The sequence below is a fragment of the Alistipes sp. An31A genome (genome assembly GCF_002159425.1).
In the GTDB taxonomy this organism is placed as follows: domain Bacteria; phylum Bacteroidota; class Bacteroidia; order Bacteroidales; family Rikenellaceae; genus Alistipes; species Alistipes excrementigallinarum.
The window spans coordinates 403701-461371 of the sequence record NZ_NFIO01000001.1 but is presented as its reverse complement, the minus strand read 5'-3'; the positions used below and the strand labels follow the sequence as shown (position 1 = coordinate 461371).

The window sequence follows — 57671 nt, the reverse complement described above, 5'->3', positions numbered from 1 at the left end:
GGGCCCTACGGGGTCGGGCAAGACCGACCTGGCCATCGCGCTGGCGCAGCACTACGGGGCTCCGATTGTGTCGACCGATTCGCGGCAGTTCTACCGCGGCATGCCGATTGGCACGGCACAGCCCACGGCCCAACAGCTGCGTGCGGCCGAGCACCACTTCATCGCCTCGCATGACATCACGCAGGAGTTGAGCTGCGGCGCCTATGAGGTTGAAGCTCTGGCGCTTCTCGACCGGCTGTTCGAGCAGCATCGGACGGTCATTGCCGTCGGCGGCTCGGGGCTCTACATCAAGGCGCTCTGCGAGGGAATGGACGAACTGCCGCAGGCCGACCCCGAACTGCGGGCGGCGCTCGCCGAGCAGCTGCGCGAAGAGGGAGTGGCGGCGCTCGCCGAGCGGCTGCGCACGCTCGACCCGCTCTACTACGAGCAGGTCGACCGCAGCAACCCCGCGCGGGTGGTGCGGGCGCTGGAGGTCTGCCTGCAGACGGGGCGCCCCTTCTCGGAGCTGCGCCTCGGGCGGCGCCGCGAGCGTCCGTTCGACATCGTGAAAATCGGCATCGAGGTGCCGCGCGAGGAGCTCTACGAGCGCATCAACCGCCGCGTCGACGCCATGATGGCCGAGGGGCTCGAGGCCGAGGCCCGCGCGCTCTATCCCTACCGCCATCTGAATGCCCTGCGGACAGTGGGTTACCGCGAGCTGTTCGACTTCTTCGAGGGGCGGTGCTCCCGCGACGAGGCCGTCGAGGCCATCAAGCGCAACACGCGCCGCTATGCCAAGCGGCAGATGACCTGGTTCCGCCGCGACGGGGAGATTCGCTGGTTCCGCCGCGACGACCTCGAGGCGATGTTCCGCCATGTGGATTTTGGCGAATCGTAAATTATTTCTTATTTTTGCAGCGCCTCCGCATAGGAGGCGGGAGCTCGGATGGTGGAATAGGTAGACACGCCGGACTTAAAATCCTGTGACCAGCAATGGTCGTGCGGGTTCGATTCCCGCTCCGAGTACGCAGGGGCTCCGCTCCGAATGGAACTATCCGACTGACCGTGTGGCGTTTTGCACGGTCAGTCGGTTCTTTTTTGCCCGCCGCGCGACCCGAATGGCCTGAATGTCGGCCCAAAGGGCCCCGGAAGGCGCATTTTGTTTTGAAATCCAAAATAATGCATTATCTTTGCATGCGAATTCCGAACGCCGGGCGCCCGCCCGGGTACAATCATCATTAAGAATTTTACACGTTACCTTATGCAGGATTTGAAAGCGCTGGAAGGGAAAAGCCTTGCCGAACTGCGTGAAATCGCCAAGGCCCTGGGCCTGAAGAATGTCATGGCCAAGAAGAAGCGCGAACTGATAGAGACCATCGCCGGAAACGGTGCCGGGGAGCCCGCGGCGTCCGAAACGCCCGCCGCACAACCCGCGGCTCAGCCTGCGGCCGAGGCGCCCGCCAAACCGCGTCGCGGACGCCGTCCGCGGCTCAAGCCGGCCGAGGAGGCTGCGCAGCAGAGCGTAGAGCCGGCCGCCGGACCCGTTGTCGACGGTTCGCTGGTCGAGGGGGCCGAGGAGCTCTCTGCCGAAACCGGGATGCCGGCCGCCGCGGCCGATGCTCCGACGGACGGCGCCGAGACCCGCGCTGCCGGAGCCGATGCCCCGGCTGCGGCCGAAGGACAGGCCCAGCCCGCACTGGCCGGGAAGCGCCGCGGCCGCAAGCCCAAGAACACAGTGCACCAGCAGCCCTCTGAGGTGCCCGCTGCCGAGCGGGGCGCTGCGGCGCCGCAGCCTCAGGCCGCCACGGTGCAGGATGCCATCCGCTCGCTCGACGAGGAGGTCATCACGAAGGATGACTTCGCCGGGGAGGTCGAGGGCGAGGGCGTGCTCGAAATCATGCCCGACGGCTACGGATTCCTCCGCTCGGCCGACTACAACTACCTCAATTCGCCCGACGATATCTACGTCTCGCCCTCGCAAATCAAGTTCTTCGGTCTGAAGCCGGGCGATACGGTCAACGGCGTCATCCGCCCCCCGAAGGAGGGCGAGAAGTACTTCCCGCTGGTGCGTGTCAACGAAATCAACGGCCTGAAGCCCGAATACATCCGCGACCGGGTGCAGTTCGAGTACATGACGCCGCTCTTCCCCAACGAGAAGTTCTGCCTGACGGGCAACGGCCACAACAACCTCACCACGCGCATCGTAGACCTCTTCTCGCCCATCGGCAAGGGGCAGCGCGCGCTGATTGTCGCCCAGCCCAAGACGGGTAAGACGATGCTCATGCAGTCGATTATCAACGCCATAGCCGACAACCATCCCGACGTCTATCTGATTGTGCTGCTCATCGACGAGCGCCCCGAGGAGGTGACCGAGATGGCGCGCAACGCCAAGGCCGAGGTCGTCGCCTCGACCTTCGACGAGCAGGCCTCGCGCCACGTGAAGGTGGCCGAGATGGTGCTCGAGAAGGCCAAGCGGATGGTCGAGTGCGGCCACGACGTGGTGATTTTCCTCGACTCCATCACCCGTCTGGCGCGTGCCTACAACTCCGTGCAGCCCGCCTCGGGCAAGGTGCTCTCGGGCGGTGTCGACGCCAACGCGCTCCACAAGCCCAAGCGCTTCTTCGGTGCCGCGCGCAATACGGAGGAGAAGGGCTCGCTGACGATTATCGCCACGGCGCTCATCGATACCGGTTCGAAGATGGACGAGGTGATTTTCGAGGAGTTCAAGGGCACGGGCAACATGGAGCTGCAGCTCGACCGCAAGCTGGCCAACAAGCGCGTCTACCCGGCCGTCGACGTGATTGCCTCGGGTACGCGCCGCGAGGATTTGCTGCTGCCGCGTGACGTGATGAACCGCACGTGGGTGCTGCGCAAGTACCTTTCGGACATGACGCCCGTCGAGGCGATGGAGTTCCTCCAGAAGCAGATGAATCTGACGGAGACCAACGAGGAGTTCCTCGCAACGATGAACCACTGATGGAGGTGGGAGTGAAGAAACCTTTGGATAACAAACGATTACGATGAAACGTATTGTTCTTTTGTGCTGCAGCCTCGTGCTGGCCCAGGCCTCGCTGGCGTGGGGGCCCAAGGGGCACGACGTGACGGCCTACATCGCCGAATGCCACCTGACGCCCGAGGCTGCCGAGGCGGTCGACAAGGTGCTGGGCGGCCACTCGCTGGTCTACTACGCCAACTGGCTCGACAACGCCAGCCACCAGTCCGAATATGCCTATACGAAGACGTGGCACTACCGTAACATCGACGCCGGGCAGACGCTCGAGACGATGCCCGTGAATCCCGACGGCGACGTGCTGACGGCCGTCGAGCAGCTCGTCGAGCGGCTCTCGTCGGGGGAGCTCACGCCCGAGGAGGAGGCGCTTGACCTCAAGATGCTGATTCATCTGGTGGGCGACATGCACTGCCCGATGCACCTGGGGCACCTCTCCGACCTGGGGGGCAACCGGGTGCCGGTGACCGTCTTCGGCCGCTCGTCGAACCTCCATGCGGCGTGGGATACGACCCTTCCCGAGTCGGCCCACAAATGGAGCTATACGGAGTGGCAGGAGCAGATTGACCGTCTGGCCGACGACGAAGTGATGCTCGTCGAGTCGGGGCTGCCGCGCGACTGGGCCCTCGAGACGTGGGCGCTTTGCAGCGAAATCTACGGTGCGACACCCGAAGGAAGCTCCATATCATACGATTACGTGGCGCGATATGCCCCGGTGGTGGAGCGCCAGTTCCTGCGCGGCGGATACCGTCTGGCCCGGCTGCTGAACGAGATTTACCGATAGCGGGGGAGGCTGCTCCCCATAAGTGGTGAGTTCACACGAACGAAAATACTCATTTGTGGCGATTGTCCGGCGCGTTGTTTTGCCCGACCTTTGTATCGAGAACAATAAGCAGGAAATTCAGCCATTGCATTGTTTGTATTGTTAATGTTTGTGTGTGGAACCCGTCCTCGACCGAGGACGGGTTTTTTGTTGGCTGGCGGTGGGGGAGGACGGTACGGCAGCAGGCGGAGCGAGCGGCCTTCGGAGCGAGCGGCGGATATGCGGGGAGGACAAGTGGGCCGGTGCCGGCGTGGGTGAGCGGAGAATGCGGCGGTGCGGTAGGAAGCGGAGGCAGAGGCGGGTGTGGAAAGCGGGGTTCCCGGAGCGGAGCGACGAGGGCGGCGGATATTGTTGCTGACTGCGGAGCCGCACGGAGCAAAAAAACGCCTGCCCATCGGTCGGAAGGGCAGGCGGATAAGTGGTCGGCGGGTGGTTAGCGGGACTGTCGGGCCGCAGCCGGAGCCGTCATCGGCTGGAGGGGGCGGCAGGCCGGGGCGGGGAGTTGGCTCTGCTGTGCGGGTTACTGCCGGTCGGTCGGGGCCGGGGTTGCAATTCGGACCGCAGTGTCAGCCGTTTCCGCGGCGTCGGTGCCGGTCGGGGCAGTGTCGGTCGGCTCAGCACTGCCGGCTTCGGCCGGTTCCGCAGTATCGGTGTCGGCCGGGGTGATTTCGACCAGCAGGTACTCGCCTACGGGGTGCAGCCGCTTGCCGGCAAGGAACCGCTGCATGGCGTCGTCCTGCTCCAGTTTGCGCGCCGCGAGCATCAGAATACCCTCGGTCACCTCGCCCGCAAGCACCTCGTCGGTCGTCACCGCCCGGACCGGAGCCCCCAGGTAGGCATCCATCGACTCGGGACGGCGCACCTCCCAGCTGTAATAGGCCGTCGTGCCGTTCGTCCGGGCCAGTTCGACGGCCTGGCGACACATGGTGCCGTAGCCCAGCAGGGTGTTGAGCCGCGGCAGGGCCATGCCGCCGACAAAGAGGGCTGCCAGAAGCCCCGCGGCCAGCGTATTGATGGCGTGCCGGAGCGTCTGCTCCCGCCACAGAAGTGTCAGCGCCGCGATGCCAGCGGCGGTGAGCAGCGCCGTGGCGGCCAGGCACCAGCCGTTGCCCAGGAAGGCGAGGTCGGCGTTCTGCCGCAGCACGACGGCAGCCGGAAGCGCCGCGCACCAGATGAGGGCCGGAAGGGCTACGGTCGCCTTCATCCACCGTGCCGGGGGCATCCGCTGCGCCAGCGATGCGGCCAGGTAGACGAAGAAGGGGAAGGTCGGCGCGAGGTAGACGGCCAGCTTCGAGCTGAAGAGCGACAGCATGACCAGCGTCGAGACGATGACGGTGAGGAAGAGGCGCTCGAGGTCGGTCATCCGCATGCGGCGCACCAGCGCCGTGAGGATGATGCCCGCGATGAGCAGCGACCAGGGGGCCAGCGAGTACCAGTACGACACGAGGTAGTACCAGAAGGGCTCCTTGTGGTGGAAGGCGTCGACGGCGCGGTCGATTGTCTGGTGGAAGAGCAGGTTATTGAGGTACTCCGACCCGCCCTCGAGCCAGACGGCCAGGAACCAGAGGGCGCTGCAGCCGGCGATGATGCCCCACGTGTACCATCCGCAGCAGCGGGCGATGAGCCGCGGCTTGCGCTCGACGAGCAGGAAGAGCGTCGCCGAGAGCAGCGGGACGAGCAGCCCGACCGGCCCCTTGGTGAAGAGCGCCAGCCAGGTGAAGAGCGCGAAGAGCGTGCGGTGGAGCCGCTCGCTGCCCGTGCCGGTGTAGAGTTGCCAGAAGGAGTAGAGCGCCAGCGTGATGAACATGCACATGAGCATGTCCATCCGCACGCAGACCGCCAGCCCGAGGAAGAGCCCGCTGGTCATCAGCATCAGGGCGGCCGTCATGCGGTTGCGCCTTTCGACGACGGTGCGCAGCCAGCGCTCCATGGTGGCGAGGATGACCATCGCCGGCAGCAGCGCCAGCAGCGCGAGGTAGAGCATCTGGTGCTGTCCGAAGAGGAGCCGGCCCAGCATGACGAGCCACAGGTAGAGGGGCGGTTTGTCGGCGTAGGGCTCGCCCTGGAAGGTGAAGGTGAAGAGGTGCCCCTCGCGCAGCGCCTCGTCGGCGATGCTCAGGTAGCGCAGTTCGTTCGAGGGGGTGAAGTCCCGGAGGAGCATCACCGGAAGCAGGGCCAGCAGGCAGCCGGCCAGCAGCAGCGGGAATCTATGCTTCATGGTCGTGTTTGCGTCCGATAAGGAGGTTGCGGGCATAGGCTATGAATCCGACCGACTGACCCAGAATGAGCACCGGGTCGAGGCGAATCAGACCGTAGCAGACAATCATGGCCGAGCCCACGAGGCTCATGGCCCAGAATCCGACCGGCAGGCTCGACTCGCCGTGGCGCGCCGAGTAGAGCCACTGGTAGACGAAGCGCAGCGAGAAAATCGCCTGCCCTACGGAGCCGAAGAGCAGCAGCCAGAGGGGCACCTGGTCGTTCTGGAGGAAGTCCCGCACGAAGGCCTCGGCATGGCCGGCGATGGCCACGAGCGCCGCCACGGGCGTGAGGAGCAGCACAGCCCTCAGCAGCAGCGGAATGCGGCGGTAGAGTCCCTTCAGATTGAGGTTCCAGAGGTAGATGTAGTAGGAAATCAGCTGCCCGAGGATGATGGAGAAGTCGTCGCGCAGCCATCCGTAGAGGAAGAGCAGCCACGACCCGGCCAGCGAACATATCCAGTAGGCCGAGGGCGAGACGATGCGGTGCGCCCGCTCCGAGAGGACCCACTGGATGAGGATGCGCGCCGAGAAGAAGAGCTGCGCCAGAAAGCCGATGGCGTAAATCCACCCCATGGCCTACAGGTTGGTGGGTCCGACCCGGTAGTTGATGGCCCGCTTGCGCATCCAGCGGTAGGCGAAGCAGTCCATCAGTGGGGAGATGAGCCGGTTCCAGAGGTGGAACTTCGAGGCGCCGGCCGTGCGCGGGTAGTGCGGCACGGGGGTTTCGGCATAGGAGGCACCCTCCTGCAGCAGAATGAGCGCCGGCAGGAAGCGGTGCATCCCCTTGAAGAGGGGCAGGCGTTTGGCCGCCGGCGTCTGCATCACCTTGAGCGGGCAGCCCGTGTCGGTGGCGCCGTCGTGGGTCATCATCCGGCGGAACGAGTTGGCGAACTTCGACTGGAAGCGCTTGAAGAGCGAGTCCTTGCGTCCGGCGCGGATGCCCGTGGCGAGCTGATGCTCGACGGCCAGCGGCAGCAGCCGCTCGAAATCCTCGGGATGGGTCTGCAGGTCGGCGTCGATGTAGCCCACCAGCGGCGACTCGGCGTGGTCGATTCCGGCCTTGAGTGCGGCGCTCAGCCCGGCGTTGCGCATGAAGGAGAGGTAGTAGAAGTGGGGGTTGCGGGCGCAGATGCGCTGCAGCAGCTCGAGGCTTCCGTCCGTCGAGCCGTCGTTGATGAAGAGCACGCAGCTGCGTCGCGATGCCGCGGGGAGGTAGTGTGCGAAGGCCTCCTCGAGCCGGTCGATGTTGTCCCGCTCGTTGTAGACGGGGACAATAATCGTAAATTCGTATTCCGATGTATGGTTCATGTCCGTATTCAGTTCTTCAAGGGGTTCTTGTCGGAGAGGTACCACGCGGCGAAGCGGCCGATGCCCTCGGCGAGCGTCACGCGGGGCTGGAAGTGAATCCGCTCCTGCAGATGGGTCGTGTCGGCCCACGTGCAGGGGACGTCGCCCGGCTGCATGGGCTGCAGGTCGAGCTGCGCCGTGCGGCCGAGCGCCCGCTCGAGCGTATGGATGAACTCCATGAGCTCCATCGGGCTGCCGTGGCCGATGTTGAAGAGCTCGGTGGGGATGGCGCCCGAGGGCACCTGGTCGAGCAGCCGCACCACCCCCTCGACGATGTCGTCGATGTAGGTGAAGTCGCGCCGCATGTCGCCGTGGTTGAAGACCCGAATCGGCTTCCCCGCGAGGATGCTCCGCGTGAAGAGCATCGGGGCCATGTCGGGGCGTCCCCACGGGCCGTAGACCGTGAAGAAGCGGAGCCCCGTGAGCGGCAGCGCGTAGAGCCGCGCGTAGACCTCGGCGATGAGTTCGTCGCTGCGCTTGGTGGCGGCGTAGAGCGATACGGGGTGGTTCACGGGGTCGTTCTCGGCGAAGGGGACCTTCGTGTTGCCTCCGTAGACGGAGCTCGACGAGGCGTAGAGGACGTGGCCGACGCCCTGCTTGCGGCAGCACTCGAGCAGGTTGACGAATCCGAGCACGTTGCTGCTGGCGTAGGCAATGGGGTTCTCGAGCGAGTAGCGGACGCCGGCCTGCGCCGCCAGATGGATGACCCGGTCGAAGCGTTCGGCGGCGAAGAGCCCCTCGAGTACCGCGACATCCTCGATGTGCATCTGTGCGAAGCGCATCGGGGCGGTACGCGACGACCGGAGCTGCGGGGTGTCGTCCGTCGGGGCGTCGATGCCCAGTTCGGCCAGCCGGGCCAGCTTCAGGCGGACGTCGTAGTAGTCGTTGAGCGAGTCGATGCCCGTGATTTGGTGACCTTCGTCGAGCAGCCGGCGGCAGAGGTGGTAGCCGATGAATCCGGCGGCTCCCGTAATCAGTATCTTCATCTCGTGCGATAAGGTTATGTCGTGGAACATCCGGCAGACCGGCGTTGCTTTCCTGCTTTTCCGCGGCTCGCGCACCCGTTTGCGGGCTTCGCCCGGTTGTTCGCCGTAGCCCGGTTTTGCCCCGGCTGCTGCGGCTTTCCGCTGCTTCCCCGCAGCTTTTGCGGCCTTCCCGCGTTCTTCACCCGGTCGCTCCGCGGGCCCCTTTCGGTTGCCCGGTCTTCTCGCAATCTTCTTCCGGTTGCCTGCGGTGCTTGGCGCTCTCCATTCCCCGGCGGCCGCATCACGGCGCGGCACCTCCATCCACGGCGGACGTGTCACAACACTCCGCAGCCGATGTCGTTTCGGACCATCGGTGCGGCGTATGGAAAGAGGCCTCGGTCAGACATCGTTCGGATGGCTGCTTCCTCTCTGGCTATGCGGTTGTTGCGGAAGGCTCGGACTTGGGGGCGAGTCTTGGGCAGGACGCTTGGTCGGGGGTAGCGCGTCGCTGTTTGCACAGTCTGCTTTTCATCGGCAAAATTCATCATTTGCCGGCGAAGTTCTTATTCCCGAAGGTTTGACGAAGTGTTCGATTTGTCCTTATTTGACCCCTTTGGGGTGCAATTCCCCTCCGGCGGGTGAAAATATTCCTCGGGTGTGCCCGTGCCGGGAGTCGGCGGATGCTCCCGTACGGGGAGGATGAGGGCGGGTGCGGTGAAGCGGGGCGTCTTTTAATACTAAGTGTCGCGGGGCAGCCCCGATACGACCGTCGGGCGTGCGGCAAATCCGTGCCGACACCGGTCGGAGTGCCGGGTGCGGATGGTGAAGATGCCGCATCGGAGACGAAAATGCATTGCCGCAACCATATTTTTTCCTATCTTTACGCCATTGGATGCACCGTGAACCCTTCGAACGCTCCCGTGCCCGGTTCCATTGCACCCTCCCTTCCCCCTTCCCCTTGACGCCTCATGAAACGGTCTGTCGTCACATATGTGCACCATGCAGTGGTCCTGTCGCTGCTACTCTGCTCGCTTGCGGCCTGCTCGCATGCGAAGCCCGGCACGACCGATGAGGTCGATGCCGCCACGAAGCTGGCCCGCGAAACGCTGGCCCGCACGCTGCAGCGCTACAGCTTCGCCGGACAGCACGACTCGGTGATTCTCGTCGCCCGCCCGGCCTACGGTGACGCCGCCCGGCGGCACGATACGCTGATGATGGTCTACACGGGGCTCAACATGGCGCAGTCGTACCTCTTCATGGGCGACATGGACTCGGTGCGCCGCTACGTCGACCTCATCGAGCCGCTGAAGGATTTCCCCCTCTCGTCGGGGCTGCACATCATGCGCAGCAACGTGCTCGGCAGCTACCTCCTCCGTTCGAGCCTCGACTACTCGAAGGCGCTCAACAACTACATCGAGGGGCTGGAGTGGGCCGACGGCCGCGAGAATACAAGCGACCGCATCGCGCTGCTTTCGAACATCGTCAACATCTTCTACGTGCAGAACAGCGACAAGGGCTATGAGTATGCCCGCGAGGCCTACTCCCTGGCCACCACGCAGGAGGGGGTCAGCCTCTATGCCAAGTGCGCGGCCTGCATCGTCATGGCGCAGATGTACTACGTGAAGCACGATTACGACGCCGCGGAGCGTTACCTGACCCAAGCCGACCGCTATGCGCAGCAGGGCGGGGCCCATTCGCAGATGCCGTTCATCTATGCCATGTTCGCTTGGATAAGCCAGTCGCGCGGCGACGGGGCCGACGCCTCGAAGTTCTACGACCGGGCCCTCGACTTCATCCGCTACACCGACCCCGGCACCGCCTCGCAGGTCTACCTCACCTACGGCGACTACCTGCTCGGACGCGGCGAGCGCACGGCGGCGGCCGGCATGTACCGGCGGGGGCTCGAGATTTCGGATTCGACCGGCAACATGGAGTACCGCAAGAGCCTGCTCGGCCAGATGGCCGACCTCTCCTACGAGATGGGGAACTACATGGATGCCGCCCGCTATTCGCGCATGTACAAGACATACTCCGACACCACGTCGAATCTGCGCGAGCGGGAGTTCCGCGAGCTCATCGAGCAGCGCGAGGCCTCGGAGGTCGAGCGCATGATGCTGGCCCGCGAGCTGGAGCAGCGCAAGAACCGGCAGCGTCTGTTGCTGCTGCTCTCGCTCTCCATCGGCGTGACGGGCTTCTCGTTCCTGCTCGGGCTGCTCTACTACCGCCAGCGCAAGATGTACGGCAAGCTGGTCAAGAAGCACCAGGAGTACCTCTCGCTGCTGGAGCTCAAGTCGAACTGCAACACCAGCGCCGGCGGCGACGAACACAGCGATACGGACCGCGAGCTCTTCGGCAAGATTGAACACCTCATGCGCGTCGACCGGATTTACCGCATGAAGAACCTCACGCTGGAGGTGCTGGCCGACATGACCGAATCCAACCGGACCTACTGCTCGCGTGCCATCAACACCTTTGCCGGCATGTCGTTCAACCGCTACCTCGACACCTTCCGCATCGCCGAGGCGACGCGCCTCATCGCCGACCGGGGCAGCGACATGCTCTTCAAACAGCTGGCCGACGACATCGGCTACAACTCGGTCACGGTCTTCTCGAAGGCCTTCCAGCGGGAGACCGGATGCACTCCAAGCATCTACCGCAAGGAGGTCAGAGGCTACAAATCGGACAAATAATCCGATAATTTGTAAAATTGTAGAACTATCTACAGTTAAATTTTCATTCTTGGACCCTTCTCTCTACTTTTGAGGAAGAGGTTTTCCCCACTCGGCGGGCGCCTCTTCCCCGAATCCTTTTATTAATCCTTAACGAACGGTCACTACTATGAAACATGCATTATTTGCAGTTCGGATGTTGGTATTCTGGACTGTCGCGGTAGTCCTGTTTGCCGGGTGTTCCGATGATGAAAACACCGACAAGGTCACACCGAAACCTACACTGGAAGAGATAATCCTCGACAAGGAGGCTGTAACGCTCGATGTCGGCGACCGGTATACGTTCGAAGTCACGCTGCTTCCCGAGGGTATTGAAGACGTCGTGCTGACCTGGAGCTCGAGCGACCCCGAGACGGTCTCGGTCGAGGAGGGCACCATCACGGCGCTGGCTTACGGCGAGGCTGTCGTCACGGTCAGCTCGGGCAATGTCTCGGCAAGCTGCCGGGTAACGGTCGATGACGGCATCGTCGATGTCGAGTCGGTCACGCTCAATACCCACAACCTCGATTTGAAAGTGGGCGAGACCTACAAGCTGGAGGCCATCGTCGAGCCTGAGGATGCCGTATACGAACTGACGTGGAAGTCCTCCGACGACAAGGTCGTCAAGGTCAGCGACACGGGTTCAATCGAGGCGCTGGCCGCCGGTGAGGCGACCGTGACTGTCACGGCGGGCGAATACTCCGACGAGTGCGTCGTCGTGGTGACCGAAGTGGCCGTCGAGAGCATCACGCTCAACCAGACGGAGCTCGAACTCGAGGAGGGCGGCTACTCGGTGCTCATCGCAACGGTCAAGCCCGACGATGCCACCAACAAGGGTGTCACCTGGACGAGCCTCGACGAGACGGTGGCTACGGTCGACCAGACCGGTATGGTGAAGGCCCTCAAGGCGGGCAATACCACCGTCCGCGCAACGGCCGGTGACTGCACGGCCGAGTGCAAGGTCGTCGTGACGGCTCCCGAGACGCCCCCTTCGACCTCGTCGGTCAACGTGGGTGACTACTTCTACTCCGATGGCACCTGGTCGACGGAGCTCCAGGAGGACAAAACCGTTGTCGGCATCGTATTCCATGCCGGCGATGCAACGGCCACCGACGCGGCTCTGGCCCGCGACCACGGTGACTGCACGCACGGCCTGGCCGTCTCGCTGAGTGAGGTGACCATCACTTGGCAGTCGCAGGCCGCCCAGTACGGCAAGACCGTCTCGTCGTGGATTGAGGCCAACGCACCCGACTACGAGCCCATTCTCACCAGCGGCACCGCAGCCAATGCCGGCAACCTGATGGGATACAATAACACGATGGCCCTCAAGGCCTTCAACGCAGCGGCCGAGAACAGCGCATGGCCCGTAGAGTCGGTCGACGGACTGGAGACCTTCAGCGCCTCGAATGCCGCACCCTCCTCCACCAGCGGATGGTACATCCCGTCGGTACGCGAAATGTCGCTGCTCATCTCGGGCAAGGTCGACGGTAACTTCGAGGAGGCCTCCTCGGACGACAACCGCAGGGCGGTGAACACGGTGCTGGAGACCGTCGGCGGCACGCTGATTCAGGGCATCTTCTCCATCATCCCGGGCGTCTACCAGACTTCGTCCGAGGTCGATGCCGACAACTTCTACCAGGTGCTGACCTCCACGGCACAGGCTTCGGCCAGCCCGAAGACCGAGGCGCTCAAGCTGCGTCCCATCCTTGCCTTCTGATTTGAACGATTCATACAGTTGCGAACCCCAAAAAACCAAAAGTACCATGAAAAGATTTACTGCTTTGTTCCTTGCCGCTTTGAGCGGTTTGGTGATGTGCGGATGCCAGGAGTCCGACTCGGACTCCTCGCTCCAGTCCGTAACCCTCAATACGCATGAACTCAACCTTTCGGTCGGTAAAGAGCAGACCCTGACGGCTGTCGTCTCTCCCGGAACGAGTGAAGGGCTGATGTTCGAGTGGGCATCCGCCAATCCCGAAATCGCAAGTGTGAGCGAAAACGGTGTCGTTCTCGCGGTAGCTCCCGGTCAGACCGTCGTGTCGGTGTCGTGCCAGGGCAAGAGGGACGAATGTCGGGTGACGGTGACGGAGGCCGTCGACAAGGTGACCGTGACCCCGTCGACGGGTGAGGTGCTCATCGGCCAGACGCTCAGCCTCGAGGCCGAGGTGACGCCCGCCGAAATCGACGCTCCGGTGACGTGGCTGTCGACCAACGAGGACATCGCCACGGTGAGCGATGACGGCGTGGTAACGGGCGTCGCAACGGGTACGGTGATTGTCATGGCCGAGGCCGGTGGTGTTACGGGTACTGCCATGATTTCGGTCGTAGGTACGCCCGTCGAGTCGGTGACACTCAACGAGACCAGCATCGAGATTGACGAGGGCGAGACGCATACGCTGTCGGCTACGGTACTGCCGGCATCGGCCGACAACAAGAGCATCACCTGGTCGTCGTCCGACGAGCGGATTGCCACCGTCAGCGGCACGGGTGCCGTCTACGGCAAGCGTCCGGGTGAGGCGGTCATCACCGCACGTGCCGGCAACTGCACGGCCGAGTGCCGTGTGACGGTCCAGGCGCTGCCGCTGGCCGTGGGTCACTTCTACTATTCGGACGGCTCATGGTCGGCAACCTACGACTCGGGCAAGACGGCAATCGGCGTCGTATTCTATGTGGGCGACGTGACCCAAAGCGACCCGGCCCTGGCCCGCGAACACCCCGACTGCACGCACGGACTGGTCGTCGCACTTCAGGAGTCGACCGAGGAGCTCGCATGGCAGAGCCAGTCGGAGGCCTACGGCAAGACGATTGGCGAATGGGTCGATGCCAATGTGACCGACTACGAAACGCCCATAACGGACTTCGGCCTGGAGGATAACCTCAATATCCCGATGGGTTACAACAACACCAAGGCCATCGAGGCCTTCAACGCTGCGGCCGAGAACAGTGAATGGCCCGTCGGTGTAGTCGAGTTTGTGGACAACTACCGCGAGACGGTCGCCGCTCCCGAGGCATCGAGCGACTGGTACCTCGGCTCGGCCAAGGAGATGTCGCTGCTCGCTACGGGCGAATACAACGGCAACATCTGGGATATCCGTGATTCGGGTGCTTCGGTCCGGAACCTCAAGACGGTGAACGAGAGCATCGCGCTGATTCCGGGTGCCCAGACCATCGGCACGGCCATTCCGGTAGGCTTCATGCTCTACTGGACCAGCACCGAGGTCATTGCTGCGGATGACTTCCCTTCGATGGCCATCTCGATGACCACCACCAACGGGCAGATGCCCCGTTGCTACAAGTACGAGTCGTATCCCATCTATCGTACGCGTGCCATCCTGGCATTCTAATTCCAAATGAGAAGCGGCAGAGCAGATTCTGTCGTTGAGAGGGGTCGGACCAAATGAGGGGGAGGTCCGACCCCCTTTTTTGTCTGTTCGCGCGGGGTGGCTCCTTCTGCCGAAGCCGGCTTCGGTGTCAGAGGTCGCCCAACAGCTGGAACTTGATTCCGAAGGAGAAGTAGACGATGTCGGAGAGATGCAGCGTCCGGTTGCCGCATTTCGCGATGATATCCAGGTCGTTGGCCGAGAGCTCGTAGTAGAGCGTGATGTTGCGCAGCAGGGAGTCCCCCTTCAGGTACCAGGTGACGCGCTGCCCGGCGTAGAGATGCAGCCGCAGCCGCGAGGTGAAGCTGTAGTACTGGTCGCCCGGATAGCGGTCCGGTTCGTGAATCCAGAACTTTTCGCCCGAGATGAGCGTCATGTAGAGTCCGCAGGTGAAGGGTTCGATGGCGAGCCGTTCGCAGCAGCGGATGCTCCACGGGATGTAGTTCTGACGGAGTGTAAAGGTGGTGTGCGTCTTGTCGGCATAGGCTCCCGGCAGCAGGCCAATCATCAGGTCGGTCTCCCAGCGGCATTTGCGGCCGTAGTCCCAGCCGTAGCCTGCGGAGACGACCCCCATGCCGCCGGCATACTGGACCTTGACGTGGGTCGGCAGCAGCCGCTTCCAGGAGCGGTAGCCACGATGCTCCCTGAAGTCGAGCCGGAGCGGAGTGCGTCCCTCCGGCGACGGCTCCGCTTGCGCCTGTGTCTGCGCCTGCATCTGCGCCGATACGGCCGAGACCCACAGCATCCCGGCAAGCAGCAGAAGAAGCCTCCTAAAACTCGACGCGCGTGCACTCATATCCCTCGCTGTTTACCATAAAGAGCAGGTAGCTCCGTTTGTGTATGTTGTCGCATTCGTAGTAGAGCACCCCGTCGTCGAAGAGCTCCGTGACGTTGTAGCTGTGTCCATGGCCGTTGATGCAGCAGAGCAGTCGGGGAAACTCCCTGATGACGAACTGGAAGACCCGGGCCACGTTGTTGTCGAACTGCTCCGTATAGGGGCGCGCATGCATGGTGACGATGGTCCGCGTGGCTTCGGCCGGAAAATCCGCCAGCTCCGATTCGAGAAATTCGAAGTTGGGGACCGGTTCCCTCAGGTCGAACTCCAGAGCGTTGGTATTGAGACAGATGAATCGTACGTCACCGGCCGTGAAGGCAAAGTTGAAGGCTCCGAAGACCTTTTGGAAAATCTCTTCGCCCGTGGCCAGACAGTCGTGGTTGCCGAGCAGAACGACATACGGCACCCGGAGGCGGTTGAGTATGTCGCGCTGACGTTCGAACTCGACCTTCATCCCGAAATCCGACATGTCTCCCGCGTGGAGCACGAAGTCGATGTCGTCGCGGTTGTTGAGCGCCTGCACGGCGTCTTCCGTCTCGTCGTACCAGCGCTGCGTGTCGGAGATGACGGCGAAGCGGATGGCATCCCGGCCGGCCGTTGCGGCCTCGATGCGGGCGATGTTTTTCGCGTTGATGCCGCATTCGCCCTCGACGCGGGTGTCGTAGGGGTGGTAGTTAACCTGGCACGATGCCGCCGTGAGGGCAAGGCATGCGAGGAGAAGGCGGGAGAGGGTAAGACATGCGGAGGCTCCTTTGCGGGTCCACCCCTTGGGTGCCGGGTGGCTGCGCCGGCGGATGGGGCATCCCGCGGCAGCCGACGGCGCGCACGGCGAGGCGGAGCCGCCGGGCGAGCGACGTTCGGAGTCCGTTCCGCAGAGAGGAGTGGGTGTCATGGGCCTTTTCATTGGGTGTTCGTTCCAGAATCCGCCGGAAGGGGACGGTAATCGGGCAGTCGCACCGTTCCGCACCGTTGCATCGCTTCCTTCGCGCCGTTTAGCGTCGTTTTCTTCGCGCCGTTTTGCGTCGTTTTCTTCGCGCCGTTTTGCGTCGTTTTCTCCGCGCCGTTTCGCGTCGTTCCCGAACCGTCCCGTTCCATCCGGATTCCATGGACAAAATTCATCATTTGTCGGGAAATCCTGTTTCCGGGATTTCGTGCAATGTGTTCGTATTTTCTCCATTTTGTCCTCATGTAGCGGGGAAAAGAGGCGCCTGATTAAGCTCTTCTGTTCTAATGGTCGGTATCTTTATTCCGGGAGGACGAAACGGGGCAGCGCAGGTAGGGCGGGTTGAGTGGGGCGGATTGTGTTGGTCGGGAGGCTCTGGCTGGAGCGGGAGCGTATCGGGCCGGAGCGGGCAAAAGGGCATGCCGTGTGGGAACAGTATCAGGACGGGGTTTCCCGGATGTTTGCGCGGGTATGGCTGAGTGGATGCGCGGGGATGCGTGCGTGTAGGGTCGGCTTCGGGGTGGGGTAGCCCGTGGCTCCGCCGATGCGGGGAGGTGGCGGAAATCGCCGGTCCGGTGTGCAAATTGTCTGCCGGGAAAAGAAAAAAGGAGCTACGAATCATCGTAACTCCTTGATTTTCTGGTAGCGGGAGAGAGACTTGAACTCTCGACCTCATGATTATGAATCATGCGCTCTAACCAGCTGAGCTATCCCGCCATGGCTTCGTCTCAATCCTCGGGCGGTGAACCGTTGTCGGTTGGGGTTTCAAAGCGAGTGCAAAGGTAGTACAATTTTCCGAACTACCAAAAAAAAGTGCAAAAAAAGAGTCCGAACCTCCGTCCGGACCCCTCTGGCAGCGGATTTGCACGCTCCACCCCAAACACTTTTCAATCGATGGAACGTTCTGAACTTTCGGAAAACAGACTCATGCGGCGCCTCTCCGAGCTCAAGGTGCTGGCCGGGCTGGTCCTGCTGGTGGCCATTTCGTGGGAAATCCTCGCCGGGCACCATCAGGCCTTCTCGCGCGGTTATCTGGCCGTGCAGCTGGTTGTCTGCCTGCTCTTCCTCTGCGACTTCTTCATCCGCTGGCGTCTGGCCGGCCGCAAGGGGCTCTTCCTGCTGCGCAACCTGCTCTTTCTGCTCATCTCGATTCCCTATCTGAACATCGCCGTCTGGAGCCACGCGCAGCTGCCGCGCTACTGGGCGATGCTGCTCGGGCTGATGCCCCTCATCCGGGCCTTCGGCGTGCTGGGCATCGTGGCGCACTGGCTCGTGACGGGGCGCATCCGCCAGCTCTTCGTCTCCTACCTCTTCACCGTGCTGGTCTTCACCTACCTCTCGGCGCTGGTCTTCTACGACTATGAAATCGGCGTCAATCCAAAGCTGGACGGCTTCGGCGACGCGTTGTGGTGGGCCTGGATGAATGTGACGACCGTCGGGGCCGAGATATTTGCCGTGACGGCCGTCGGCAAGGTGGTCACCGTGCTGCTGCCGTCGCTCGGGATGATGATGTTCCCGATATTTACGAGCTATATCCTGCAGGAGTACGCCCCCCGCAAGCGGGAGTCCGACTCCTGACGCTCGGCGAGCGGGCGGGGTGCGGAGCAGGTGCAGAGTGGCTCTGCGGCCCGAGTGCGCTGCCTTTTTGTGGCCGGGCCTGTGCGGCAAGATAAAACGCACACACGGCATGACATCCCGTAACGGGGTGGTGCGGTGTGTGCGTTTGTCGGTCCAGCCTCTCTGCCGCGGCCCTTGTACGACGCCGTTCTTCCCGGCGGTTCCGTCTTCCCGGGGTGGCGGTTAGCGGCCCTGCTTCTGCTGCTCGCGCAGCAGGTCGCGGATTTCGGTGAGCAGCAACTCCTCCTTCGTCGGTGCGGGAGGCGTCGCCGGGGCGGGAGCCGCAGCCTTGCGTCGCATCAGACGGTTCATCAGCTTGACCATCAGAAAGACGCAGAAGGCCAGAATGGCGAAGTCGATGCACTGCTGGATGAAGGCGCCGTAGTTCCAGTAGACGGGTTCGGCTCCGGCGGCTGCGCCCGACACGCTGTCGCGCAGGCCGCTCAGATTGACGCGCAGGTTCGAAAAGTCGGTCTTGCCGAGCAGCATGCCAATCGGCGGCATGATGATGTCGTTGACCAGCGACGAGACGATTTTGCCGAATGCGCCGCCGATGATGACGCCGACGGCCATGTCCACCATGTTGCCCTTGAGGGCGAACTCCTTGAATTCCTGTAAAAATTTCATGCTCTTGTGCGTTTTTGTGTTGTGTCCGCTTTACGGCCGTATGAAGGTACGAAAAATCGGGCGCATATCCAACCTTCCGACCTGTTTTGGCGCCGGACGGCAGAACGGCCGCCCGCCCCGGGGTTGGTTTTCTCCGGCTATTTGCGTAATTTTGTCGGATGGGCGGGGTGCACCCCCGACCTTCGGGACAACCTTCGCGGCCGGAGGCTGCGGGTGCAAAAGTTTTGCCCGAGTGTGAAAACGGACAGCAAAAAAGAGATTCGATATGAAGAAGATTACCAATCCCTGGAGCGGGATGGAGGGGTATCGCTGCTTCGGCTGCGACCCCCACAGCGAACGCGGTCTGCGGATGGAGTTTTACGAAGACGGTGACGAGATTGTGAGCGTATGGCATCCGCGCCCCGAATTTCAGGGGTGGGTCGATACGCTGCACGGCGGCATCCAGGCGACGCTGGCCGATGAAATCAGCAGCTGGGTCGTCTTCCGCAAGTACCAGACCAGCGGCGTGACGACGAAGATGGAGGTGCGCTACCACCGTCCCATCCACACCACCGACGAGCGCATCACGCTGCGGGCCGTCGTGCGGCAGCAGCGGCGCAATCTGGTCGAAATCGGCGTCCGAATCTTCGACCAGCGGGGCGAACTCTGCACCGAGGCCACCTGCGTCTACTTCCTCTTCCCGAAGGAGCGGGCCCGCGAGGAGTTCCACTTCTGCGAGTGCGGCGTCTGCGACGAGGAGACTCTGCCGCGCTGACGCCCTGAGGTTGGTCCGCCGCATGGAACAGCCCGGAGGGGCGCGGCGCAGTCCGAATCTGTCGGCCCGGGGCACGCTTTTGCTCCGCCGGTCCTGCACGCTCCCGTCCGGCCCGGGGTGTGTTTCTGCTCCGCCTGCCCAGTCCTTCCTGCCGCCCGGCCCGGGGCACGCTTCCGTCCGGCCCGGAGCGCGCTCCTGTTCCGCCCGGCCTTGCCCTTCCGACAGTCCGGCTCGTAGACGCTCGCATCGGTCTTCCCGGCGGTGCCGAAGCCTGCCTCCTCTCGGAGCACCGAACACGAAAACCCCTGCAGTCGAACATCAACTGCAGGGGGTTTTCCTTTCAGCGGTGGGGGAGCGGGCTCCTCCGCCGTGGGGAGTGATGCGTGATTACTCGATTTCGAGCAGCGGAGCGTCGGTCGGAACATTCTCGCCGACCTGGGCCAGCACCTGCTTGACCTTGCCGCTGACATCCGACGTGATGGAGTTCTCCATCTTCATCGCCTCGAGCACGGCAACCTCCTGTCCGGCCTTCACCTCGTCGCCGACCTTCACCTTGATGTCGATGACGCGGCCCGGCAGCGGAGCGTTGACCGTGTGACCCGTGATGGCGGCAGCCTTCTTCTCCTCGGCCTTCTTCTCCTCGACCTTCGGCTCGGCGGGTTTCGAAGCGGCGTAGGCCTTCTTCTTCTGCTCGGTGAGGAAGTTCTTGGCCACCAGCGGGAAGAGCTCGAGCAGCAGCACCTCCTTCTCGTTGGCCGCCAGCTTCACGCCGCCTGCCTCGGGCAGTACGGGGTTGGGCTGCATCTGATACTTCGACGTATCGTAGGGAGTCTCCTCGCGTACGCCGCAAATCTTGAAGCGGAACTCGGGGTCAATCTTGACGGGCGTCTTGCCGTATTCGCCCTTGACCAGACCGACGAACTGCGACGACTTGTTGGTGTACATCGGACGGCCGGCCTTCTCGTCGAGGGCGCAGTTCACGGCCTGTGCACCGACAATCTGCGAGGTGGGGGTTACCAGAGGCGGCAGACCTGCGGCCAGACGCACCGACGGGATGAGCTCCATGGCGCGCGGCAGAATCTCCTCGGCCTTGAGCTGCTTGAGCTGGGCCACCATGTTGGAGTACATGCCACCCGGAATCTCGGCCTTCTGGACCAGTTCGTTGGGTGCGGGGAAGCCGTAGTAGGCCTCAATCTTGCGGCAGGCGTCGATGGTGCCCTCCTCGTCGTCGGCCTGGGCGGCCTTGATGGCGCGGTCGAACAGGGCGTCGATTTCGGCGGGAATCGTATCCGTCAGCGGGTTGAACGCCTTGGGCTCGGGCTTCTCGACACCGAATACCGACATGTTGAGCTCCTTGCGGATTTCACGCAGCTGGGTGTTGATTTTGGCCACGGCCTCCATGTTCACGCCCAGGTCGATGCCCAGCTTCTTGCAGAAGACGTAGACCAGCTCGATGGCCGGAGCGCCCGTACCGCCGGCGAAGTACCAGCAGTTGGTGTCGACGATGTCGACGCCGGCAACGATGGCTGCCAGAACCGATGCCAGACCGTAGCCCGGGGTGCAGTGGGTGTGGAAGTCGACGGGAATCGACAGATGCTGCTTGAAGAGGCGCACCAGCGTGGCCACGCGGCGCGGCGGGATGAGGCCCGACATGTCCTTGATGGTAATCATGTCGGCACCCAGAGCGGCCATCTGCTTGGCCTTGTCCAGGAAGTATTCATCCGTGAAGACGGGCTTCGGGTTCTTCTTGCCCATCAGCTTGGCGAAGAAACCCAGCTCGGGATATTTCGGGTCGACCGTGTAGCAGACGGCGCAGTCGGCGATGCCGCCGTACTGTTTCACGTACTTGACCGTCGACTTGACGTTGTCCACGTCGTTCAGCGCGTCGAAGATACGCATGATACCCAGTCCGCTCTCGATGGCGTTGCGGCAGAAACCGTCGATGATTTCATCCGTGTAGGGCGAGTAGCCGAAGAGGTTGCGGCCGCGCGAGAGAGCCGTCAGCTTCGAGACGTTGCCTACGGCCTTGTGGATGGTTTCGAGACGGGTCCAGGGGTTCTCGTTCAGATAGCGCATCACCGAGTCGGGTACGGCGCCGCCCCAAACCTCCATCGCATAGAAGTTCGCATCCTTGTAGTAGGGAAGACAGCGGTCGATTTGGGCCTGGTTCATTCGCGTGGCGAACGAGGACTGCTGCCCGTCGCGCAACGTGAGGTCTCTGATTTTAAGATTTCTTGCCATGATGCTATTAATAATTAGGTTCTTTGGTGTCGTTTGCTATTGTTATTCGAATAACAAAGATAGAAAAGAATTTTAATTTACAACAATTTTGGCCGGAAAATCGAAAAATATTCTTCCTCCTTCCCGTGAGATTTTCGTATCTTTGCCGGCGTCGCGTGTCGCGAAGCTCCGTCCGGCGGGTTCCATCCGCACGGAAGAGGGGGTTCGGCGGCCCGCCTAAAACCCGGAAACATGTCGCCCGCAGCCGTCACAGCCGTAGTGCTCGCCTACATCGCCCTGCTCTTCCTCATCGCATGGCTCTCGGGGCGTCATGCCGACAACGCAGGCTTCTTCACGGGCAACCGCCGCTCGTCGTGGTTCGTAACCGCCCTCTCGATGATTACGGCCGCCATGTCGGGCGTGACCTACCTCTCGGTGCCGGGGTCGGTGGCGGCCGACTCCTTCTCCTACATGCAGATGGTGCTGGGCTTCACGGTGGGGCAGCTCGTCGTCGCCTTCCTCCTTGTCCCGCTCTTCTACCGCATGCGGGTCATCTCGCTCTACCAGTACCTCGACCATCGCTTCGGCGTCACCGCGCAGCGGACCGGGGCGTGGTTCTTCTTCCTCTCGAAGATGCTCGGCGCGGCGCTGCGCCTCTACATCGTCTGCGCCGTGATGCAGCTGCTGGTCTTCGACCGCGTGGGGCTCCCCTTTGCGGCGAATGCCGTGGTGACGGTGCTCTTCGTCTGGCTCTACACGCGGCGCGGCGGCGTGAAGTCGCTCATCTGGACCGACGCCTTCAAGACGCTCTGCCTGGTGGCGAGCCTCGTGCTGACGATTCTGGCGCTGGTGCGCGGACTGGGGCTCACGACGGGCGAGGCGCTGCGCGAGGTGGCCGCGTCGGACTACGCGCGCATCTTCTTCTTCGACGACCCCTCGTCGGAGCGCTACTTCTGGAAGATGTTCGTGGCGGGCATCGTGCTGCTGGTCGCCATGACGGGGCTCGACCAGGAGATGATGCAGCGCAACCTGAGCTGCCGCACGCCGCGCGACGCGCAGAAGAACATCGTGCTGACGGCCCTCTGCCAGATTGCCGTCATCCTCCTCTTCCTGACGCTCGGCGCGCTGCTCTACTTCTACATGGCGCGGGTCGGCATGCCGCTCCCCCCGAAGAGCGACCAGGTCTTCTCGCAGGTGGCCGTCAACGGCGGCCTGCCCCTCTACGTCGGGCTGCTCTTCGTGCTGGGGATGATGGCGAGCACCTACTCGTCGGCCGGTTCCTCCCTCACGGCGCTCACCACCTCCTTCACGGTCGACCTGCTCGACGCCACGCGCCGCTGCGACGAGGCGCAGCTGACGCGGACGCGCCGACGCGTGCATGCGCTCATGGCCCTCGGCCTGACGCTGCTCGTGCTGCTGTTCGGCCGCTTCGGCAACGACAGCGTCATCAACCTCTTCTTCAAGGTGGCGGGCTATACCTACGGCCCGATTCTGGGGATGTTCCTCTTCGGCATCTGCACCCGCCGCCGCATCGACGGCCGTTGGCTGCCGCTGGTGGCCGTCGCCGCACCGCTGCTGAGCGCCCTGCTGCAGTATGCCGCCGGGGAGCTCTTCGGCTATCGCATCGGATTCGAGCTGCTGCTCTACAACGCCCTGCTCACGATGGGCGGCATGTGGCTCCTGGGGCGCAAAAAACGGATACAGTCATGAAACGACACGCATACAGACATTATATGTGCATGGCGCTGCTGGCGCTGGCGCTCCTGACGGGAGCGGCCTCGGCCGCCCCGGCCCGGGCGGCCGAAATCGGCGCCGCGACGCGCCGGCAAATCGGCAGCGCGCTGACCCGCATCACGGGGCGCGAGGTGGCCGGCAGCTGGGTGCGGATTCAGCGCGTCAAGTCGTCGCGCAGCCGCGTGCAGCTCTACGCCTCGGTGGGGTTATCGTACTATCCCTTCCGCGAGGAGAACGTGCAGGCCATCTACGACTCGGTGCGCGCGCTGCTCCCCGCATCCTTCCGCAAGGCGCGCATCGAACTCTATACCGACGGGCGGCTCATCGAGGAGCTCATCCCGCTGGCCTGCCGCACCGTGCAGCCCCGGCGCCGGCGCGACCGTGTGGCCCCCTTCGTCAACCCTTCGGCGCGGCCGCTCGTCTCGCCGCTCGACCGCAGAACCCCCTCGGCGGGGCTCGCCGGACGTCACATCGCCCTCTGGCAGAGCCACGGCCGCTACTTCGACCAACGCGAGGGGCGCTGGCGCTGGCAGCGGGCCCGCTTCTGGCAGACGTGCGAGGACCTCTATACTCAGAGCTACGTGCTGCCCTTCCTGGTCCCCATGCTCGAAAATGCGGGGGCGTGCGTCCTGCTGCCCCGCGAGCGGGACTGGCAGAGCCACGAGGTGCTGGCCGACAACGACGCCGCCGAGAGCTACCGCGAGGAGAACGGCGACGCCGGATGGTCGGGAGGCGATGTGGGCTTTGCACACCGCCAGCAGGTCTACCTGACGGGCGAGAACCCCTTCCTGCAGGGCACGACGCGCCACGTGCGGAGCATCACGACCGGGGCCGAGAGCCGCGCCGTGTGGCGGGTCGACATCCCCGAACGCGGGGAGTATGCCCTCTACGTGAGCTACGACTCGACGCCGGGGAGCGTCGACGACGCCCTCTATACGGTCCGCCACCTGGGCGGCGAGAGCCGCTTTGCCGTCAACCAGACGATGGGGGGCGGGACGTGGGTCTACCTCGGGCGCTTCCTTTTCGATGCGGGTGAGCAGGAGGCCGTCGTGCTTTCGAACCGTTCGCGGCGCGCCGGAGGCATCGTCTCGGCCGATGCCGTGAAAATCGGCGGCGGCTACGGCAACGTCGCCCGCGCGGCGGCCGATACGCTGGCCCGTCCGGGTGGTCTCTACCGCGCCGAGACGAGCGGCATGCCCCGCTTCTGCGAGGGGGCGCGCTACTGGTTGCAGTGGGCCGGCTTCGACGAGTCGGTCTATACGCCCAAGGGCGACCGCGACGACTACAAGGACGACTTCATGTCGCGCGCACTGTGGGTCAATGCCCTCATGGGGGGCTCCGAGCGGCTGCGTGACTCGGCCGGACTGGGCATTCCGCTCGACCTGGCGCTGGCGTTCCACTCCGACTCGGGGGTGCGCGACGGCGACGAGACGATTGGCACGCTCGGAATCTTCTTCACGCGCGACAAGAACGGCCGCTTCGAAGGGGGCGCCGACCGCTACCGCTCGCGCGATTTGACCGACCTGGTGATGACGCAGGTGGTCGGCGACATCCGCCGCACGTGCGAACCCGAGTGGCGCCGCCGCGGGCTGTGGAACCGCTCCTACTACGAAGCACGGGTGCCCAACGTGCCGACCATGCTGCTCGAACTGCTCTCCCACCAGAACTTCGCCGACATGCGCTACGGCAACGACCCGCGCTTCAAGTTCCTCGTGAGCCGGGCCGTCTATAAGGGTATCCTCAAGCACGTTGCGGCGCAGTACGGACGGCCGTACGTCGTGCAGCCGCTCCCCGTCTCGTCGTTCGCCGTGCGGCTGGGCGACGGGGACCAAGTCGAGCTCTCGTGGCTCCCGACCGTCGATTCGCTCGAGCCGACGGCCGCACCTTCGGGCTACATGGTCTACACGCGCCGCGGCGACGGGGGCTTCGACAACGGCCGCTACACGGCCGAGCCCCGCTTCGTGACGGAACAGGAGCCCGACGTGCTCTACAGCTACCGCATCACGGCGTTCAACGACGGCGGCGAGAGCTTCCCGAGCGAGACGCTGGCCGCCTGCCGCGCCTCGGAGGAGCGGGGGCGGGTGCTGGTGGTGAACGGCTTCGACCGCGTGAGTGCACCGCTGAGCATGCGCAGCGACTCGACCGCCGGATTCTATCCCCGCCTCGACGCGGGGGTTCCCTACCTGCAGGAGAGCTCGTTCGTCGGCGAGCAGTATGTCTACGACCTGGCCGAGGCGCGCAACAGCGACGAGACGAAGGCCCTCGGCGCCTGCCGCAGCGACGGCGAGGCGGAGGTCGTGGCCGGTAATACGTTCGACTATGCCAGCATGCACGGGCGTGCGATTGCCCGTGCGGGCTACTCCTTTTGCTCGGCCTCGGCCGCCGCGGTCGAGCGGAGCGGCATCGACCCGGAGGCCTGCGATGTGGTCGACCTGATTCTGGGCAAGCAGCGCTCGACGCTGCTTGGCCGGGGTACGGTCGGTTATACGTTCAAGACCTTCACGGCTGACATGCAGCGTGTTTTGGCCGATTACCTCGAGTGCGGCGGCAGCCTCTTCGTCTCGGGCAGCTACGTCGCCTCGGACCTTACGACGGGGCCCGAAGCCGGCGAGGCGGAGCGGGCCTTCGTGCGCGAGGTGCTCCACTGCGCACTGGAGCAGGAGCAGACCGCCCGTCGGGGCGATGTACGCGTCGTGGCCCCCACGCTCTTTTCGCGCGGGGAGTATGAGTTCCGCACCCGCCCGTCGCGCAGCTGCTACGGCGTCGAGACCGCCGATGCCCTGCGACCCGTGGGAGAGCGGTCGTTTGCCGTGATGCGCTACGGCGATTCGGGCCGTACGGCCGCCGTGGCCAACGACGGCAGCCGGCGCACCTTCGTGGCGGGATTCCCCTTCGAGACGATTCGTTCGGAGGAGCAGCGCGAGCGGCTGATGGGCGACGTGCTGCGCTTTCTGACGCAGGGACGCAGGGATGAAGCTGCGGAGTAGATAAACGATGCAACATATTGTGTAGAAACTATAAAAACAAACAACCATGTCACTCGAAAAAGAGATTTCCACCGGAATCATGGAGGCCATGAAGGCCAAGAATCCCGTGCGCCTGAGCGCGCTGCGCAACGTCAAGAAGTACATCATCGAGGCCAAGACGGCGGGTCCCGAAATCGCCGAGCTGCCCGATGCCGACGTGATTAAAATCATCTCCAAGCTGGCCAAGCAGGGGAGCGATTCGGCGGCCATCTATGCCGAGCAGCACCGTCAGGACCTGGCCGACGAGGAGCTGGCGCAGGTTGCCGTGCTGCAGGAGTTCCTGCCCAAGCAGCTGACGGCCGAGGAGCTGACCGAGGCCGTGCGGGCGATTATCGCCGAGGTGGGCGCCACCTCGATGAAGGAGATGGGCAAGGTGATGGGCGTCGCCTCGAAGCGGCTGGCCGGCCAGGCCGACGGCAAGGAGATTTCGGCCAAGGTCAAGGAGCTGCTCTCGTAGGGCGGCCAGTGCTGCCCGGCGGCGGTCGGAGCTGCCCGGAATAGCCCGGCGGCGGTCGGAGCTGCCCGGAATAGCCCGGCGGCGGTCCGGGTCTCGTCGTGAGATGGCCGGTATTGCCGTTTGGCGGCCGGCGCACCAGTTGACGGTTCTCCCGCCGGAGAGGCTCCGATGCCCTCCGCCCGGCCATTTCGCCTGTTGATGACGCTCCGCAGCACTCCGCCCAGCCAGCTCAATCGCCGGGTTCAATAAATAGGTTAAAACACAAGGAATCATGCACGTACTGGAATCCCTGCACCGCAACGTCAAGACCATCGCCATGCCTTCGGCCATGGTGGTCGGGGCGCTGCTGTGCCGTCCCGTTTCGGCGCTCGAGGCCGCATCGTACCAGATGATTACCCCGACGCTCATCTTCCTGATGCTCTTCGTCACCTTCTGCCGCGTGACCCCCAAGCAGATGCATCTGAGCATGCTCCACCTCTGGCTGCTGCTCTTCCAGGTGGTCGCGAGCGTGGCGGTCTACCTGCTGCTCGAGCCGCTGAACGGCATCGTGGCCCAGGGGGCGATGATTTGCGTGCTGGCGCCCATCGCCATGGCCGCCGTGGTCATCGGCGGCATGCTGGGGGCCAACGTCGCAACGATGACCACCTACAGCCTGCTCTGCAACATGGTCATCGCACTGGTGGCGCCCGTCGTCATCGCCCTGACCGGGAGCGGCCACTGCTCCTTCGTCGAGATTCTCTCGCGCGTGGCACCGCTGCTCATCATGCCCTTCGCCGCGGCGCAGTGCTGCCGCTTCCTCTTCCACCGCGCCTCGCGGTGGATTGCCGACCACAGCCAGATATCCTTCTACATGTGGCTGCTGTCGCTCGTCGTCATCATCGGACGCACGACGGCCTTCATCATCGACCTGCGCGATGTCTCGCCGGACATCGAGCTCTGGCTGGCCTTTGCGGCGCTGGTCATCTGTCTGGTGCAGTTCAAAATCGGCCGCATGCTGGGTCGCCGCTACGGCGATGCGGCGGCGGGCGGCCAGTCGCTCGGCCAGAAGAATACGGTGCTGGCCGTCTGGATGGCGCAGTCGTTCCTCAATCCGATTTCGTCGATTGCCCCGACGGCCTACATCGTTTGGCAGAACTTCGTGAACTCCTATCAGATTTACCGCCGGGACCGCGAGCGTCGCAGACAGCAGGCGTGACGCTTCCGGCGCGGGATACGGAAAGCGGGCGTCAGGATGCCGTAAGGCACCTTGACGCCCGCTTTGTGTCGGGTGGGGGGCTTGGGGGATGGTGGGGGCTCTTCTCGGAGCCGTTCGCCGGGCCCGGCTTCTCCGGCGGGTCAGAAAAGAAGCGAGTGGGCGACCAGGAACGTGTAGAACGTCTGGCGGTAGCTCTCCGAGACGGGCAGGTACTCCTTGCCGATGACAACCCGGTTGCGCTCGATGGCCTGCATCTTCGACGGCTGGATGATGTACGACCGGTGAATCCGCACGAAGCGGTCCGGAGGCAGCTGCTCCTCGAGCGCCTTGAGGTTCATGAGCGAGAGAATGGGACCGGGCTGGTTGTCGACGTGGATTTTGACGTAGTCCTTCAGCCCCTCGATGTAGGTGATGCGCTCCAGTTCGATTTGCTGCAGCCGGTACTCGGTCCGCACGAAGATGCTCTGCGGCTCCTTCCCGGCCGGAGGAAGCGCCTCGGCGCGCCGCTTCATCTCGAACCAGCCGAGCGCCTTGTCGGCCGCCTCCAGAAAGTCGGCGTAGCTGATGGGCTTGAGCAGGTAGTCGAGGGCCCGCACGCGGAACCCATCGACGGCATACTGGGTGAAGGCCGTGGTGAAAATCACGCGGGTCTCCTCGGGCAGCATGCGCGAGAGCTCCATGCCGTTGAGCCCCGGCATCTGGATGTCGCAGAAGAGCAGGTCGACGGGTGCCTCGCGCAGCGCCTCGCAGGCCGCAACGCCGCTCCCGAACGAGGCCTTCAGTTCGAGAAACGGCGTCTTGCGCACGTAGGATTCCATCAACTCGACGGCCAGCGGCTCGTCGTCGATTATGGCACAGGTCAGTTTCATGGTTCGTCGAATTTGATGCAGAGCAGCGCCCGGTAGTCGGTCTCGCCTGCGGGGCCGTATTCGAGGATGTAGCGGCCGGGGTATATCATGTCGAGCCGCCTGGTCAGATTGCTCAGCCCGATGCCCGAGCCGCTGCGGTCGGAGTCGCTCTTGGGGAAGCGGCTGTTCTTGATGCTGCAAATCAGCTGCCCCTCCAGTTCGTGGATGTCGATGGTGATGTAGGAGGGCTTTTCGTTGCTCACGCCGTGCTTGAAGGCGTTCTCGACCAGCGAGATGAAGAGCAGCGGCGCAATCGGGGTCGACGAGGGGGCGTCGGGCAGCGAGACGAAGAGCCGCACGTGGCGCGGCAGGCGAATGCGCATCAGCTCGATGTAGTCGCGCAGGAAGTCAATCTCGGCCGCGAGCGGGACGGTGGCGCGGCTGCTGTCGTAGAGCACGTAGCGGAGCATGCGGCTCAGGTCGTGGACGGCCTGCTGGGCACGGGTCGTGTCGAGCTGGATGAGCGAGTAGATGTTGTTGAGCGTGTTGAAGAGGAAGTGGGGGTTCAACTGGCTCTTGAGGTTCTGCAGCTCGGCCTCGGTGTGGCTGTGCTCCAGCTCCTTGCGGGCCGCCTCGGCGCGGTACCAGCCGCCCGTCATCCGGATGGCGACCCCCACGCCGACGACCAGCGCATAGAGCGTGGCGTTGCCCAGGAAGAAGCGCACGCCGTCCTGCCACGGACGGTCGGCGGGCGGGTGGTGCCCCGGGTCGGGCGGCAGCACGTAGCGGAAGAGCAGGTGGACGCTCACCATGACCAGCAGGATGAGCAGCAGGTTCGAGAGGGCGAAGCGGCCGCCGCGCCGGGTGGTGAGGTAGCGGTCGATGAGCACGAAGTAGTTCGTGTAGAAGACCAGCATGAACGAGAGCGGCACCAGCAGGAAGCGAACGTATTGCGGACCGGTCATGAGCGGGCGGTCCGGACCGGTGAAGAAGAGCGGCATCCCGAAGATGACGGCCCAGGCGGTCAGGTGGATGAACCATGCGGCGTATTTCGACTGTACGGCGTTCATGGTATGCAAAGATAACCTTTTTCGGGAATTATTCATAGCGGATGGCCTCGATGGGGTCGAGCATGGCCGCCTTCTGTGCGGGGTACCAGCCGAAGAAGACCCCCGTGAGCGTGCAGACGGCGAACGAGAGGAAGACGCTCCACGGCTGGATGTAAATCGGGAACGAGGCCACAACCTTCACCACCACGGCGGCGCCGATGCCCAGCAGCACGCCGATGAGGCCGCCCGTGACGCTGATGAGGATGGATTCGATGAGGAACTGCGCCAGAATGTCGCGCCCCTTGGCGCCAATCGACATGCGGAGTCCGATTTCGCGCGTGCGCTCGGTGACCGATACGAACATGATGTTCATGATGCCGATGCCGCCCACGAGCAGCGAGATGCCGGCCACGGCGGCCAGCAGCATGGTCATCATGTCGGTCGTCGAGGTGAGCATCGACGAGAGCTCCTGCTGCGAGCGGATGGTGAAGTCCTCCTCGTCGCCCTCCTTCAGCTTGTGGTTGGTGCGCAGGATGGCGGAGATTTCGTCGATGGCCTCCTCGGTGTAGGCCTCGCTCAGCGCCGAGCAGACAATCTCCTGAAGGTAGGTGATGGCCAGGATGCGCTTCTGGACGGTGGTGTAGGGGGCGAGAATCAGGTCGTCCTGGTCCATGCCCATGCTGTTGTAGCCCTTGCTTTCGAGTACGCCGACGATGCGCAGCGGAATGGTCCCGAAGCGAATCACACGCCCTACGGGGTTCGTGCCGTCGGGGAAGAGCTCGTCGACCACCGTCTGGCCCACCAGGCAGACCTTCGCCGCGGTGCGGATGTCCTGCTCGGAGAAGGTGTCGCCGTCGGCGATGCGGTAGCGGCGGATTTCCAGATAGTCGGTGTTGACGCCGTAGATGGTCGTCGGGGTGTTGTTCGCCCCGACGATGGCCTGTCCCGCGCTGTTGACCGAGGGCGAGACGTAGGTGACGAAGCGCGTGTTGTTGCGGATGTCCTCCAGGTCCTTCAGCTTGAGCGACTCCATGTCGTCGGCGTCGAGCCGCACGCCGCCGCGCATGTCGCCGCCCGGGTGAATCATAATCATGTTGGAGCCCATCTCGCTGATTTCGGCCTGGATGCTCCGCTTCGACCCCTGGCCGATGGCCAGCATCGTGATGACCGACGCCACGCCGATGATGATGCCCAGCATGGTGAGGAATCCGCGCAGCTTGTTGTTGCACAGCGCCTTGAAGGCGATTTTGAAAAGGTTCGCAAAGTTCATGGCTCAATCGTCGTTTTTGGGCAGCCTCGCCAGCGCCTCGGCTGCGCTCAGAATCCGGTCGTTGCGCACGTCGCCCGTGATGCGGCCGTCGCGCAGCGTGATGTTGCGGCTGCTGTAGCGCGCGATGTCGGGGTTGTGCGTTACGAAGATGATGGTGCGGCCGGCGGCATGGAGCTGCTGGAAGAGCACCAGCACCTCGAAGCTGGTGCGCGTGTCGAGGTTGCCCGTCGCCTCGTCGGCGAGGATGACCGCCGGGTTGTTGACCAGCGCCCGGGCGATGGCCACGCGCTGCATCTGGCCGCCCGACATCTGATTGCTGCGGTGGAGCAGCCGGTCGCCGAGCCCCACTGCCCGCAGCGCCTCGACCGAACGGCGGTAGCGCTCGGCGGCCGAACACGAGGGGTTGTACATGAGAGGCAGCTCGACGTTCTCGATGGCCGTCGTCTTGGGCAGCAGGTTGTAGTTCTGGAAGACGAAGCCGATTTTGCGGTTGCGGAGCGTCGCCCGCTGGTTCTTGTCCATCGTGCGCACGGCCACGCCGTCGAGGTAGTATTCGCCCGACGTCGGGGTGTCGAGGCATCCGAGCGTATTGAGCAGCGTCGACTTGCCGGAGCCCGAGGTGCCCATGATGGTGACGAATTCGCCCTCGAGGATGGTGAACGAGACGTCGCGCAGGGCGTGCACCACCTCGTCGCCGACGTGGAAGTCGCGGCGTATGTGCTCCAGACGGATGACCTCCTTGTTGCTGGTTTCCATATTCTTCGTTTTATTCATGTCAGGCGGCCGGGAGGTGCGGCGGGCCTCCTTTCCGGGGCCCTCCGCCACGTCCCGTGCGGCCGCTACCGGGCCTGTTGCTTTTTCCCCTTGTCGCCGCCCGGAGGCGAGGGCATGAAGGGACTACGCTCGACCGAGGCCGCCGCCGGCTCTTCGGATGCGGCGCTTAGCCCGATGGCGACCACCTCGCCGTCGGCAAGTCCCTCGGTAATTTCGGTCAGCTCGCCACTCGATGCGCCGGCGCTCACAGTACGCGGCACCAGCGTATCCCCGTTTTTTACCCATAACTCGCGCTTGCCCGTCTGGGCGGGAGCGCTCTGCCCGTCGACGGTGATACCGATGCGCGACAGCAGCTCGGCGTCGGGCACGAAGCGCAGCGCCTTGGTCGGAACGGCCAGCGCATGCTCCTTCTCGAGCGTATAGATGGTGACGTTGGCCGTCAGACCCGGTTTGAGCTTCAGGTCGGGGTTGTAGGCCGAGATAACCACCTCGTAGGTGACCACGCTCGACTCGGTCGTCGCCTCGAGCCGCACCTGCTGCACCGTCCCCTCGAAGGTGTCGTCGGGGTAGGCGTCGACGGTGAACTCGACCCGCTGGCCATCCTTCACCTGGCCGATGTCGGCCTCGTCGACGTCGGCGATGACGCGCATCTGCGTCAGGTCGTTGGCGATGGTGAAGAGGGTAGGCGTCTCGAAGCCTGCGGCCACGGTCTGCCCCTCCTCGACGGCCCGGCTGATGACCACGCCGTCGATGGGCGAGGTGATGGTGGCGTAGTCGAGGTTCTGCTTCACCTGCACGATGGCGGCCTTGGCCTGTTCGTAGGCGTTGCGCGCCTTCTCGTAGAGGTAGAGGGCCTCGTCGTACTCGGCGTCGCTGACCAGCTGCTTTTCGTGGAGCGTGCGCGTGCGGGTGTAGTTCTTCATCTGGTACTCGTACTCGGTCTTGCAGCTCGCCAGCTCGGCCTGCGACTGCTCCAACTGGGCCTGCAGTGTCACCTTGTCCATCTCGGCGATGAGCTGTCCGGCCTTCACCACGTCGTTGTAGTCGACATAGAGCCGGTCGATGATGCCCGAAACCTGGGTACCCACCTCGACCTCGGTGACCGGCTCGACCGTACCGGTGGCCATCACCGAGTTGCGAATCGTGATGCGGCTGGTTGCGGCCGTCTGCAGCGTGATGTCGTCCGTGCGGGGCGAGCGCAGCCAGAGCCACGCTCCGCAGACGACCGCCACGGCGGCCAGCGCCGCAAGAAGCGTCTTTTTCCGTTTCATGTTCATGGTCTTATCGTTCGTTTTGTCAATATTCGGCGTTGGTACCCCGTCCCTGGTAGATGTTGAGCAGCTCGATGTTGAGCAGCGACATGTACTTGGCCTGCAGCACCTCCTGGCGGGCGGCCGTCAGCTCGTTCTGGGCCGTCAGCAGCTCGACGGTGTTCTTCATCCCGACGGCGAACTGCTCGCTCGTCAGCTCGTAGCTGCGCCGGGCGTACTGCTGCTTCTCGACGGCCGCGACGTACTGCGACTGGGCCGACAGGGCGTCGAGGTAGGCCCCCTCGACCTCCTCGAGCAGCGTCTTCTTCAGGTCGAGCCACGTGAGCCGCATGTTGGCGGCCGTCAGCCGCGCCTTGTTGGTGGCCGTGCGATTCCGGCGGTTGGAGAAGAGGGGGATGCTGAGCGTTAGGCCGACGTTTTCATTGAAGCGGTTCCAGATTTGGGTGCCGCTCTCGAAGCTGCCGCCCGACATGTGGCCCGTTCCGATGCCGGCCGTCAGCGCCAGTGTCGGCAGGAAGCCCGCCCGGGCCTCGCGCACCTCGAGCTCGGCCGCCTCGACGGCCAGTTCGCCGCGGGCGATTTCGGGCATGCTCTCCAGTGCCGTGGCGTAGATGTCGGTCTTGGCGGGCAGTTGGGCAAGGATCGCCTCCTGGCCGACCTCCGGCTCGGCGAGGGTCATCTCGTCGGTGATGCCCAGTTCGAGCAGCTGCTTGAGCCGGAGTTTGTAGCTGTCGAGCGTCGAGCGGGCCACGACGACCTGGTATTCGTCGCTTGCATACTGGCTCTCGAGCTGTGCGAAGTCGACGCGGCTGATGGAGCCGGCCTGCCACATCGCCTCGGCACGGTCGCGCTGCGCCTTCGAGGCGTCGGCCGTGCTGCGGTTGACCGTCACCGCCTCGGCGGCGTAGAGGCACTGCATGTAGGCCTGCACGATGGCGATGCGGATGTCGTTGGCCGCCTCGTCGACCGAGAGTTCGTCGATGCGGTTCTGCAGCTGCTGCCGCTTGACGGCCGTGCGCAGCCGGCCGCCGTTGTAGAGCGTCATGCCGGCCTCGAGACCGTAGGTGCCCGTATAGCTGGTGCGGTCGACGGCGTTCGACGAGGGGTAGTTGGTCACGCTCTGCGAGGTGGAGGCGGTCAGCGAGGGGAAGAGAGCCGCCCGGGCCTCCTTCGTATCCTCGACGCCCGAGAGGTAGTCGTTGCGGCTCTGCTGCAGCTGGATGTTGTGCTCGAGCGCATAGTTCAGACAGTCGTTCAGCGTCCAGACCCGCAGGGAGTCGGACTCCGCAGCCGCCCGTCCGAGGGCGAGCGTTGCGAGGAGGGTGCATATCAGCGTGCGCTTCATGGTCGTTCGTTTTGCCGCAAAGCTACCCGAAGGTGCACACGCGTGCAAATACAATAGACCGGAAGGGCGAATCCCTCGACCAACGGGCTGTTTTGTCCGACGAAAATTCCGCGCCGGAGGGCCCTCCCTGCGCCTCCGGGCCCCGTTCCGCGTCAGCCGTTCCTGCCCCTCGTCCGTTTTTCCTCTCCTTGAGCGACGGGTACAAAAAAGAGCGCCTCCCCGGTATGGGGAAGGCGCTCCTGTGTTGCGGGCGGCGGCTTTTCGGGCGGCGTGTTGCCGCGGGCGGCTGCTTTCCGGGTGCTGCCTTATGGCAGGCGGCGGATGATGCCGGTAGTTGCTGCGGTGGCGTTGGCTGCCGGCGGTTGCCGCGGGGGAGCTACTTGCGGAAGATGAAGTAGACGGCCATAATCAGGCAGATGAAGCCTGCAAGATGGTTCCAGCGCAGCGTGTCCGACTTCATGAAGACCAGCGCGAAGACGGTGAAGACCGAGAGCGACACCACCTCCTGGATGACCTTGAGCTGCCAGAGCGTGAAGGGGCCTCCGAACTGGGCGCTTCCGATGCGGTTGGCAGGAACCTGGAAGCAGTACTCAAAGAGGGCTATTCCCCAGCTGATGAGGACGATGGCCACCAGCCCGAAGCGCTCGAGCTTCGACTTGAAGGCGATGTGCCCGTACCAGGCCAGGGTCATGAATGCATTCGATACGACGAGCAACCCGACGGTTGCGACGGCTTTCCACATGGTTATTCGAGTATTTGATGGATGTTCGTGATGTCCCGGAAGTCGGTGACGATGCGGTAGAGGCCCTCGGCCTTCTCGAGCTGCTCGCGGGGCAGGGTGGTGGCCAGCGCCACGATGCGGCCGATGCCGGCGCGGCGGGCCGCCTCGATGCCGGCCGGGGCATCCTCGAAGACCAGACACGCGGCGGGGTCGAGTCCGAGTGCGGCGGCGGCCGTTTGGTAGATTTCGGGGTCGGGCTTGCAGCGGGTCACCATGTCGCCGCAGATGCGCGCCTCGAAGAAGTCGCCGATGCGGCAGGCGTCGAGGACGAAGTCGACGTTGGCGCGGCAGCCCGACGACCCCACGGCGCAGCGGATGCCCGCCGCGCGCAGCTGGCCGAGCGTCTCGACCAGACCCGGCGTGGGTTGGATTTCGGGAGCGTAGATTTCGCGGTAGATGGCCTCCTTCTCGTCGGCCAGCGCCGCGAGGCCCCGCGTGCGAATCAGCTCCTCGGGCAGAATGAGCCGCATGATGTCGTCGTTGCCCATGCCGTAGGCGTTGCCGAGCTTCGATTGCCAGTCGCGGACCCCGTAGCGGTCGCAGAAGATTTCGAAGGCCCGGATGTGGACCGGCGTGTTGTTGACCAGCACGCCGTCCATGTCGAAAATGGCTCCCTGTATCATCGTCTTCGGAAATTTTCCGCAAAGGTAGTCAATTCCCCGGGACGGCGGATGGGCGGCGGGTCAGAATTTGAGGTTGAGACTCAGGTTGACGGCGAAGTTCTGGATGTTCTGCCCCTCGACGGGCGAGCGGTGGGTGAGCCGCCAGATGCAGTCGATGCGCAGCAGGCGGAAGATGTTCTCGATGCCGAAGCCCGCCTCGATATAGGGCTCGGTGACCGACGACATGCCGCGCGGGAAGAGCAGCACGGCCTGCGTGGCGGGCAGACTGCCGTTGTTCTCGTCGCGGAGCGAGCCCCAGACCCCCTTGCAGACCAGCACCTCGCGCCACTTGAGCCGCTTGAGCAGCGGAATGCGCCCCAGCAGGTAGCCGTTGAAGTGGTGCTCGTAGAAGAACGCGAGCCACGTGTCCGACGCGAACTCGTAGTAGTTCATGCACGAGAAGGCGTAGGCGTCGTAGAAGTAGGTGCCGTTGCCCTCGTGCAGCTTGAGCAGCGGGTAGGGGACCTTGCCGAAGATGCGGCCCCCCTCGACCGTGATGCGCGAGTAGCCGATGGGCGGCAGGTCGAGCTTGTAGTGAAGACGCCCCTCGAGACGGTAGAAATTGTAGTCGTTGCGCATGAGCCCCTTTACTCCGGCCGTGAAGCCGACCGCGAGAATCGGGTAGCGCGAGCCCAGATACTGCTTGTCAAAGGCCGTGCGGTAGATTTTCTCGTGGTACGAGAAGCGCATGCCCACATGGAACGCCGTGCTCGAAATCGAGCCGACGGCGCTGCTGTCGGGGCGCAGCAGCGGCACGTAGCGGTTGCCGTAGACCCGCTGGAGGCGGGCGCCGAGCGTGTTGCTCAGTCCGTGTATCCATTCGTGCTCGTAGAGCGCCTCGGCGCGGTTGACCATCGAGAGGCGCTTGTTCCCGCGTGAGAAAATCGAGCTGAGCAGGTTGTTGTCCGCCAGCGCGTTCTGTCCGGCACCCAGCTGCCGCACGTCGTGCGAGGCCGTGAGCGAGAGCTTGCGCGTAAGCCGCCGGTTGAAGGAGAGCTCCACGCCTCCGCCCCCCTTGACATCCTCGTCGCGGGTACCGTAGGCGACGTAGGCCGAGAGGCGGATGCGGCGGCTCACCTCCGTTGTCGTGCGGCCGCCCAGCTGCATGCGGAACCCTTCGAGGCGGTTGAAGCTCACCATCTTGTAGTAGGGGCCGATGCCGATGTACTTCGTGTTGTAGTAGCCGCCGATGATGGTGTTGAGAATCGTGTAGATGTTGCGGTAGAGCGGCGCCTTCTGAATCGAGTCGACCATGGCGTAGATGCCCCGCTCCTGGTCGCTCAGCCGGTAGGGGCGCGCCTCCTCCCAGAAGCGCTCGTCGCGCGAGCCGGCCTCGTCGTCAGCGATGACCACGTCGTTGTCCATGCTCAGCACCTCCCGGGGGATGGGCGCACCGATGCGGATGTCGGAGTAGGCCACCTCGCGCGTGCCGATGAAGGAGACGAGCTTCGAGGAGTCGGCCTGCGTGACCGAGAACTCGGCCGAGACCTTGTCCCGCTTGCGGAACCAGACCCCCTCGTCGAGCAGCTGGTTCTCGTTTTCGAGCAGCAGGTGGTTTATCCAGTTGACGTTGACCCCCTTGGGCATGCGGGCCGAGGCCGATTGCAGCGCATAGGTGGCCGAGTCGATGTTCACCTCGCCGTCGAGCACGGCCGTCGAGAGGCGCTTGGGGTGGAAGCGGATTTTGTAGGTCTTGCGGCCGTCGACCTCGAGGCTGTCGACCAGGAAGTAGTTGTAGAACGACTCGCCCATCGAGGAGAGGGGGCTGGCGAAGCGGACGTTGAACAGCGCGATGAAGTTGTCGTAGAAGTTGATGTCGCCCTGCAGCTGGCCGGTGAACTGGGCGACGGTGAAGCTGTCCTCGACGCCCGAGACGCGGCTGCCCCGAATCACCTCGCGGCTGAGTGCGGGCTGGCGGCTGTGGTAGTAGTCGGCCACCGCCTCCGATATCATGGCCGGCAGGTAGGGCTGCCCGGTGAGGGCCGAGGTGTCGATGTGGTCGAAGATGAAGCCGAAGTTCTTCTGCATGCGCCGGTTCCGGAAGTGCGGCTTGATGTTGGTCAGGTCGAGCTCCATTTTGGTGTAGGTGGCGCAGCTGTAACGCTCATACTCAGCGGGATTGTTGCGTGAGCGGTTGCGGATGACCCCCTTGAGAATCGGCAGCGCCGGGTTCTCGCCCGGGGTGATGACCACGTTGTCGATGCCGAACTGCGCCGCCTCGAGCGCGAAGTCGACCTGGTTGTACTGCCTCGGGGTGACGGGCTGCGTGCGGCTGACGTAGCCCACCATCGAGGCCTCGATGCGGCTCACCGTGTCGCGCGTCTCGAGCGAGTAGATGCCCTGCTTGTCGGTGGTGATGCCCACGGTGGTGCCCGGAAAGACAACGCTGACGAACTGCAGCGGTTCCCCCGTAGCGGCGTCGGTCACCTGGCCGCGAACCCGGGTGCTCTGGGCGCGGAGTTCGCGGCAGCCGAGCAGACCGGCCATCAGGACGATGAGTCCGATGAGGTATGAGGTTCGGCATCTCAGCATATAAATACAAAGATACAAAAAGGAACGAAACGACAAAAAATAAACTACCTTTGCGGCGAATTTCGTAGATTAACGGAACAACGACTGTTTTATACTGTTTTTGAGAGATGGGACACTCCAAGGTTGAAAAGACCAATGCCGCCCGGCTGCTCGACCGGGCCAAAATCGCCTACGAACTGGTTCCCTACGCGGTGGACGAGGAGCATCTGGCCGCCACGCATGTGGCCGAACAGCTGGGCGAGGATATCGCCTGCGTCTTCAAGACGCTGGTGCTGAAGGGCGACCGCACGGGATACTTCGTGTGCGTCGTGCCGGGCGACCACGAGGTCGACCTCAAGGCTGCGGCCCGCGTCTCGGGCAACAAGAAGGTTGACCTGATTCCGGTCAAGGAGCTGCTTCCCGTGACGGGATACATCCGTGGCGGCTGCTCACCCGTGGGGATGAAGAAGGCCTTCCCGACCTACATCCACTCCACGGCCCTCGACCACCCCTTCATCTACATCAGCGCCGGCGTGCGGGGGCTCCAGCTCAAGGTCGCCCCGGCGGAGCTCATCGCCTACGTCCGTGCGACCGTGGCCGAACTGAGCCATCCGGCATAGCGCACCTCACGCGGTGCTTGAGTTCGCGGAAGCCTCAAGCTTTGCATGAGCACACTGGCTGCAATCCGCTTGCAGCAAACGAGAAAGAGCATCCTCTTCCTTCCTGTGCGGGAGTGCGGAGGATGCGTCTTTTTACGGGTCATCCGCTCCGAAGAGCGCCGTCCCGGGCGGCGTTATGGCTGCATGCGCTCCGCGCGGAATCGGTAAACGGGGTATGTAAATCCGGAATCGGGTTAGGCGCTCTTTGTGCGCGGCGGTGTATCTTTGTATCGTAAAAAATGAATGCAACGATGAAAACGGATTACGAAGAGCTCCGCATCGACTGTGCCCATCAGAGCGCCGAGGAGCTGGCGCTGGCACGCGAGCAGGCGCAGCTGCTCTTTCGGTTCAACCAGACGATGCCGATGACCGAAGAGTACGACCAACTCATGCACCGACTCTTTCCCCGCATGGGCGAGGGGAGCGTCGTGCGTACGCCGCTGACGGTGGTGCGGCCCCACTGCGTGACGATTGGCCGCCGGGTGACGGTCATGAACGGTGCGCTGATGATGGCCGCCGGCGGCATCACCATCGACGACGACGTGCAGATTGCCGCCAACGCGCAGCTGGTCTCGAACAACCATGACCTGGTCGACCGGATGGTCATCACCTGCCGTCCGGTCCGCATCTGCCGCCGCGTCTGGATTGGCGCCGGGGCGACGATTCTGCCCGGCGTGACCGTCGGTGAGAACAGCGTGGTGGGGGCCGGAAGCGTCGTGACGCACGACGTCGAGCCCAATACGATTGTGGCAGGCAACCCCGCCCGGCTTATCCGCCGCCTGAGCGACGAGGAGATTGCCGGCGCCGCAGCCCTTGCCGGGCGCACCGAGTAAATGATGCCGGCTGCGCACGGTGCCGCTGTCTCTGACGGGTGCCGGTGTCGGCCGGAAATACCTCCGTCTATAACCAAACCGATTATATCATGAAAGCCAAAACCCTCTCCACGCTTGCCATGCTCCTCTTCGCGGGAGCGCAGGCTTCGGGGCAGAGCGCCCCGGCACACGGCGGCGCCTCGCCGCGTACGCTCGTCGTCTACTTCTCGGCGACGGGAACAACGGCCGCTGCGGCCCGCAACATCGCGGCCGCCACGGGCGGCACCCTCTGCGAGATTGTGCCCGAGAAGCCCTACACGTCGGCCGACCTGAACTGGCGCGATGACCGTTCGCGCAGCTCCCGGGAGATGAACGACGCCGAGGCGCGCCCCGCGATTCGTCCCGCAGGGGTGCGTGTCGAGGAGTACGACGTCGTCTTTCTGGGCTATCCCGTCTGGTGGAACCTCGCGCCGCGGGTCGTCAACAGCTTCATCGAGCAGCACGACCTGAGCGGCAAGCGCATCATCCCCTTCGCTACCTCGGGAAGCAGCAGCATCGCGGGCAGTGTCGCCGCCCTGCGGCGCAGCTATCCCGAGCTGGAGTGGTCGGCCGGGCGGCTGCTCAACGGCATGAGCCGCGAAGCCGTCGCCGACTGGGCACGCAGCGCCGCGGCCGGACGCAACTGACCCGCACTGCGCGGCGCAGCGCAACGCAACGCAACTGGTTCGCGCTACGCCCTGTCGAGCCTCTGTCCCGCTCCCGTCTCGTGTTGTGCTGCCGTTCTGCTTCCGCCCCGCGACGCGCACTGTTGTGCCGCTGACACGCGGCATGCAGCCATGCAGCGGGGGACGGTCGGAATGAAGCCCTCCGTCACTTTGTCGCCTTGACCACAAGCAGCTCCCTCCAGTCGGTCGTATAGCGGGGCGAGAGGTGCTCGCGGTTCATGCGGAAGGGCTCGGTGCCCTGCGCCGCGACGACGAGCCTCCCCTTGCCGCAGCTCTTGTTGACCGCATCGAGGACCTTCATCAGCCGTGCGTGTTTCTCGTGCTCGGCCGGTGTGAAGAGAGAACCCTGAAGTTCGGAAGCCGGCGTAATCTGCGCGAGCAGCACGCCGGCCTTTTTGTATCCGTACCCCGGCTGGAAAATCTGCCGCAGGGCGATGCGGGCCTGCCGCACCAGCTCGAGCGAGCTGTCGGTCGGGTCGGGGATGAGCGACAGCCCCGTCACGCAGCGCTGGGGCTGCTCCTCGCGGTGGCGGTTGGTGAGCAGGTAGCACTGCACCTCGCGGCAGACCGAGTGCTCGGCGCGCAACTTCTCGGCGCACATCGAGGCGAACTCGGCCACGATGCGCTCCAGCTCTTCGAGCGTGTATATTTCGCGGGGAAAGCTGCGCGAGACGGTAATCTGCTGCTTGCGCTGGGGCATCTGCTCGAAGGAGATGCACTCGACTCCCCGCAGCTCATTCCAGGTGCGCAGCCCCGTGATGCCCATGCGTGCGCGGACCCACTCCTGCGGCAGCTCGACGAACTGACGGGCCGTGACGAGCCCCATGCGGTCGAACATCCGCCCGTAGCGGCGCCCGATGCCCCAGACATCCCGCAGCGGGAAGCAGCCCAGCACCTTGTCGATATCCTCCGCGCGGTGCATGTAGCAACATCCCTCGAGCCGCGGGTACTGCTTGGCCAGCTTCGAGGCGATTTTGGCCAGCGTCTTGGTCGGGGCGATGCCGATGCTGACCGGGATGCCCGTGTTGCGGCGGATGGTGCGCCCGATGCTGCGGCCCAGCTCGTCGAAGGGGCCGTCGACGCCCCGCAGGTCGAAGAAGGCCTCGTCAATCGAGTAGACCTCGATGCCGGGAACCAGCGCGCGCAGCGTCGCCATCACCCGCCGCGACATGTCGCCGTAGAGGGCGAAGTTGGCCGAGAAGACTGCCACCTGCCCCCGCTCGATGAGCGGCCGCACCTGGTAGAAGGGCTGCCCCATGCCGATGCCGAGGGCTTTGGCCTCGTTCGAGCGGGCGATGATGCAGCCGTCGTTGTTCGAGAGCACCACGACGGGGCGTCCCACGAGGTCGGGCCGGAAGACCCGCTCGCAGGAGGCATAGAAGTTGTTGCAGTCGCAGAGTCCGTACATTGCAGCGGTTATTTGAAGCTCTTGATGACGTGGCGGACAACGCCCCAGATGAGGAATTCGTTGCCGGCGTCGACCCGGAGCGGGCGGTATTTCGGGTTCGAAGGCATGAGCCATGCGCACCCCTTTTCGAGCCGCACGCGCTTGACGGTGAATTCACCGTCGACGTAGCAGACGGCGATGCAGCCGTCGTAGGGGTCGACCGCCCGGTCGACGATGAGCAGGTCGCCGTCGCCGATGCCGTCGCCGGCCATGCTGTCGCCCGCCACGCGCACGAAGAAGGTCGACGCGGGGTTGTGGACCAGCTCGCGGTTCAGGTCGAGCGGAGTGTCGAGGAAGTCGTCGGCCGGCGAGGGAAAGCCCGCCCGGACGGTGCTGCCCGCCACGGGAAGCTCCTGCCGTGTGGTGAGGTCGGGAGCGTGGAAGGTCAAGGTCTTGTTCTTCTTTTCGTTCATCTCGTTGTCTGCATCACGTTTGTCTTTTTTATCTTTTCTCTTTCTGCGGCTCTCCTTCGGTTTTTTGCGCTTTGCCGTATTTTCCCCGCTTTTTTGCGTTTTTGCCGACTCAGCCTCCTCCTTTGCCCCTTTCGGCCGCCTCCTCAGAGCCTTTTCCGATGCTTTCCCGGGGGCTTGTGGCTCTATCCGCCTCTTTGCGGGTTGGGGCAAAAGCCGCGCCGCAACGACGCCGGGGCGTGGGCCCGGACTGACGCCGCTTGGACTGGGTTGTGCCGCCGCCCGGACCGGGATTGCGTTTCCGCCCGGGATTGGGCTGCTCCCTCCGTCTGGGTCCGTGGTGCCGCCGCTCTGGTCCGGACGCCCGGCCGGGGGTGGGGTAGCGGCCTATTTGATGCGGAACACGCCGCTGTCGTCGTCGCGGTTCTCGATGCGCTGCCGCATGGCGGCCCGTCTGCGTCCCGTTTCGAAGCTCCACGAAAGGCTCAGCGCCACGGCGTGGTCCTTGCTCCTCAGGTGGTAGTCCGTGTTGTGGCGTACCACGCTTTCGGGAATGGTGCGGTTCGAGTATCGGTCCTGCATGAAGGGGAAGAAGCACTGAAGCACAACGCGCAGGGAGCCGTGCGTATATCCCAGACTGACGTAGGAGGCCTTCTCGATGCCGCTCTTGTAGAGCCCCGAAAGATAGGTGCCCCCGAGTGGTAGAGGTCGAACGAGAAGTTCCGGTAATTGGCCGAGAGGTAGAGCGTGACGGGAAAGCTCCAGCAGCGATAGGTCGCGGATGCCTCCGACGGCTGGAAAAGCTGCTGTGCGGCCTCTGCGCTGCCGCCGATGCGCAGGAACTTCCAGGGCGTCCAGTCCAGATTGAGCTCGAAGCCGCGGCGGATGTCCCGCTTGGCGTTGTCGGTCTGGAGCAGCATGCAGCCGTCGCCCGAACGGTAGGAGTCGAACAGGCTGTTGCGCGTCTGTTCGTGGAAAAGCGCCGCCTGCAGCGAGAACCTCCGCAGCTGGAGGTCGTAGCTCAGCCTCCAGCTCTGGCGGTGTGCGTTTTTCAGCTCGGCATTCCCCGTCTGGTAGAAATCGCTCATGAGCAGAATCCGCGCCTCGGACATCTGCTGCATCTCCGGCATCCGGGTGTCGGAGTCGTAGGCCAGGCGCAGCGTGTTGGCCCGGTCGATGGCGTAGCCGAGCATCACGACCGGCGTGAAGGTGAGGTGGCGGAAGCCGCCCTCACCCGAGCGGATGTCAGCCGTGGCGCCCAGACTGGCTCGGTAGAGCCATGAATGGAGCTTGCCGCTGATTTCCGCATAGAGGTAGTGCTTTTGCGTGTTGATTCTTTCGCTCTGCGGCTGCCCGGAGACCGAGTTGCGCAGCCGGTTCGACAGGAAGTTGCATTGGCTGCGGTAGCCGACCGTGAGCTGGGCGCGGGAGAAGCGGTGGAGGTAGGCCGCCTCGCCAATCAGGCTGCTCTTCCGGTTGTCGAGCAGCATCAGGTCGTCGAATCCCGTGGTGCCGCTCTCCGTCGAACGGGTTCGCTGACGGTTGTCGAAATAGCTTCCCACAAGGTTGACAACCAGCGTGCTGCGCTCCGAGAAGTATTTCGCGAAATAGAGGTCGAGCGTCGGTACGAGGCTTTCGGTGCGGTCGGTCAGACGCCCCGTGCGCTCCTCCTGCAGCGTGTTCCGTGCAAAGGAGATGCGTTTGTCGGCCTCCATCCACTCGTTGTCCGTATGGGCCGATGCCTTGATTTGCAGGTCGTAGCTCTGCTCCCTGCTGCGCGTATAGGTCAACCCGAAGTTGTGCTGGTGGCCCCACTTCAGGCTCTCGCGCAGATAGTCGTAGAGGTAGTTCTCCTCGCCGATTCGGTAGGCGTAGCGGCCCGTTTCCCGGTTCCGGACCTCCCGTTTCATGTTGATGTGGGCGCCGTAGTGGAACGTGAAGCGATTGTCGCCTCTGACGTGGGAGAGTGTGATGGAGGCATTCGAGAACATCTGTCCCAGTGTTCCGTAGAGGTTGCCGCTCCAACCCGCATCGAGCGGTTTGGTGAGGATGTTGACCACCCGTTCGGCATCGTTCATGTAGCGAATCGGCGGGACGTCGTAGAGTTCGACCTTGCGTATCTTGTCGGCCGGAATCAGCCTCAAATCCTCGTCCGAAGCCTTGATGCCGTTGATGAGCAGCAGCAGCCTCTTCCCGTTGACCGTTGCCAGCGCGTCGGAGGTCCTGTCGATGCGGAGATTGGGCAGCGTGGCGACCAGCTCGCGGCCGTCGGATACCTGCGCGATTTGGGCCTCGGAGAAGAGGTAGGAGCTTTTGTCGATGCTCCGAATGCTCCGTTCCCCCTCGACAACCACCTCGCCGATGGACATGGAGTCGCGCTGCAGGAGCAGGTCGCAGCTCCGGCTCCTCGCGGCCTGCAGCCGTGCGGAGGCGGTTTTGTATCCCACGAATGAAGCCTTCAGCAGATACGCTCCGGGGGCGACCCCCTCGAATGCGTATCGGCCCGAGAGGTCCGAGGCCGTGCCCTGCACCATGCTCAGCGTGTCGCTGCCGTGGAGCAGGACAACGTTGGCAAACGGAACGGGCCGATGCTGTTCGTCGACGATTCGCCCCGAAATCGTCAGGCTCTGTCCCAGACAGAGCTGACAGCCGAGCGTGGCAATCAGTATGGCGAGGATTCTCATTGTTTCGGACGTGGGGTAGAGGGAACAAAGATAATGAAAAAACGGTCGCGCAGCCGCCGCAAGGCAGCGGATGGCCGCACTGCCCGGCACCTGACTCCTGCCGCCTGCCGGGCGGCCCGCGTCAGCCAATCAGCCTCCGTAGACGGCTCTCGGGAACGGCGGGAAAGAGCTCCCGGAAGTGGTCGCGGATGCGCTCGAACGACTCCTCGGGCGTACGCTCGGTCCGAAGCGGGCCGTAGAGCGATTCGGGTGCCATGTAGCGCGCCACGCCCCAGCCGTAGGGGTTGCCGTGGCGGTCGATGTTGTATTCGAAGTCGGCGATGACCAGCCGTGCCTCCATCTGCAGCCGCGTGAGAATCGGGTCGAGCGATATTTTCTCATCCTCGGCCACCTCCGATTCGAGGTCCGCCGCCGTCCGCCGCCCGCGCCCCTTGGCAAAGCCCAGCATCCGGCGCAGCTCCTTGATGGTGGCCGACCCTTCGGCCAGAATCGTCTGCAGTACCACGTCGTCGAGCGCCGCCGCGTCGTCGTTCGGCGCCAGATGCAGCGAGCGGCGGTAGTTGGCCCAGTCGGGCAGCCATGCGCGGCTGACGAATCCCGCCTTGCGGTTGAAGAACTTGCCGTAGGCGCACTGCCCGTCGCGGATGATGGGGCCCTTCCACTCCCAGGCCCCCTCCTCGTCGGTAAACCAGTACTCGCGGGCGACCATCTCCTCGATGGAGAAGCCGGGGATGCCGCATCGGAAGAAGGGGAGGAAGCCGAGCTCCAGACAGCGCTCCTCCACGTCGGTCGGACTTTCCAGAAGGTGTTGTTCCATAATTCAGATTCAGATTCTTTTGTCTCTTTTGCCTCGGACCCGTTTCCGGGCAACGGCTCCGGACTATGTTTCCGGGCTGCTGCTCCGGGCAGTATCTCCGGGTTGCGCCTTCGGACTATGCTCTCGGCAGTGCCTTCGGCCGCCTTACAGGACGTGCTTTTTTGCCGAGCACGTTGCGTCCGGCATGCTGCCTTCCCCGGTCGGGTCTTGACGCAAAGATACGATTTTTCCGTATAGCCTCTTTCTTCTTACCCGGGAAAAGGGGGCTTCGGATTCACTCCGACTATCATGCCGTGCTCATGCGACAGCTCTTGCCGGTCCCGACCATCCTGTAGTGAACCCGTGCCGGCCTCTCCGTTGCCGGGCGGTATGCGGTGCCGCACCCTTGCGTTGGGCGAGTGCGGCGACGGAATTTTGCCCTGCAACCGCAGTCGGATGAAAAAAAGTGGCGAAAAAATTTGCGGTTTTCAAAAATGGCTGTATCTTTGCACTCGCAATACCGAAAGGGGTGCGTTAGTTCAGCTGGTTAGAATACGTGCCTGTCACGCACGGGGTCAGGGGTTCGAGTCCCCTACGCACCGCAAACAAGGGTGTAAATCAAGTAGTTACGAGATTTACACCCAATTTTACACCCAAAAATCAAGCAACTATATTATTTTTCTTGAGTGTAATCTCGAGATCTTCTCTCCCCGATTAATCGCTACTTTATTGGAAAAATAAAATAGCGATTCTTCTTTTTTTGGGTGGTAGCGAGAGCATCCCTATCGGACAAAAACTTTTTGCAATATAAAAAAATTCCTACATTTGCTGATGTAAACCACAAAACCACGCAGTCATGAAAAACGAATTCGGCTCATTGAGCATTGAAAACGGGAACGTGACCATCGAGCTTTCATCGGATGGAACGGTCTGGATGACGCAATGGCAAATTGCGCGACTGTTCGGAGTTTTTGTGGCAGCCATCAACAACAATATTCGTTCAATCTACAAGTCAAAGCATGTGAACGAATACCGCACGCATCGAATGTCCGGCTATGTAGATTTCTACAATCTGGAGATGATTGCCGCTTTGTCATTCTGTGTGGGCAGTATGGAATCCGAAGCCTTCCGGAAATGGCTGCTTTACCGACCACAGCAGAAAATGATCGTCATGCAAGTCGACGCAGACGATCGACAAAAGGTAAGTTAACTCCTCACACTACCGTTAAGATTAAGAGCAATTCCATGATGGAATTGCTCTTTTGTTACATCCGGTGGTCTTGCATGCGACACACGCCCTCTTACCCGATCTGCAGGGTGAAGGTCACTCGCCGGTCGGTGTTGCTTGTCAGGCGCAGCGAGCCGCCGTGCAGCTGCATGATTCTCCGCGAGAGGCTCAGCCCGATGCCCGAACCGTCGGGCTTGGTCGTGTAGAAGGGGGTGAAAATGTTCTCGGCAACCTCCGCAGGGATGGCCCCGCCGTTGTTGCTGAACTCGATGACGACGTGCTCGGCCGCGTCGATGCGCGAGCGGATTTCGATTTCGCCATCCGGCCGTCCGGCAATCGCCTCGCGGGCATTCTTGAGCAGATTGACGGCAACCTGTCCCAGCTGGACCTTGTCGGCGTAAATCATCGTGTCGGCCGGTTCGATGTCGACCCGAATCCGCAGGGCATCCTCGCTGGCCGCCGTCAGCACCTCGGCCTGCCGGATAAGCTCGCGCACCTCGAACGGCTCGCGCTGCGGCGCCGGAATCCGCGTGAAGCGCCGGTAGCTGTCGACGAAGGAGACCAGCCGCCGGCTCGTCGCCGAGATGGTCTCCAGCCCGCGCTTGACGTCGGGGTCCATCGGCCGGTCGATGTCGAGCAGCGTCTGGCTGAGCGAGGTGACCGGCGCCAGCGAGTTCATGATTTCGTGGGTCAGGATGCGCGAGAGCTTGCTCCACGATTCGACCTGGATTTCGCTCACCTCGCTGTTGATGTCGCTCACGGAGATGACCCGGCGGTGCCTCTCTTCGAGCGTGATTTCGGCGCAGCCCAGCGTCAGCGTCATCTCGCCCGTCTCGGTCGTGTACGAGATGCGCAGCTTCTCGCCGGGGCGGATGGCGGCCAGCGCCCGCGCCGCTTCGGGAGCCGACTGCTCGAGCTGCCGGATGTGGGTGAGGCGCTGCAGACCGAAGATGCGCAACGCCTCGCCGTTGGCCTGGTAGACGCTGCCCGTGTCGTTGACCGTGATGAGCCCCGTCTGGGCGCTCTCCATGATGAGCTGGTAGTAGCGTTCGCGCTCCTCGGCCTGCAGCTTGGTCCGCGCGAGAATTTCCTTGATGCGGTTGAGCGCCGTGTTGAGCATTGTGTTGTCGACCGTCGAGGGGTCCTCGTTGAAGCGGAAGGTGAGGTCGTCGCTGTCTATAGCGTTGAACATGAAGGTGACGCGCCGCACCGAATCGCCGTAGTGGTGGAGAATCCGCGCGATGGCGAGCGCCATGACGGGAAGGTCGAGCAGCATGAAGGGATAGAGCCTCCGGGCGAGAATCCACCCACAGGCAGCCGAGGCCAGCGCAAGCACCACGCTCCAGGTGATGATGGGACCGTATGCGATGCCTTTGGGGAGTTTCATAATCCGTAGCGTTTGATTTTGTTGTAGAGCGTCTGGCGCGTGATGCCCAGCTGGCGGGCCACCTCGGTCATGTTGCCGCCGCAGCGCTCCATGGCGCGGGCAATCATCGAGCGCTCCATCTCGTCGAGGGTCGTGACGTCGGACTCGGCAGGGGAGGGCGCTTCGGTGGGGCGCAGCAGCAGCGTCGATGGGGTAATCATGGGGCCGTCGCAGAGGATGACGGCCTTCTCCACGGTGTGCTGCAGCTCGCGGATGTTGCCCGCCCAGGGATAGGCCTCCATCTCACGCGCGGCCTCGGCATCGAACCCCTCGATGTGCTTGGCATACCTGGCGGCGTAGCGGTGCAGGAACTCCCCGGCCAGCGGAAGGATGTCCTCGCGGCGCTGGCGCAGGGGCGGCAGGTCGATGTGAATCGTGTTGATGCGGTAGAGCAGGTCCTCGCGGAATGCGCCCTGTTCGACCATCTTGTAGAGGTCGCGGTTCGTGGCCGAGATGAGGCGGATGTCGACCGTGACGGGGGTGTTGCTCCCCACGCGGAAGATGCGGCCGCTCTGGAGCGCCGTCAGCAGCTTCGACTGCAGGTGCGGCGGCAGGTTGCCGATTTCGTCGAGGAAGAGCGAGCCGTGGTTGGCCACCTCGAACTTGCCGGCGCGGTCCGCCCGGGCGTCGGTGAAGGCCCCCTTGACGTGGCCGAAGAGCTCGCTCTCGAAGAGCGTCTCGGGCAGGGCACCCATGTCGACCGGGACCATCAGCTCGCGGCGGCGGGCCGAGCGGCGGTGAATTTCGCGCGCGAGCATCTCCTTGCCCGTGCCGTTCTCGCCCGTGATGAGGATATTGGCGTCCGTTGCGGCCACCTTCTCGACCAGCTCGCGGATGCGCGCCATGGCCGGGCTCGTACCCCAGAACATCGGCTCCTCGTTGGTCAGCTCGCGCTTGATTTCCTTCAACTGCTTCACCTCGCGCTGCGAACGCGAGAGGTTGTAGGCGCCCTGCAGGGCGGCCACCAGACGCTCGTTGTCCCACGGCTTGACCACGAAGTCGACCGCTCCGTCACGCATGGCCCTCACCGCAAGGTCGATGTCGGCATAGGCCGTGAAGAGCACCACCTTGATGTCGGGATAGTTGCGGTGAATCTCCTGCAGCCAGTAGAAGCCCTCGTTGCCGGTGTTGATGCCGGCCGAGAAGTTCATGTCGAGCAGGATGACGTCGACCGGCTCGCGGCGCAGCGTCGTCAGCAGCTGATTGGGCGACGGAAGCGTCACCACGCGAGCGAAGTAGTTGCCCATGAGCAGCTGGACGGCTGCCAGAATGCTGCGGTTGTCGTCGACGACAAGTAGCGTACCCTCTTTCTCTTTGGCCATATATACGAATGTCGTTGGGGCGCTCCGGCTGGGATGTTCGCGGCGATGGCGGCTGCTCCCGGCCGGGCGATTCCGGTGTTCGGTGCGCTAAAATTACGCTTTTCGCCGCGAAAAACGGTCCATCCTGTCCAGAATTTTTACGGGAGTGTAAAAATATTTTACAGACGGTGCCGTGAGTGTTCTGTGCTTTACGTTGTTAATCAGCGTATTGTATGTTTTGGCACGGGGTTGGCATCGTTTGGGGGCAAAAGAACAAAAGTCTGAAATTCGTATGAAACGAACAGTTTTAATCCCTCTGCTGTCTATTTTCTGGACACTCGGTCTGATGTCCCTGCTTGCGGCGGCACCCGTGCCGTCGGACATGCAGGGTGCGGCAGCCGCGCAGGCTGCTCCGGGCGGAGCCGACTCGGTAAAGAGCGTCCCGGCTGCTCCGGCCGCTTCCGCTGCCGATTCCGTGGCTGATTCGGAGTCCGCTCCGGCCGCTTCCGCTGCCGATAACGCGGTCTCCACGGCCGAAGGGGAGCCGGCGCCGATGACGCTCGAGGAGTGCATGCGCTACGCCGTCGAGCACAGCCCCGCCGTGCAGCGTCAGGCCTACACCAACCGCAACTACCGCCAGAATTATATCGAATCCGTCGCTGCGCTGGTCCCCTCGGTGAGCGGCACGGTCGGCGCCTCGACCAGCTTCGGCCGTTCGGTAGACCCCGAGACCAATACCTATACCGACGTCTCGAACTTCGACAACTCCTACTCCCTCTCGGGGCAGCTGCCCCTCTTTGCCGGACTTACCGGCATCAACACCGTGCGTGCCGCCCGCGTCATGCGCCTGCAGGGGGTCGAGGAGCTGCAGCTGGCCCGCGACGAGATTGCGCTGAAGACCATGCAGGCCTACTTCGACGTGGTCTACTACACCGAGAGCGTGCGGCTGGCCCGCGAGCAGCTCAAGACCAGCACGGCCGAGCTCGAGAAGAGCCGCAAGCTCTTCGATTTGGGGCTGAAGAGCGCCGCCGACGTGGCGGAGGTCGAGTCGCAGCAGGCCTCGGATGACTACCTCCTGACGCAGCAGGAGAACAACCTCGCGCTGGCCGAAATCGCTCTGGGCGAGGCGATGAACTACCCGGCCGACCGGCCGCTGCGCGTCGATACGGCGGTGGCCATCGAGACGCCGGCCGGTGTCGCCCCCTTCGACGAGGTGCTCGGCAATGCGCTGGAGAACAACCCCAAGGCGGTGGCGGCGCAGTACGACGTGCGCCATTCGAAGCTGCAGTTCTCCGTGGCCAAGGGCAACCTCTATCCCTCGCTCTACGTCGGGGGCGGCTACTCGACCAACTTCTTCATGAGCCTCGACAACCGTTCGCTCTATGCCTCGTTCCCCAGCCAGTTCCGCGACAACCGCGGCTTCTACGTCTCGGCGCAGCTGAACATCCCTATCTTCGGAGGGCTCTCGCGCCGCACGGCGCGCAACCGCGCCCGCAACAACTGGCGCATCGCCCAGCAGACCCGCACGGAGACCCTCCGCACGCTCCAGAGCGAGGTGGCGCAGGCCTACCAGCAGATGCTGGGCTACGGCAAGGAGTTCGTCCAGGCCTCGAAGAAGAGCGACGCCGCGCGGCTGGCCTACGAGGCCATTGCGGGCAAGTACGAGCGCGGCATGGTCTCGGCCCTCGACCTGCAGACGGCAGCCGACAAGCTGCTTCAGGCCCGCTCCGAGCGGCTGCGCGCCCGGTTGCAATACATCATCAAGGTGCGGCTGGTGGCCTACTACAACGGCGAGCCGCTCATCCGATAACCCGAATCCCACAGATTGAAAAAACCGATACACACCATGGATATTCGCATTGAAAAGAAAAAGGGGCTGCGTGCCCTCTTCACCAAACGGGGCATTCCCTATCTCGCAGGAGCCGTGCTCCTCATCTTCGTCGTCTGGCTGCTCGTGCGCGGCAACTCTTCGAGGCTGCGCATCGACGCCCGCACCATCTCGGTGGGCGAAGTCGCCCGCGGCGAGTTCAACGACTACATCCGCGTCACGGGGCAGGTGCAGCCCATCACGACCGTGCAGTTGAGTCCCCTAGAGGCGGGCGTCGTCGAGCGGCTCGTGGTCGAGGAGGGTGCCTCGGTCCACAAGGGCGACGTGCTCGTGGAGCTGAGCAACACGTCGCTCACGCTCGAGATTCTCAACAGTGAGGCCGAGCTGGCCGAGAAGCAGAACATCCTGCGCAACACGCTCATCTCGATGGAGCAGCAGAAGCTCGACCTGCGGCTCGACAAGGTGCAGCTGGACCTCGACGTCGAGCGCAAGCGCCGCACCTGGCAGCAGAACGAGGAGCTCTACCGCAACAACCTCATAGCCCGCGAGGATTGGCTCCAGTCGAAGGAGGACTACGAACTGGCCGCCAAGAAGCGCGAGTTGAACATCGAGCGGCAGGTGCAGGATTCGCTCTACCGCACGGTGCAGATTGAGCAGATGGAGGACAACCTGGCCAACATGAAGCGCAACATGGAGCTCATCCGCCAGCGCATCGGCAACCTGCAGGTCAAGTCGCCGATTGACGGCGAAGTGGGGCTGCTCGACGTCGTGCTGGGACAGTCGGTCACCTCGGGACAGAAAATCGGCCAGGTGAACGACCTGTCGGACTACAAGGTCGAGGCGCAGATTGACGAGAGCTATATCGACCGCGTGCGTGCAGGGCTCGACGCCACCTTCGAGCGGCAGGACACCGCCTTCACGATGCGCCTGAGGAAGGTCTATCCCGAGGTGCGCAACGGTCAGTTCCGCGCCGACTTCACCTTCGTGGGGGCCCATCCGCGCAACATCCGCAGCGGCCAGACCTACTACCTGCACCTCGAGCTGGGACAGCCGACCGATGCGGTCATCATCCCCCGCGGCTCGTTCTACCAGTCGACGGGCGGCGCCTGGATTTACGTACTGGCCCCCGAGGGCGACCGTGCCTACAAGCGTCAGATTCGCATCGGACGTCAGAACCCGCAGTACTACGAGGTGCTCGAAGGGCTGGAGCCGGGCGAGCGGGTCATCGTCTCGGGCTACGAGAACTACGGTGACAACGACGTGCTGATTCTCAACAAGTAATAATCGTTGTTGCAGATGTTCCGCCAACTCGATATCCGCTCGTGGCTCACCTTTCTGAGCCGCAACCGCCTCTACACGGCCGTCAACTTCATCGGACTGGCTCTGGCGCTGGCCTTCGTGCTGCTTGTGGCCGACTACACGGCCCGCCAGCTCACGGTCGACAGCTACCAGACCAAGGCAGACCGCATCTATGCCGTCTGCTCCGAGGAGTCGGTCGCCAGCGGCTACTACCTCCAGAAGTATCTGCGCGACCGCTATCCCGAGATTGAATCGACCTGTGCCGTGGCCTTCTTCGAAGATTCGGATGCGGGTACGACCCCCGTCGAGATCGGCCGGCAGAAGTTCCTCGCCTCGGTGCTCCATGCCGACACGACCTTCTTCCGGATGTTCGATTTCACGCTGCTCGAGGGTTCGCGTGAAGAGGCGCTTGCCGCCCGCGAGAACGTCGTCCTCTCGGAGTCGTTCGCCCGCAAGGTCTTCGGGACGTTCAACCCGCTGGGTCAGACGCTCCGCGTGGACAACGACGAGCGCGTCTATGTCGTCAGCGGCGTCATGCGCGACATCGAGCGCTCGACGATTCCTGCGGCCGACATCGTCATGCGGGCCGAGCGCATCACCGAGACCAATGCGGCCAACGACGAACGCATGTCCAACAGCGGGGCCGGCGTTACGTTCCTGCTCGCCCGCAAGGGGGCCAACCTGCAGGCCAAGGTCCCCGACATGCTCGCCTTCTTCAAGGAGATTTATTGGCCCTATATAGGCAATGTCGTCCAGCAGGTGCGGCTCATCCCGCTGCGCCAACTCTATTTCGAGCCGACCAACAACACCTACCGACTGGCTCACGGCAGCCGGTCGTTCCTCTACATCCTGCTGGGCGTGGGGCTCGTGGTGCTCGTCTTTGCCGTGATGAACTACATCAACCTCACGGTGGCGCAGGCCGGATTCCGGGCCCGCGAGATGGCTGCCCGGCGGCTGCTCGGCGCCTCGCGCGGAGACATCTTCCTCAAGTGGATGCTCGAATCGACGCTCTTCTGCGCCGCGGCGCTGCTCTTCGCCTCGAGCATCGCGGAGCTGTTCGTGCCGTGGGCCTCGCAACTCCTCGGCACGAAGGTCGCCGTCTGGAACGACTTCTCGGTGCCGGTTGCAGGCTGGTGCCTGCTGGCCGTTGTCGTGCTGGGCGTAATCTCGGGACTGGTGCCGGCACTGCTCGTGGCGCGCTATCAGCCCATCGACATCGTACGCGGCACCTTCCGCCGTCATGCCAAGACGGTTTACGGACGGGTGCTCATCGCCCTGCAGAACGTCATTACGATTGTCCTGCTCGCCGTCTCAATCACCATCGGACTCCAGATTCGCCATCTGGTCAACGCCCCGCTCGGATACGAAACGCACGATATCCTCGATATTGAAACCAGCATCTTTCCCGACCGGAGTGCGATGCGTCATTTCTGCGACGAACTGCGTTCGCTGCCCGAGGTCGAGGCCGTCGGCCTCGGATGCGGCACGCCCCACGACCGCGGCAACAACAACACCGTCCTGTATGGCCCCGACCGGATGGTCTCGTTTCAGGTCTTTATCGGCGACTCGACCTACTTCCGCATGCTGGGGCTCGAACGGCTGCGCGACAACCACGTGGCCGATGCGGACGGAAGTGCCGCGTCGCGGGATTTCTGGGCCTCGAATGTCTGGTACATCAACCAGTACGCTCTGCGCGAACTGGGCATTGCGGAGGATGCACCCGAATTCAAGGTGGGTGAGAACCTCTCCCAACCGATTGTCATTGCGGGCATCTACCGCGACTTTCAGGTCGGTTCGGCGCTCGATGCCCCGACCTCGGTGCTGCTGCGCGTGGTGAAGAACCCCGACGACTTCCAGCCCTGGAACATCCTCGTGAAGACCGGCAGGGACCACGCCGCAGCCTACCGGGCCGTCGAGGAGCTCTTCCAGCGGACGACCGACGGCGCCACCTTCACGGGGCGTTACGTCACCGATGAGATTGCCGACGACTTCGCGGCACAGCGGCGCCTGCTGCACATCGTCGGAATCTTCACCCTCGTGGCGCTGCTCATCTCCTCGCTGGGACTCTTCGCCATGGCGGCCTACTACATCCAGCAGAAACGGCAGGAGATTGCCGTGCGCCGCGTCTTCGGGGCCTCGCGCCGTGAGATGCTCACGCGTCTTGTGCGCAGCTTCATGGCGCTCGTGGGCGTGGCCTTCGTCATCGCCGTGCCAATTGCCGTCTGGGGGCTCCGGCGCTGGCTGGAGGAGTACAGCGTGCGCATCGCCCTCTCGCCGTGGATTTTCCTCGCTGCCGGCATTTTTGCCGCGATTGTGGCGCTGCTTTCGGTTGGATGGCAGAGCCGTCGCGCCGCCGATGCCGACCCCGTCGAATCGCTCAAGAACTGATTGAACCCGTTTTCCATGAAAATCGCCCTTCATAACTTCCTCACCACGCTGCGGCGCTACAAGGCTTCGTCGCTGCTCAACATCGTCGGACTGACGCTTGCCTTCACGGCCTTCTACGTCATTCTGGTGCAGGTGCGCTGGGAGCTCACCTTCAACCGCGCCATCCCCGAGGCCGAACGCATCTATCTGGTGGCCCCCCGCTCGCCGTTCGACGAAACGGGATACTCAATCTGCTCGACACGTCCCGACGGCGAACAGCTCATCGCCGGCTCACCCGAGATTGAGGCCGGCGGCTGCATTCGCCCCTGGCGCTGGGACCAACCCGTGTGGGTAAAGCGCCACGGCGAGTTCCTCCGTTTCCGGATGTCGCTCAACACCGTCTCGAAGGGTTTTCTCGAGACCGTGGGGCTGCGCACCGTCGAGGGGAATCTCGCAGCGCTCAGTCAGCCCAACAGCATCGCCCTCTCGCGCTCGCAGGCCGCGCGGCTCGGCGTGCATGCAGGCGACATCCTCTGGCTCGGCGACCAAGAGGAGAAACGTGTCGATACGCAGCACGAGGTGGTGGCCCTCTACGAGGATTTCCCCGCGAACAGCTCCTTCGCGCACATCGTCGCCGTGACCGATGTCGGCGACCGGGACATGACCCCCTCCTACTGGAACGACTGCTACTTCGTCCGCCTGCATGCGGGGGCCGACCCCGACGTCCTGGCCCGCCGCTGGGAGCAGATTCACCGGAAGAACTACCGCGACTACATGGAGCGCATGGCCCCCATCTGGGGCGAGGAGCTGACCGAGGAGGAGATGGAGGACCCGTGCGACTGCCTGCTCGTGCCGCTCGATGGAATCTATTTCGACCGTCGGGTCTTCGACGGCATGGGCACCTTCCCCGGCGGCTCCACGACGCTGACCTACGCGCTGCTGAGCGTGGCGGTGCTCGTCATCCTCATTGCGCTGATTAACTTCGTCAACTTCTTCTTCGCCCTCGTCCCCGTGCGGCTGCGGGCGGTCAACATCTTCAAGGTCTTCGGCGCCCCGACCCGCTCGCTGCGCTTCAACTTTCTGGTCGAGGCCCTCGGATTCGTCCTCATCGCTCAGCTCTGCGCCTGGTATGTCGCCGTGGCGCTGAAGGGCTCCGAGTTCGCGTCGTATGTCAGCAGCTCGCTCGCTCTGGGCGACAACCTCCCGGTGCTGGCCATCTCGCTGGGCATCTCGCTCGTTGCGGCGCTCGTCGCCGGCAGCTTCCCGGCGTGGTACATCACCTCGTTTAACCCGGCGATGGCCGCCAAAGGGTCGTTCGTCGGTTCGACGGCCGGACGCCGCTTCCGCACGGCGCTGCTCGGCGTGCAGTTCACCATCTCCATCGCGCTGATTGTCTTCTCGGCCTTTACGCTCCTGCAGCAGCGTTACGTCCGCCGCTACGACCTGGGATTCAACCACGAGCGGGTGTTGACCTTCCGGACCGCTTCGCAGCGACTGGTCCGTGCCGACCGCTTCGAAGAGTTTGCCTCGGCCCTCGAGCAGAATCCGCAGATTGTCGGCGTTACCGCGGGCCAGGGCCCGCTCGTCGCCGGAAACCTCTCGCTCTGGGGCCGGGAGGTCGCCGGCGAAGAGGTGATGATTCACGTGCGTCCGGTGCGCAGCAACTTCCTCGACGTGCTGGGCATTCCGGTCATCGCCGGCGAAGACTTCAAGCCCGGATACGACCGCGACACGACGCTGCACTACATCGTCAACGACCTGCTCGCCCGAAAGGGTGCCGGGCTCGGATTCCGGCTCGACGACGGCAATGTGGTCGGCATCTGTCCCGATTTCCACTTCCGGCCGCTGCAGTATCCCGTCGCACCGTTCGCCTTCGTGACCATCCCGGGCGACATGGAGTATTTCTTTGTGCGCATGGCCGCCGGAGCCGATTTCGAAGCGGTCTGCGACCATATCCGGAGGTGCGTCAAACGTCTCGACCCCGATTGCGAACCGCTCGAGATTCGCTTCCTGGACGAGGATATCAATGCCCAGTACGCCCGCGAGCGGCGCATTACGACCATCGTGGGGCTCTTCACGGTGCTGGCCGTTGTCATCGCCCTGATGGGGGTCTTCGGCATCGTGCTCTTCGAGACGCAGCACCGCCGCCGCGAGGTGGCCATCCGCAAGGTGATGGGCGCCACCACGCAGGAGGTGCTCCGCCTCTTCAACCGCCGCTACGTCCTGCTCGTTACGGTCTGCTTCCTCATCGCCGCGCCGGTGGGCTACTGGGCCGTCGACCGCTGGCTGGGTGCGTTTGCCTACCG

At 63.6% G+C, this 57671-nt stretch carries 45 protein-coding genes and 3 tRNA genes (2 of these 48 cut by a window edge); 22 read left to right on the top strand and 26 right to left on the bottom strand.

The features are described from left to right. From miaA to B5F90_RS01990, 4 genes are all read left to right on the top strand, one after another. Positions 1 to 877, top strand: the 3' portion of a protein-coding gene (gene miaA, locus B5F90_RS02005) for a tRNA (adenosine(37)-N6)-dimethylallyltransferase MiaA (protein WP_087360621.1). It extends 44 nt beyond the left edge of the window; the window shows 877 of its 921 coding nt (coding positions 45–921); the start codon falls outside the window, past its left edge; its stop codon occupies positions 875 to 877. Positions 878 to 919: 42 nt separating this feature from the next. Next, positions 920 to 1005, top strand: a tRNA-Leu gene (locus B5F90_RS02000). Positions 1006 to 1240: 235 nt separating this feature from the next. Beyond that, positions 1241 to 2956, top strand: coding sequence for a transcription termination factor Rho (gene rho, locus B5F90_RS01995; protein WP_087360618.1), 1716 nt, complete (start codon positions 1241 to 1243; stop codon positions 2954 to 2956). A 43-nt stretch (positions 2957 to 2999) separates the two neighbouring features. Continuing rightward, complete coding sequence (locus B5F90_RS01990; RefSeq protein WP_087360615.1) at positions 3000 to 3770, top strand: S1/P1 nuclease; 771 nt, start codon at positions 3000 to 3002, stop codon at positions 3768 to 3770. 559 nt (positions 3771 to 4329) lie between these two features. On the opposite strand, the gene B5F90_RS01985 is transcribed toward B5F90_RS01990, so the two are convergent. From B5F90_RS01985 to B5F90_RS01970, 4 genes are read right to left on the bottom strand one after another with little or no spacing between them, the layout of a single operon-like run. After that, positions 4330 to 6027, bottom strand: a complete 1698-nt coding sequence (locus B5F90_RS01985) for a glycosyltransferase family 39 protein (RefSeq protein ID WP_158699646.1) — start codon at positions 6025 to 6027, stop codon at positions 4330 to 4332. After that, positions 6017 to 6640 (bottom strand): lipid-A-disaccharide synthase N-terminal domain-containing protein, encoded by a 624-nt coding sequence (locus B5F90_RS01980; protein WP_087360681.1) that lies wholly within the window; start codon positions 6638 to 6640, stop codon positions 6017 to 6019. The genes B5F90_RS01985 and B5F90_RS01980 overlap by 11 nt, the downstream gene beginning before the upstream one ends. 3 nt (positions 6641 to 6643) lie before the next feature. Continuing rightward, a complete protein-coding gene (locus B5F90_RS01975; protein ID WP_087360609.1) occupies positions 6644 to 7375 on the bottom strand; it encodes a glycosyltransferase family 2 protein in 732 nt (243 codons plus the stop codon). Positions 7376 to 7383: 8 nt separating this feature from the next. Further along, a complete protein-coding gene (locus B5F90_RS01970; protein ID WP_087360606.1) occupies positions 7384 to 8400 on the bottom strand; it encodes an NAD-dependent epimerase/dehydratase family protein in 1017 nt (338 codons plus the stop codon). Between the two features lie 971 nt (positions 8401 to 9371). Between B5F90_RS01970 and B5F90_RS01965 the strand changes: the two genes are divergently transcribed. The 3 genes from B5F90_RS01965 to B5F90_RS01955 all read left to right on the top strand — a co-directional run bounded on the left by B5F90_RS01965 (position 9372) and on the right by B5F90_RS01955 (position 14428). Next, positions 9372 to 11069 (top strand): helix-turn-helix transcriptional regulator, encoded by a 1698-nt coding sequence (locus B5F90_RS01965; RefSeq protein ID WP_162607737.1) that lies wholly within the window; start codon positions 9372 to 9374, stop codon positions 11067 to 11069. A gap of 148 nt (positions 11070 to 11217) precedes the next feature. Next, a complete protein-coding gene (locus B5F90_RS01960) occupies positions 11218 to 12804 on the top strand; it encodes an Ig-like domain-containing protein (RefSeq protein WP_087360600.1) in 1587 nt (528 codons plus the stop codon). Positions 12805 to 12850: 46 nt separating this feature from the next. Beyond that, positions 12851 to 14428: an Ig-like domain-containing protein gene (locus B5F90_RS01955; RefSeq protein ID WP_087360597.1), complete on the top strand. Its 1578-nt coding sequence runs from the start codon at positions 12851 to 12853 to the stop codon at positions 14426 to 14428. A gap of 127 nt (positions 14429 to 14555) precedes the next feature. Here the strand turns inward: B5F90_RS01955 and B5F90_RS01950 are convergent, their stop codons facing one another. From B5F90_RS01950 to B5F90_RS01940, 4 genes are all read right to left on the bottom strand, one after another. Then, positions 14556 to 15260 carry a hypothetical protein gene (locus tag B5F90_RS01950; protein ID WP_087360594.1) on the bottom strand — a complete coding sequence of 235 codons (705 nt, stop codon included), beginning with the start codon at positions 15258 to 15260 and terminating at the stop codon, positions 14556 to 14558. Next, a complete protein-coding gene (locus tag B5F90_RS01945) occupies positions 15235 to 16191 on the bottom strand; it encodes a metallophosphoesterase (RefSeq protein WP_087360591.1) in 957 nt (318 codons plus the stop codon). Before B5F90_RS01945 ends, B5F90_RS01950 begins: the two co-directional genes overlap by 26 nt. Before the next feature lie 8 nt (positions 16192 to 16199). Continuing rightward, complete coding sequence (locus tag B5F90_RS10765; protein ID WP_143256076.1) at positions 16200 to 16421, bottom strand: hypothetical protein; 222 nt, start codon at positions 16419 to 16421, stop codon at positions 16200 to 16202. A gap of 461 nt (positions 16422 to 16882) precedes the next feature. Beyond that, positions 16883 to 16959 (bottom strand) — tRNA-Met (locus B5F90_RS01940). 177 nt (positions 16960 to 17136) lie between these two features. Here B5F90_RS01940 and B5F90_RS01935 point away from each other — a divergent pair. Further along, positions 17137 to 17820 (top strand): potassium channel family protein, encoded by a 684-nt coding sequence (locus B5F90_RS01935; protein WP_087360588.1) that lies wholly within the window; start codon positions 17137 to 17139, stop codon positions 17818 to 17820. Positions 17821 to 18042: 222 nt separating this feature from the next. Here B5F90_RS01935 and mscL read toward each other — a convergent pair whose 3' ends face one another. Continuing rightward, a complete protein-coding gene (gene mscL, locus B5F90_RS01930) occupies positions 18043 to 18486 on the bottom strand; it encodes a large-conductance mechanosensitive channel protein MscL (protein ID WP_087360585.1) in 444 nt (147 codons plus the stop codon). Positions 18487 to 18751: 265 nt separating this feature from the next. On the opposite strand from mscL, the gene B5F90_RS01925 reads away from it, so the two are divergent. Then, positions 18752 to 19240: a PaaI family thioesterase gene (locus B5F90_RS01925; RefSeq protein WP_087360582.1), complete on the top strand. Its 489-nt coding sequence runs from the start codon at positions 18752 to 18754 to the stop codon at positions 19238 to 19240. 387 nt (positions 19241 to 19627) lie between these two features. On the opposite strand, the gene B5F90_RS01920 is transcribed toward B5F90_RS01925, so the two are convergent. Further along, on the bottom strand, positions 19628 to 21481 hold the full coding sequence (locus B5F90_RS01920; RefSeq protein ID WP_087360578.1) for a biotin/lipoyl-containing protein: 1854 nt from the start codon (positions 21479 to 21481) through the stop codon (positions 19628 to 19630). A 231-nt stretch (positions 21482 to 21712) separates the two neighbouring features. Here B5F90_RS01920 and B5F90_RS01915 point away from each other — a divergent pair, with 231 nt between their 5' ends. From B5F90_RS01915 to B5F90_RS01900, 4 genes are all read left to right on the top strand, one after another. Beyond that, positions 21713 to 23170: a sodium:solute symporter gene (locus B5F90_RS01915; RefSeq protein WP_087360575.1), complete on the top strand. Its 1458-nt coding sequence runs from the start codon at positions 21713 to 21715 to the stop codon at positions 23168 to 23170. Next, on the top strand, positions 23167 to 26181 hold the full coding sequence (locus B5F90_RS01910) for a xanthan lyase (RefSeq protein WP_239307721.1): 3015 nt from the start codon (positions 23167 to 23169) through the stop codon (positions 26179 to 26181). The genes B5F90_RS01915 and B5F90_RS01910 overlap by 4 nt, the downstream gene beginning before the upstream one ends. Positions 26182 to 26227: 46 nt before the next feature. After that, positions 26228 to 26677, top strand: a complete 450-nt coding sequence (locus B5F90_RS01905) for a GatB/YqeY domain-containing protein (RefSeq protein ID WP_087360569.1) — start codon at positions 26228 to 26230, stop codon at positions 26675 to 26677. Positions 26678 to 26948: 271 nt separating this feature from the next. Next, positions 26949 to 27872 (top strand): transporter, encoded by a 924-nt coding sequence (locus B5F90_RS01900; RefSeq protein ID WP_087360566.1) that lies wholly within the window; start codon positions 26949 to 26951, stop codon positions 27870 to 27872. A gap of 140 nt (positions 27873 to 28012) precedes the next feature. Here the strand turns inward: B5F90_RS01900 and B5F90_RS01895 are convergent, their stop codons facing one another. The 9 genes from B5F90_RS01895 to B5F90_RS01855 all read right to left on the bottom strand — a co-directional run bounded on the left by B5F90_RS01895 (position 28013) and on the right by B5F90_RS01855 (position 38404). Beyond that, positions 28013 to 28741: a LytTR family DNA-binding domain-containing protein gene (locus B5F90_RS01895; RefSeq protein ID WP_087360564.1), complete on the bottom strand. Its 729-nt coding sequence runs from the start codon at positions 28739 to 28741 to the stop codon at positions 28013 to 28015. Continuing rightward, on the bottom strand, positions 28738 to 29790 hold the full coding sequence (locus B5F90_RS01890; protein ID WP_087360561.1) for a sensor histidine kinase: 1053 nt from the start codon (positions 29788 to 29790) through the stop codon (positions 28738 to 28740). Before B5F90_RS01890 ends, B5F90_RS01895 begins: the two co-directional genes overlap by 4 nt. Positions 29791 to 29818: 28 nt before the next feature. After that, positions 29819 to 31039, bottom strand: coding sequence for an ABC transporter permease (locus B5F90_RS01885; protein ID WP_087360558.1), 1221 nt, complete (start codon positions 31037 to 31039; stop codon positions 29819 to 29821). Between the two features lie 3 nt (positions 31040 to 31042). Continuing rightward, entirely contained in the window at positions 31043 to 31795 is a 753-nt protein-coding gene (locus B5F90_RS01880) for an ABC transporter ATP-binding protein (RefSeq protein WP_087360555.1), read from the bottom strand. 83 nt (positions 31796 to 31878) lie between these two features. Beyond that, positions 31879 to 33084: an efflux RND transporter periplasmic adaptor subunit gene (locus B5F90_RS01875; protein WP_087360679.1), complete on the bottom strand. Its 1206-nt coding sequence runs from the start codon at positions 33082 to 33084 to the stop codon at positions 31879 to 31881. A 25-nt stretch (positions 33085 to 33109) separates the two neighbouring features. Next, on the bottom strand, positions 33110 to 34429 hold the full coding sequence (locus B5F90_RS01870; protein WP_087360552.1) for a TolC family protein: 1320 nt from the start codon (positions 34427 to 34429) through the stop codon (positions 33110 to 33112). Between the two features lie 376 nt (positions 34430 to 34805). Next, positions 34806 to 35171, bottom strand: a complete 366-nt coding sequence (locus B5F90_RS01865; protein WP_087360549.1) for a DMT family protein — start codon at positions 35169 to 35171, stop codon at positions 34806 to 34808. Between the two features lie 2 nt (positions 35172 to 35173). Beyond that, entirely contained in the window at positions 35174 to 35833 is a 660-nt protein-coding gene (locus tag B5F90_RS01860; RefSeq protein WP_087360546.1) for an HAD family phosphatase, read from the bottom strand. A 60-nt stretch (positions 35834 to 35893) separates the two neighbouring features. Then, entirely contained in the window at positions 35894 to 38404 is a 2511-nt protein-coding gene (locus tag B5F90_RS01855; protein ID WP_087360543.1) for a DUF5686 and carboxypeptidase-like regulatory domain-containing protein, read from the bottom strand. A gap of 107 nt (positions 38405 to 38511) precedes the next feature. Here B5F90_RS01855 and ybaK point away from each other — a divergent pair, with 107 nt between their 5' ends. The 3 genes from ybaK to B5F90_RS01840 all read left to right on the top strand — a co-directional run bounded on the left by ybaK (position 38512) and on the right by B5F90_RS01840 (position 40540). Beyond that, complete coding sequence (ybaK, locus tag B5F90_RS01850; protein WP_087360540.1) at positions 38512 to 39003, top strand: Cys-tRNA(Pro) deacylase; 492 nt, start codon at positions 38512 to 38514, stop codon at positions 39001 to 39003. Positions 39004 to 39293: 290 nt separating this feature from the next. Then, positions 39294 to 39875, top strand: coding sequence for a DapH/DapD/GlmU-related protein (locus tag B5F90_RS01845; RefSeq protein WP_087360677.1), 582 nt, complete (start codon positions 39294 to 39296; stop codon positions 39873 to 39875). 89 nt (positions 39876 to 39964) lie between these two features. Beyond that, complete coding sequence (locus B5F90_RS01840) at positions 39965 to 40540, top strand: flavodoxin (RefSeq protein WP_087360675.1); 576 nt, start codon at positions 39965 to 39967, stop codon at positions 40538 to 40540. Positions 40541 to 40724: 184 nt separating this feature from the next. Here B5F90_RS01840 and B5F90_RS01835 read toward each other — a convergent pair whose 3' ends face one another. From B5F90_RS01835 to B5F90_RS01820, 5 genes are all read right to left on the bottom strand, one after another. Next, on the bottom strand, positions 40725 to 41987 hold the full coding sequence (locus B5F90_RS01835; protein ID WP_087360537.1) for a Y-family DNA polymerase: 1263 nt from the start codon (positions 41985 to 41987) through the stop codon (positions 40725 to 40727). An 8-nt stretch (positions 41988 to 41995) separates the two neighbouring features. Next, positions 41996 to 42439, bottom strand: a complete 444-nt coding sequence (gene umuD, locus B5F90_RS01830; protein WP_087360534.1) for a translesion error-prone DNA polymerase V autoproteolytic subunit — start codon at positions 42437 to 42439, stop codon at positions 41996 to 41998. 384 nt (positions 42440 to 42823) lie between these two features. Beyond that, complete coding sequence (locus B5F90_RS10960; protein ID WP_162607736.1) at positions 42824 to 42979, bottom strand: hypothetical protein; 156 nt, start codon at positions 42977 to 42979, stop codon at positions 42824 to 42826. After that, positions 42949 to 45120, bottom strand: a complete 2172-nt coding sequence (locus B5F90_RS01825) for a TonB-dependent receptor (RefSeq protein ID WP_087360531.1) — start codon at positions 45118 to 45120, stop codon at positions 42949 to 42951. Before B5F90_RS01825 ends, B5F90_RS10960 begins: the two co-directional genes overlap by 31 nt. A 121-nt stretch (positions 45121 to 45241) precedes the next feature. After that, complete coding sequence (locus tag B5F90_RS01820) at positions 45242 to 45937, bottom strand: hypothetical protein (protein ID WP_087360529.1); 696 nt, start codon at positions 45935 to 45937, stop codon at positions 45242 to 45244. 507 nt (positions 45938 to 46444) lie between these two features. Here B5F90_RS01820 and B5F90_RS01815 point away from each other — a divergent pair. Both B5F90_RS01815 and B5F90_RS01810 read left to right on the top strand, forming a co-directional pair. Then, positions 46445 to 46518 (top strand) — tRNA-Asp (locus B5F90_RS01815). Positions 46519 to 46772: 254 nt separating this feature from the next. Continuing rightward, entirely contained in the window at positions 46773 to 47126 is a 354-nt protein-coding gene (locus B5F90_RS01810; RefSeq protein ID WP_087360526.1) for a hypothetical protein, read from the top strand. 91 nt (positions 47127 to 47217) lie between these two features. Here B5F90_RS01810 and B5F90_RS01805 read toward each other — a convergent pair whose 3' ends face one another. Both B5F90_RS01805 and B5F90_RS01800 read right to left on the bottom strand, forming a co-directional pair. Next, on the bottom strand, positions 47218 to 48531 hold the full coding sequence (locus B5F90_RS01805) for an ATP-binding protein (protein WP_087360523.1): 1314 nt from the start codon (positions 48529 to 48531) through the stop codon (positions 47218 to 47220). Next, positions 48528 to 49892 (bottom strand): sigma-54 dependent transcriptional regulator, encoded by a 1365-nt coding sequence (locus B5F90_RS01800; protein ID WP_087360520.1) that lies wholly within the window; start codon positions 49890 to 49892, stop codon positions 48528 to 48530. Before B5F90_RS01800 ends, B5F90_RS01805 begins: the two co-directional genes overlap by 4 nt. 271 nt (positions 49893 to 50163) lie before the next feature. On the opposite strand from B5F90_RS01800, the gene B5F90_RS01795 reads away from it, so the two are divergent. The 4 genes in view from B5F90_RS01795 to B5F90_RS01780 are tightly spaced (at most 36 nt apart) and all read left to right on the top strand, a layout consistent with a single transcriptional unit that may run on beyond the window. Next, on the top strand, positions 50164 to 51681 hold the full coding sequence (locus B5F90_RS01795) for a TolC family protein (protein WP_239307720.1): 1518 nt from the start codon (positions 50164 to 50166) through the stop codon (positions 51679 to 51681). 36 nt (positions 51682 to 51717) lie between these two features. Then, positions 51718 to 52980, top strand: a complete 1263-nt coding sequence (locus B5F90_RS01790) for an efflux RND transporter periplasmic adaptor subunit (RefSeq protein ID WP_087360517.1) — start codon at positions 51718 to 51720, stop codon at positions 52978 to 52980. A 15-nt stretch (positions 52981 to 52995) separates the two neighbouring features. Further along, a complete protein-coding gene (locus B5F90_RS01785) occupies positions 52996 to 55386 on the top strand; it encodes an FtsX-like permease family protein (protein ID WP_087360514.1) in 2391 nt (796 codons plus the stop codon). 15 nt (positions 55387 to 55401) lie between these two features. Further along, positions 55402 to 57671 carry the 5' portion of an ABC transporter permease gene (locus B5F90_RS01780; protein WP_087360511.1) on the top strand. 130 nt of this gene lie beyond the right edge of the window, so the window shows 2270 of its 2400 coding nt (coding positions 1–2270); the start codon lies at positions 55402 to 55404; its stop codon lies beyond the right edge, outside the window.

Coding starts and splice junctions, on each gene's coding strand:
- B5F90_RS01900 (WP_087360566.1), top strand. CDS start 26,949: ATGCACGTACTGGAATCCCTGCACCGCAACGTCAAGACCATCGCCATG.
- rho (WP_087360618.1), top strand. CDS start 1,241: ATGCAGGATTTGAAAGCGCTGGAAGGGAAAAGCCTTGCCGAACTGCGT.
- B5F90_RS01855 (WP_087360543.1), bottom strand. CDS start 38,404: ATGCTGAGATGCCGAACCTCATACCTCATCGGACTCATCGTCCTGATG.
- B5F90_RS01790 (WP_087360517.1), top strand. CDS start 51,718: ATGGATATTCGCATTGAAAAGAAAAAGGGGCTGCGTGCCCTCTTCACC.
- B5F90_RS01910 (WP_239307721.1), top strand. CDS start 23,167: ATGAAACGACACGCATACAGACATTATATGTGCATGGCGCTGCTGGCG.
- B5F90_RS01960 (WP_087360600.1), top strand. CDS start 11,218: ATGAAACATGCATTATTTGCAGTTCGGATGTTGGTATTCTGGACTGTC.
- B5F90_RS01885 (WP_087360558.1), bottom strand. CDS start 31,039: ATGAACTTTGCGAACCTTTTCAAAATCGCCTTCAAGGCGCTGTGCAAC.
- B5F90_RS01935 (WP_087360588.1), top strand. CDS start 17,137: ATGGAACGTTCTGAACTTTCGGAAAACAGACTCATGCGGCGCCTCTCC.
- B5F90_RS01890 (WP_087360561.1), bottom strand. CDS start 29,790: ATGAACGCCGTACAGTCGAAATACGCCGCATGGTTCATCCACCTGACC.
- B5F90_RS01880 (WP_087360555.1), bottom strand. CDS start 31,795: ATGGAAACCAGCAACAAGGAGGTCATCCGTCTGGAGCACATACGCCGC.
- B5F90_RS01835 (WP_087360537.1), bottom strand. CDS start 41,987: ATGTACGGACTCTGCGACTGCAACAACTTCTATGCCTCCTGCGAGCGG.
- B5F90_RS01945 (WP_087360591.1), bottom strand. CDS start 16,191: ATGACACCCACTCCTCTCTGCGGAACGGACTCCGAACGTCGCTCGCCC.
- B5F90_RS01860 (WP_087360546.1), bottom strand. CDS start 35,833: ATGATACAGGGAGCCATTTTCGACATGGACGGCGTGCTGGTCAACAAC.
- B5F90_RS01980 (WP_087360681.1), bottom strand. CDS start 6,640: ATGGGGTGGATTTACGCCATCGGCTTTCTGGCGCAGCTCTTCTTCTCG.
- B5F90_RS01975 (WP_087360609.1), bottom strand. CDS start 7,375: ATGAACCATACATCGGAATACGAATTTACGATTATTGTCCCCGTCTAC.
- mscL (WP_087360585.1), bottom strand. CDS start 18,486: ATGAAATTTTTACAGGAATTCAAGGAGTTCGCCCTCAAGGGCAACATG.
- B5F90_RS01840 (WP_087360675.1), top strand. CDS start 39,965: ATGAAAGCCAAAACCCTCTCCACGCTTGCCATGCTCCTCTTCGCGGGA.
- B5F90_RS01810 (WP_087360526.1), top strand. CDS start 46,773: ATGAAAAACGAATTCGGCTCATTGAGCATTGAAAACGGGAACGTGACC.
- B5F90_RS01820 (WP_087360529.1), bottom strand. CDS start 45,937: ATGGAACAACACCTTCTGGAAAGTCCGACCGACGTGGAGGAGCGCTGT.
- B5F90_RS01785 (WP_087360514.1), top strand. CDS start 52,996: ATGTTCCGCCAACTCGATATCCGCTCGTGGCTCACCTTTCTGAGCCGC.
- B5F90_RS01825 (WP_087360531.1), bottom strand. CDS start 45,120: ATGAGAATCCTCGCCATACTGATTGCCACGCTCGGCTGTCAGCTCTGT.
- B5F90_RS01895 (WP_087360564.1), bottom strand. CDS start 28,741: ATGAAACTGACCTGTGCCATAATCGACGACGAGCCGCTGGCCGTCGAG.
- B5F90_RS01955 (WP_087360597.1), top strand. CDS start 12,851: ATGAAAAGATTTACTGCTTTGTTCCTTGCCGCTTTGAGCGGTTTGGTG.
- umuD (WP_087360534.1), bottom strand. CDS start 42,439: ATGAACGAAAAGAAGAACAAGACCTTGACCTTCCACGCTCCCGACCTC.
- B5F90_RS01920 (WP_087360578.1), bottom strand. CDS start 21,481: ATGGCAAGAAATCTTAAAATCAGAGACCTCACGTTGCGCGACGGGCAG.
- ybaK (WP_087360540.1), top strand. CDS start 38,512: ATGGGACACTCCAAGGTTGAAAAGACCAATGCCGCCCGGCTGCTCGAC.
- B5F90_RS01870 (WP_087360552.1), bottom strand. CDS start 34,429: ATGAAGCGCACGCTGATATGCACCCTCCTCGCAACGCTCGCCCTCGGA.
- B5F90_RS01805 (WP_087360523.1), bottom strand. CDS start 48,531: ATGAAACTCCCCAAAGGCATCGCATACGGTCCCATCATCACCTGGAGC.
- B5F90_RS01845 (WP_087360677.1), top strand. CDS start 39,294: ATGAAAACGGATTACGAAGAGCTCCGCATCGACTGTGCCCATCAGAGC.
- B5F90_RS01925 (WP_087360582.1), top strand. CDS start 18,752: ATGAAGAAGATTACCAATCCCTGGAGCGGGATGGAGGGGTATCGCTGC.
- B5F90_RS01800 (WP_087360520.1), bottom strand. CDS start 49,892: ATGGCCAAAGAGAAAGAGGGTACGCTACTTGTCGTCGACGACAACCGC.
- B5F90_RS01875 (WP_087360679.1), bottom strand. CDS start 33,084: ATGAAACGGAAAAAGACGCTTCTTGCGGCGCTGGCCGCCGTGGCGGTC.
- B5F90_RS01795 (WP_239307720.1), top strand. CDS start 50,164: ATGAAACGAACAGTTTTAATCCCTCTGCTGTCTATTTTCTGGACACTC.
- B5F90_RS01950 (WP_087360594.1), bottom strand. CDS start 15,260: ATGAGTGCACGCGCGTCGAGTTTTAGGAGGCTTCTTCTGCTGCTTGCC.
- B5F90_RS01865 (WP_087360549.1), bottom strand. CDS start 35,171: ATGTGGAAAGCCGTCGCAACCGTCGGGTTGCTCGTCGTATCGAATGCA.
- B5F90_RS01905 (WP_087360569.1), top strand. CDS start 26,228: ATGTCACTCGAAAAAGAGATTTCCACCGGAATCATGGAGGCCATGAAG.
- B5F90_RS01990 (WP_087360615.1), top strand. CDS start 3,000: ATGAAACGTATTGTTCTTTTGTGCTGCAGCCTCGTGCTGGCCCAGGCC.
- B5F90_RS01970 (WP_087360606.1), bottom strand. CDS start 8,400: ATGAAGATACTGATTACGGGAGCCGCCGGATTCATCGGCTACCACCTC.
- B5F90_RS01985 (WP_158699646.1), bottom strand. CDS start 6,027: ATGAAGCATAGATTCCCGCTGCTGCTGGCCGGCTGCCTGCTGGCCCTG.
- B5F90_RS10765 (WP_143256076.1), bottom strand. CDS start 16,421: ATGATGAATTTTGTCCATGGAATCCGGATGGAACGGGACGGTTCGGGA.
- B5F90_RS01915 (WP_087360575.1), top strand. CDS start 21,713: ATGTCGCCCGCAGCCGTCACAGCCGTAGTGCTCGCCTACATCGCCCTG.